This is a genomic window from Amycolatopsis sp. NPDC102522, from assembly GCF_055584485.1.
Genome location: NZ_JBVJLY010000004.1, coordinates 1 through 57,671 on the forward strand (window position 1 = coordinate 1; position 57,671 = coordinate 57,671).

Below are 57,671 nucleotides of genomic sequence, written 5' to 3' on the forward strand. Positions count from 1 at the left end.
GCCCGGTCCCATTCCGAACCCGGAAGCTAAGCCTGACAGCGCCGATGGTACTGCAACCGAAGGGTTGTGGGAGAGTAGGACACCGCCGGACTAACTTCAGGACAGGGTCCTGACCAGGGTCGAGAACCCCTAACAGGTTCTCCCCGGTCAGGGCCCTGTCTCTTTTCATGTCCGTGGACGGACTAGAATGGTCCGCTGGCCCACCTTACGGGCGAGCGCAAGAGTCGAAAACTTTTTCAATAGTGGCAGGAGGCCAGGTGTCCGAGTTCGGTCGACGTGACTCAGATGATGGCGCGTCCGGCCGGTCGGGCCGCCGGGACGAGAGTCCCCGCGGAGGCCGGTCTGACGCGCAGCGAGGTGACCGGCGTGGTTCCGCCGGCGGCAGGCAGGACCGGGGCGGCCGCGACGGCGGCTACCAGGGCCGCCCGCGCCGTGACGACCGCGGTGCCCGCGGCACGAGCAGCTATTCCGGTAAGCCCGCCCGCGCCGGCGACGGTCCCCGTGACCAGCGCTCCGGTGGCGGCGGTAGCCGCTTCGCCGGGCAGGGACGCGACGAGAACCGTCCGCGCTACAACAACGACGACCGCCGGGGCCCCGGCGCCGGCGACCGTCGTGACGACCGGTCCGGTGGCCGCGACAGCCGTGACAACCGCGGTGGCTACCGGTCCGACGACCGGCGCGACAGCCGTGACAACCGCGACAGCAGGGGCGGTTACCGCTCGGACGACCGTCGTGACAGCCGTGGCGGCGACCGCGGCGGCGACCGCGGTGGCTACCGCTCGGACAACCGCGACAACCGCGGCGGCGACCGTGGTGGTTACCGGTCCGACAACCGGGACAGCCGTGACAACCGCGACAGCCGGGGTGGCGACCGCGGTGGTTACCGCTCCTCGGACAGCCGTCCCGAGCGTCGTTACGACAACCGCTCGGACAACCGCTCGGACAACCGATCCGACAGTCGTTCGGACAACCGTTCGGACAACCGGTCCGAGGGCCGGTACGAGAAGCGCTCCGACAGCCGTCCGGCCCGTTCCGGCTACGGTTCGGACAACCGCGGCCGGTCCGACGACCGCCCGTCCGGCAACCGCTACGAAGGACGCCCCCAGGGCAAGTCCTACGGCGACCGTGACAGCCGCGACAACCGGGGCAGCGACAGCCGCGGCGACGACCGGCGTCCGTCCTACCGCGACGACCGCGGTGGTTCCCGCTCCGGCGGCTACAACAGCGACCGCCGCGGCCCGTCCTCGGGCGGCGATCGCCGTCCCAGCAGCAGCGGCGGCTACGAGCGCAAGTCCTACGGCGACCGCGACAGCCGCGGCAGTGACAGCCGTGGCAGTGACAACCGGGGCAGTGAAAATCGCAGTGGCGGCTACCGCCCCTCCGGCGACCGCCCCGACCGCAGGCCTTCCGGTGACCGTCCGGAGAAGCGGTACGACGACAAGCGCGGAGACTCCCGCGGCGGCGAAGGCCGGTTCGAGCGCAAGCGCGACGACCGTCCCCAGCGCGACCGTTCCGAGGGCCGCAAGGACTTCCGGTCCTCGCCGCGTACCGACGACAGGCCGGTCGACGACGAGACCATGGCGCGCGAGCTGCTCGATGCGCCGGAACTGCCCGAGGGCATCGAGTTCTCCGATCTCGACGAGGAGGTCCGCCGGGAACTCCGCACGCTGCCCAAGGCGCTCGCGGAGACCGTCGGCAAGCACCTCGTCGCGGCCGGTGGCCTCGTCGACGAAGACCCCGAAGCCGCGATGGCGCACGCCAAGTACGCGAAGGCCAAGGCCTCCCGTGTCCCGATCGTCCGTGAGGCGCTCGGCCTGGTCGCCTACCACGCGGGCAACTGGTCCGACGCCCTGTCCGAGCTGCGGGCCGTCCGCCGGATGACCCGGGCCGACGACCACATCGCGATCATCGCCGACGCGGAGCGGGCCATCGGCCGTCCGGAGCGGGCTCTCGACCTCGCGAAGGAGGTCGACAAGGAGCGCCTGTCCAAGGCGACCCAGATCGAACTCGCGATCGTCGCGGCCGGCGCGCGGCGCGACCTCGGCCAGCTGGACGCCGCCGTGGTCTCGCTCCAGAGCGACGACCTCAAGGCGGAGAAGCGCGACCCGTGGAGCGCCCGGCTGTTCTACGCCTACGCCGACAACCTCGCCGCCGCCGACCGCAAGGACGACGCGATCCGCTGGTTCCTGAACGCGGCAGAGGCCGACGAGGAGGACGAGACCGACGCCGCCGAGCGCGCCGCGGAGCTCACGAATGGCTGACGCCCTGTCGGCCGGGTACGACGCGGTCCTGTTCGACCTCGACGGCACGGTCTATCACGGCAGCAAGGTGGTCCCGGGCGCACCGGAAGCACTCCGGGCGCTCCGGGACCACGGCACCGCCGTCCGGTGGGTGACGAACAACGCCTCCAAGGCGCCCGCTGAGGTCTCCGCACATCTGGAGGCACTCGGGCTCCCCGCGACCCCCGACGAGGTCCACACGAGCTCTCAGGCCGCCGCGGCCCTGCTGGGTGAGCGGCTGCCTCAGGGCGCCGTGGTGCTCGTCGTGGGCACGGAGTCGCTGGTCGCCCAGATCGAGTCGGCGGGGCTGCGCACGGTCCGGGAAGCCGGGCCGGACGTGGCGGCCGTGGTGCAGGGGCATTCCCCGGAGAACACTTGGGCCGCCCTCGCGGAGGCGTGTCTCGCCATCCGCGCGGGCGCGCTGTGGGTGGCGACCAACGTCGACGCGACCCTGCCGACCGAACGCGGTCTGCTGCCGGGCAACGGGTCGATGGTGGCCGCCCTGCGTACCGCCACCGGTGTCGAACCGCTGGTGGCTGGCAAGCCGGCGCCGCTGCTGTTCACCACGGCGGCACGCGACGCGGGCGCTGAGCGTTCGCTCGTCGTGGGCGACAGGCTCGACACCGACATCGAAGGTGCGGTCGCGGCCGGGATCGACGCGCTCTGCGTCCTGACCGGTGTCGCCGACGCCGCGTCCTTGATCAAGGCGAGGCCCGAGGAGCGTCCGCGCTACCTCGCGTGGGACCTGTCCGGGCTGAGCAGCCGGGCGGACCTGCTCGAAGTCGGGCCCAAGGACGGCTGGCGCGTCACCGCACAGGGTGATGTGCTCGAGGCCGAGGGCGAAGGTGACCCCCTGGACCTGTTGCGCGCGTTGTGCGCGGTGGCCTGGGAGTCGGGGATCACCGAGGTCCGTGGTGTGGGCGACACCGCCCGTGCCGCGCTCGGCGAGCTACGCCTCGCCTGACCAGCGCTGCTAACTTGGTGGGGTGCAAGACCACTTCCCTCCCGTTCCGCGACCCCCGGTTCCCGGCCCGCCGCCGGGACCGCCGCCGGTTCAGCAAGAGCAGTTCGCACAGCAGGACACCGATCCGCGTGCCGGGGTCGACGAAGCCGTGGCGGGTCTCGACGACCTCGCCGCGCTTCCGCTCTCGGAACACGTCGACCGTTTCGAAGCCGTGCACACCGAGCTGACGGTGGCGTTGTCCACCATCGACAAGGTCTGACCGCGTGCCCAAACGCGCCCGCCTGGACGCGGAGCTGGTCAGGCGGAGACTCGCCCGCTCCAGGGAACAGGCGTCCGCGCTGATCGCCGAGGGCAAGGTCACCGTGCGCGGGATGGTGGCCACCAAACCCGCGACCGGGGTCGAGACCGACGCGCCGATCGTGGTGCGCGACAGTGACGACCCCGGCTGGGCCTCCCGCGGCGCGCACAAACTGCTCGGCGCGCTCGAAGCCTTCGCCCCGCAAGGTCTTTCGACCGAGGGAAAGCGCTGCCTCGACGCGGGCGCCTCGACCGGTGGCTTCACCGATGTGCTGCTGCGCAACGGCGCCGCCACGGTGATCGCCGCCGACGTCGGCCGCGGCCTGCTGGACTGGCGTCTGCGCACCGATGACCGGGTGGTCGTCCTCGACAAGACGAACGTCCGCAACCTGGCCCCGGAAGATCTCGGCGGCCAGGTCGACCTCGTGGTCGGGGACCTCTCGTTCATCTCGCTCAAACTCGTGCTGCCCGCGCTGGCCGCCTGCGCCCGAAACGGCGCCGATCTGGTGCCGATGGTGAAACCGCAGTTCGAGGTCGGCAAGGACCGGCTCGGCAGCGGCGGCGTCGTCCGTGACCCGGAGCTGCGGGCCGAATCGGTGCTGGGCGTGCTCGCCGAGGCCGAGAAGCTGGACCTGCGCCTGCGTGGCGTGGTGGCGAGCCCGCTTCCCGGGCCGTCCGGGAACGTCGAATACTTCGTCTGGCTTACCCGCGGGGCGGGAGAGACCCTCGGCACCGACGCCGAGCGGCTCGTCCGGACCGCAGTCCTGGAGGGACCCCCATGAGCGATCGCGAGGTGCTGCTCGTCGTGCACCCGGACCGGGACGCGACCCGGGACGCGGCACGCGAGGTTTCGGCCCGTTTCGCCAAGGCCGGTGTGCGGCTGAGGGTGCTCGACGAGGACGTCCGGGAGATGCTGGAGGCGGACGGCGGGATCGGCGCGCCCTGCACGGTCATGGCGCCGGAGCAGGATCCGGCCGCCGGGACCGAGCTGGTGTTCGTGCTCGGCGGCGACGGCACGCTGCTGCGGGCCGCGGAACTGGCCAGGCCGAACGGCGTCCCGGTCCTCGGCGTGAACCTGGGCCGGGTCGGGTTCCTCGCCGAGGCCGATTCGGACAAGCTCGCCGACACCGTCCAGCGCGCTGTCGACGGCGACTACCAGGTCGAAGAGCGGATGACCGTCGACGTCGTGGTCAGCGTCGACGGCGAGGAGACCGTCCACACGTGGGCGCTCAACGAAGCCAGTGTCGAGAAGAGCTCGCGTGAGCGGGTGCTGGACGCGCTCATCGAGGTCGACGGAAGGCCTGTGTCGTCCTTCGGCTGCGACGGCGTCCTGTGTGCCACTCCGACCGGTTCGACGGCGTACGCGTTCTCCGCGGGCGGGCCGATCATCTGGCCGGACGTCCAGGCACTGCTGGTGGTCCCGAGCAACGCGCACGCGATGTTCTCCCGGCCGCTGGTCGTCTCCCGCGACTCGGAGATCACCGTCGCCATCGATCCGGACGGCTCGCCCGCCGTCCTGACCTGCGACGGATCGCGGACCTTCGAACTTCCCGCCGGCGCGGCCGTGCGGGTCACCTGCGGTCAGGTGCCGGTGCGCCTGATCCGGTTGTGGGAAGGTCCGTTCACCGACCGGCTGGTGCACAAGTTCTCGCTGCCGATCAAGGGCTGGCGGGAGCGACACGCCCGCTGACAGATGTCATGAAAGGGGCTTTCAGGACAAGAAACGTCTTGAAAGCCCCTTTCATGACGTGGCGGGTGCGGGAATGGTCGGGGTGGGCCGCTACGGTGGGCGTCGTGCTGGCCGAGATGCGCATCCAGGGCCTCGGAGTCATCGAGGACGCCCTGCTGGAACTGCACGCGGGCTTCACCGTGGTCACCGGTGAGACGGGTGCGGGCAAGACGATGGTCGTCAGCGGGTTGCACCTGCTCTCCGGCGGCCGAGCCGAAGTGTCCAAGGTGCGAACGGGAATGCTGAAGGCCTTCGTGGAAGGCCGATTCGAGCTGGGCGGTGCCGAGGGCGCCACCCGGATCGTCACCGACGCCGGAGCGGAGGTCGACGAGGACGGCAGCGTCATCGCGCTGCGCGCGGTCTCGGTCGACGGCCGGTCACGGGCCCACCTCGGTGGCCGTTCGGTGCCGGTCGGTGTGCTGGCCGACCTGTCCGAGCAGCTGATCGCGGTCCACGGACAGAACGATCAGCTACGGCTGCTGCGGCCCGCCGAACAGCGTGCGGTAATCGACAGGTTCGCCGGTGAGGCCGTCACCGAGCCGCTGGAGCTGTACCGCGCGGTCCGGGACGAATGGCTCGCCGTCGTCGCCGAACTGACCGAGCGGTCCACCCGTTCCCGTGAGATGGCCCAGCAGGCCGACCTGCTGCGGCACGGGCTCACCGAGATCGACGCCGTCGCGCCCGAACCCGGCGAGGACACCGAGCTCACCGAGCAGATCAAGCGGCTCGCCGCGGTCGACGAGCTGCGCGGGGCGTCCAGTGCCGCGCACGCCGCCGTCGCCGGTTCGCCGGACGGGGATCCGGACGCGCCCGGCGCGCTGGGGCTGATCGGCGAGGCGACACGGCACCTGACCGGTTCCGAGGACGCCGTGCTGCGTGAACTCGGGCCCCGGCTGGACGAGGCCTCGGTGCTGCTGTCCGAAGTGGGCGCCGAGCTGGGCAGCTACCTCGAAACCCTCGACGCGGACCCGGCTCTGCTGGAGAAGGTGCTCGCGCGCCAGGCCGATCTGAAGCGGCTCACACGCAAGTACGCGGCCGATGTGGACGGTGTGCTCGCCTGGGCCGAGGACGCCCGCCGCCGGATGTCCACGATGGACACCTCCGAGGAAGCGCTGGCCGAGCTGGCCAAGCGCCGTGACGAACTGGCGGTGACCCTCGCCGAGCACGCCCTCCGCCTGTCGGAGGCGCGTGTCGAGGCCGCCGCCGAACTGGCCGAGGCGATCACCGCCGAGATGTCCGGGCTCGCCATGGGCCAGGCGGAGATCGAGATCACCGTCGAGCGGCGCACCGTGGACGAGAGCGACTCGCACGCGGTGAAGGTCGAAGGCAGGCTCGTGCACGCCGGCTCCGACGGGGTCGACGACGTCGAACTGCTGCTGCGGGCGCACGACGGCGCACCGCCGCTCCCGGTGCACAAGGCCGCTTCCGGCGGTGAGCTCTCCCGCGTGATGCTGGCGATCGAGGTCGTCCTCGCGCATGCGGACACCGTGCAGACGCTGGTGTTCGACGAGGTCGACGCCGGGGTCGGCGGCCGCGCGGCGGTCGAGATCGGCAGGCGCCTGGCGCGGCTGGCGCGCAGTCACCAGGTCCTGGTGGTCACGCACCTGCCGCAGGTGGCCGCGTTCGCCGATCAGCACCTGGTGGTGGACAAGGGCACGAGCGGCGGGGTGACCCGCAGTGGCGTGCGCGTGCTCAAGCAATCGGAGCGGGTCGTCGAACTCGCCAGGATGCTCGCCGGAATGGAAAGCACCGAGACCGGACGGGCACACGCGGAGGAATTGCTCGCCGTCGCCGAAGCCGACAAGAGCGCGCCGGACAAGCCCAAAGCCCGTCGCGGCGGAAAGCGCAAGAAGGCCAAGTAGCGCGACCCGGTGTGGGTTAATCGGCGTGTTTCCATCGGCGTGGCGGACGCCGAAGGCCGCGGGGATTTGTCACTATCGGTCGCATGAAGCTCACCGGCTTGCTCACGCGTAACCAAGAGACCCTCCCCGGGATCATGGGCGTCGCCAGGGTCGACAAGCGCACGCGCGAGCTGCTCCGCCGGTTGAGCCCGGGCGACATCGTCGTCCTCGACCAGCTCGATCTCGACCGTTCGACGGCCGATGCCTTGGTGGAGGCCGAAGTCGCGGCGGTGGTGAACGCTTCGCCGTCGATTTCCGGCCGGTTCCCCAACCTGGGCCCGGAGATCCTGCTCGAAGCGGGGATCCCGCTGGTCGATTCGGTCGGCGGCGAACTGCTGCGCAAGGTGAAGGACGGCACGAAACTCCGCCTGCACGAGGGCGTCGTCTACATCGGTGAGCGACAGATCGGGTCGGGGATCCAGCAGACGCGCGAAAGCGTCGCGGACCAGATGATCGAGGCCAAGGCCGGGATGTCCACGCAGCTGGAGGCGTTCTCCGCGAACACGATCGAATTCCTGCGCCGGGAACGCAGTCTCATTCTCGACGGCGTCGGCGTTCCGGAGATCCGGGTTCCGCTACGGGACCGGCACGCCCTCGTGGTCGCGGGCGGCAACGGGCACGCCGAAGACCTCAAGAAGCTGAAGAAGTACATCTCCGAGCATCGGCCGGTGCTGATCGGTGTCGACGCCGGGGCCGACACCCTGCGCGCGCAGGGGTATCAGCCGGACGTCATCGTCGGCGACCCGCACGGGATCGGCGCCGAGACACTGCGCAGCGGCGGCGAGGTCGTGGTCCCGGCACAGCCGGACGGGCACGCGCCGGGGGTCGAGCGCATCCAGGACCTCGGGATCGGCGCGGTCACCTTCCCCGCGACGGGCAACGCCGAGGATCTGGCGCTGCTGCTGGCCGACGCGCACGAGGCGAGCCTGGTGGTCACCGTCGGTTTCCAGGCGACGCTGCGGGAGTTCCTCGACCACGGCCGGTCCGGTTCGAACCCGTCGACGTTCCTCACCAGGCTGAAGCTCGGCACGAAACTGGTAGACGGCAAGGCTGTCGCGACCCTGCACCGCAGCCGGGTGTCCATCGGCGCCATCGTCCTGCTGGTCGTGGCGACCCTGGTGGCCGTCGCGGCCGCACTGCTGGTCTCCGACGTGGGTTCGGTCTACCTCGACTGGATCCGCGACACCTGGAACTCGTTCATCGCCTGGGGCAAGGGACTTTTCACGTGATTTCACTGCGGTACCACATCGTTTCCATCGCCGCCTGCTTCCTGGCGCTCGCGCTCGGGGTGGTGCTCGGGTCCACGGCGCTGAACGGTTCGCTGCTTTCGGGCCTCGCCAGCCAGAAGGAGGATCTGGGTTCCCAGGTCGCGGATCTGGAGGCGCAGCGCAATGCGCTCAACGCCCGGCTCGGTGACGCGGACGCGTTCGCCGGCGCGATGGGGCCGAAGGTCGTCGCCGGTCAGCTGGACAAGCGTTCCGTGGTGCTGGTGACCACGGAAGACGCGAAGCCCGCGGACCGCGACGCGCTCAAGAAGCTCGTCGGGCAGGCAGGCGCCGCCGTCACCGGTGAGATCCAGTTGACCGAGGCGTTCTCCGACCCGATGCGGTCCGATCAGCTGCGTGACGTCGTGACACGCCTGCAGCCTGCCGGTGTCCAGTTCCCGACCGCGGGCGACCCCGGCACTCTCGCCGGTGCTCTGCTCGGCTCGGTGGCGCTGCTGAACAAGGACAACGCGCAGCCGCAGTCCACGCCGGTGGAGCTGGCGGCCGCGCTCGGCGGGCTCACCGACGGCGGTTTCCTCAAGACCGGCGGGGACGTGAAGCCCGCGCAGCTCGCGATCGTGCTCACCGGCTCCAAGTACACCGGCGACGGCGCCGGTGACCGCGCCTCGACCGTCGCGCGTTTCGCCGCGCAGCTCGACCGTTCCGGGGCGGGCACCGTCCTGGCCGGTGACGCGGGATCCGCCGACGGCACAGGCGCGCTCGGCGTCATCCGCGCCGACACCTCGTCGACGTCCATCCTGTCCACTGTGGACAACGCGGAGACCGCGGCGGGCCGGGTCACCACGATCATGGCGCTGCGCGAGCAGCTCGAAGGCGGTGCGGGGCGCTACGGCATCGCGGGCAACGCCCAGGCGCCCGCTCCGGGTATCGCCGCCGAAGGCAACTGATCTCCCGCATCCAGAGGACTAAACGCGCGGCCAGAGGCGGGTTTTGGGCAGGGGACGGGCGTAGGAGCCGGCTCGGCTGGTCTTGAGGTCCAGTGCCACCAGGGATTCGGCCAGCCGGACAGCGGCGGCGACGCCGTCGATCACCGGGATGCCGAGCATCGCGGAAATCCGCCGGTCCAGCCCGGTCATCCCGGCGCAGCCGAGGACCAGCACTTCCGCGCCCGCGTCCCGGGCCCGGCGCCCGGCGGTCAGCAGCGCCGATTCCGTCCGGCGTTCGTCGGTCAGTTCGAGGACGCCGAGCCCGGCACCGAGGACGCCGACACAGTTCTGCGCGACGCCGGAGGCGTGCAGGCTGTCCTCGATGAGCCCGCACGTGCGGTCCAATGTGGTCACGACGCCGTAGCGTCTTCCCAGGAGGCAAGCCAGATGCGCGGCCGCCTCGGTGATGTCGACGACGGGGACGTCGAGCAGTTCCCTGGCGCCTTCCCGCCCGTGCTCGCCGAAACCGGCCATCACGAGCGCGTCGAACGGTTCGTCCAGCCCGTTCAGGAGGTCCAGGACGGCCGCGGCGCTCAGGAAGCTGTCCAGCCATCCCTCAGCGGATTCCGGGCCCCACAACGGCGTTCTGGCCAGGATTTCGGTGCCGGGACTCGCCGCGGCACGGGCGCCCGCCTCGATCTCCTTGGTCATCGCCTCGGTGGTGTTGCAGTTGGTGACCAGGATCCGCATCACGCGACTCGCTGTTTACGGGACACGGCGAAGTACAGCGCGGCCGCCGAAGCGGTGCCGAGGAACCACGAGTACGGCGCGGCGGGGGCGAAGAACGGCACCAGCGCGATGACCGCGGACAGCGCCGCCGTGGGCAGGAAGGTGACCATCGCCCGCGGGTTGAACCCGTGTTTGTAGTGATACGGCGAATCGGGTCCGGCCACGAACAGCTTGGCGACGTCGATCCGGCCGCGTTTCACCAGGTAGTAGTCCACGATCATGATGCCGAACAACGGGCCGAGGAAGGCGCCGAGGCCGCCGAGGAAGTAGTTGACCACCGCGGGGGAGGAGTACAGCTTCCACGGCAACACGCACAGCGCCGCGACCGCGCTGATCATCCCGCCGATGGTGAAGGTGATCCGTTTCGGCCAGATGTTGGCCAGGTCGTAGGCGGGGGAGACGAAGTTCGCGACGATGTTCACGCCCATGGTGGCGATCGCGAAGGTCAGCGCGCCGATGATCAGCACCGGCGTGTTGTCGATGCGGGCCAGCAGTTCGGCCGGGTCGGTGATGGCCTCGCCGAACACCTGCAGGCTGCCCGCGGTGACGAGCACCGACAGCAGCGCGAACGCCGTCGAGTTGATCGGCAGACCCCAGAAGTTGCCGCGCCGCACCGTTTTCTGGCTCGGGGCGAATCGGGAGAAGTCGCAGAAGTTGAGCATCAGGGTGCCGTAGATCGACAGGATCAGGCCCACCGCACCGAACCACTGCCGTACTTGCTCCCCTGTGGACAGTGCTTTCGGGTTGCCGGTCAAGGAGATGTTCCAGTCCGCCGCGGCCAGTACCCACACCGCGAGCGCGATCATCACGATCCAGATGCCCGGACCGCACCAGTCCTGGAACTTGCGCACGGCCTCCATGCCGCGGGTGAGCACCAGCGCCTGCGCGAGCCACAGCGCGACGAAACAGATCCAGCCGAGCGCGTGCAGGCCGAGGAAACCCACCTCTGTCAACGGTTTCAGCCCCGGATCGATCGCGAGCACGAGCAGCGTGATGGCCACGGAGGCGAGGTAGGTCTGGATGCCGTACCAGAAGATCGCGATGATCGCGCGGATCAGCGCCGGCAGGTTCGCGCCGAAGGTGCCGAAACTGATGCGGGCGACGACGGGGAAGGGGACGCCGGTCTTCTGCCCGATCCGGCCCATCAGGTTCATGCCGAAGTAGATGAGCACGAAGCCGGTCAGCAGCGCGGTGAACACCTGCCATGCCGAGAGCCCGAGCACGAACAGGCCCGCCGCGAACGTGTAGTTGCCGAGGTTGTGCACGTCCGACATCCACAGCGCGAAAATGTCGTAGACCTTCCAGCGGCGTTCCTTCGCCGGGGCGAGATCCTCGTTCCAGAGCCTCGGATCGGGCTGATCCGCTGCGTGGGCTTCGGTACCGGTGGCTGGGGCGGCGGTCATGCGGGCCTCCGATCGACGGGGAAACTCCGGTCGATTTGGTATCCCAAAATTTGGCATCCCAAATATCACCCCGCAGTGGCCCATCGTCAAGGTTTCTGCCGATAAACTCGGGTTACGGGCTGTTACGGCAGTGTTGAGCGAGGGGGTCGAGTGGCCGAGGAAGGACCGCGGCAGCCGCTGGCCGCGACCCGGCAGCGGGTCCGGGACGAGCTGCGCGAACGGATCCTCGACGGACGCTTGAAGCCGGGGGACCGGCTGGTCGAACGGGAACTCGCCGAAGATCTCGGGGTCTCGCGGGTCCCGGTGCGCGAAGCTATCCGCAGCCTGGAGGCCGAAGGCTTCCTCGCCGTCCAGTCGCCCCGGCGCATCGTGGTGCGCCAGCTGGCCAAAGCCGACGTCGAGGAGCTGTTCGACGTCCGTGAGGCGCTCGAAGGGCTCGCCGCCGGGCTGGCCGCCGAGCGGGCGGGCAAACCGGAACTCCGCTCGCTCGACCGCCTGCTCACCGAGGCCGCGCGCGCCACCGAAAGCGGCGACCCTGCCCGCATCACCCTGCTCAACACCCGCTTCCATGACGAGATCGTCGCGCTGGCTGGCAACGGGCTGCTGCACGAGATCCTCCGCCCGCTCGAGGGCAGGCTGCGCTGGCTCACCAGCCAGAACGAACACTGGGGTGAACTGCTCGACGAGCACCGCCGTCTCTACGACGCGATCGCGTCGGGCGACGCGGACCGCGCACGGGCCCATGCCGTCGAGCATGTGCGGGTGAATCGCGCGGTCACGCTGCGGACCTTGTTCCCCGAGGATGACGGAGAACGCTCCGCGGGTTGAACAGGCCGGCGCCTTCGCCGGTGGCTGTTTGTGGAGTGGCCGTCGGCGCCGGGTGGTCGTGAGTGGTACGTGTCGTTAGAACGACCCAAAACACTCACGACCACCCCGACCCGCACCTCAGTCCTCACGACCTTTGGCGCGACTCGCCGTTCGGCGGCGCCTAGCCGAGCATCGAGGTCCAGGCTTCGGCGAATCCGGGGAAGGTCTTCCCGACCGTCTCCGGGTTCTCCACCTCGACCCCTTCGACGCGCAGCCCCAGGACGGCCGCCGCCATCACCAGCCGGTGGTCGTCGTAGGTGTGGAACTTGCCGCCGTGCAGCGGGGCAGGCGTGATCCGCAGCCCGTCTTCGGTCTCGCGGACGTCGGCGCCGAGCGACGACAGTTCGGTGGCCAGCGCGGTCAGCCTGTCGGTCTCGTGGCCGCGCAGATGCGCCACCCCGGAGATGACCGACGGCCCCTCGGCGAGGCACAGCAGCGCCGCGATGACCGGCGTCAGCTCGCCGACGTCGTGCAGGTCCAGTTCGACGCCGGGGATCGTGCCGCTGCCGGTGACGGTCAGGCCGCCCGCGTCGAGTTCGGCCGTCGCGCCGAGGACGGGCAGCAGGCTGCGGAGCCAGTCACCGGGCTGGGTCGTCCGCTGCGGCCAGCCCGCGATCCGCACCGTGCCGCCGGTCGCGACCGCCGCGGCGACGAACGGCGCCGCCGTCGAGAGATCCGGCTCGACGACGTACTCGGGGCAGGAAAGCCTTGTCGGGGCGACGTGGAACTCGGCGCCCTCGCGGTCCACAGTGGCCCCGAAGCGGCGGAGCATCTCGGAGGTCATCGCGATATGCGGTTCGCTCGGCACCGCGCCGCCGACCAGGCGCACGGTGACACCCTGCTGGAACGACGGGCCCGCGAGCAGCAGCGCGGACAGGAACTGGCTCGACGCCGAGGAGTCCAGATCGACTTTGCCGCCCCGCAGGCCGCCTTCGCCGTGGACGGTGAACGGCGGCGCCTCGCGGCGGTCGTCGTCGATGCGGGCGCCGAGGCCGCGCAGCGCCTTCAGCAGCGGCCCGATCGGACGGCGCCGGATGGCCTCGTCGCCGTCGAACAGCGCCGGGCCGGTGCCCAGCGCCGCGAGCGCGGGGGTGAACCGGGCGACCGTGCCCGCGTTGCCGAGTTCCACCCGGACGGTCTCTTCGGGATGGACGCGCCCGGGGCCGAGCGGATGCACGAGGTAGCCGCCGATGCTGCCCTGCGAGTGCGCGCCGAGGGCGTAGATCGCGCCGAGCATCAGCCGCGCGTCCCGGGAGTCGAGCGGGGTCCGCACCCGCGTCGGCGCGCTGGCGAGCGCGGCGAGGACGTAGGCCCGGTTGGTGATCGACTTCGAACCGGGGACGCGGATGTCGGCGTCCAGCGGGCCTTCCGCGACCGGTGCGGTCCAGGTGTCGTGCGCGTCTGTCACGTCGCGAGGGTAGCGGTTTTCCACTCCATCGGACGCTTGCGGCGTGGCCGGTGAGCGCTTCGGCGGGCGTGCGATAAGGTGGAAGCCCGTGGGACTTCAGTCGCGGGCTACCAAGTATGTCTTTGTCACCGGAGGCGTTGCCTCCTCTCTGGGTAAGGGACTCACGGCTTCCAGCCTGGGTCAGCTCCTTACCGCACGTGGGCTCCGGGTCACGATGCAGAAGCTGGATCCGTACCTCAATGTCGATCCGGGCACCATGAACCCGTTCCAGCACGGTGAGGTGTTCGTCACCGACGACGGCGCCGAAACCGATCTGGACATCGGGCACTACGAGCGTTTTCTCGACCGGGCTCTCGACGGCAAGGCCAACGTCACCACCGGGCAGGTGTACTCCGAGGTCATCGCCAAGGAGCGCCGTGGTGAGTACCTCGGCGACACCGTGCAGGTCATCCCGCACATCACCGACGAGATCAAGGCCAGGATCACCGCCGCGGCGGGCGCGGACGAGGACGGGAACAGCCCGGACGTCGTGATCACCGAGGTCGGCGGCACCGTCGGCGACATCGAGTCGCTGCCGTTCCTGGAGGCCTGCCGTCAGGTCCGCCACGACGTCGGCCGCGACCAGTGTTTCTTCCTTCACGTCTCGCTGGTCCCGTACCTCGCACCGTCGGGCGAGCTCAAGACCAAGCCGACCCAGCACTCGGTCGCCGCGCTGCGCAACATCGGCATCCAGCCGGACGCCCTCGTGTGCCGCGCCGACCGTGAGCTGCCGGAGGACCTCAAGCGCAAGATCGGCCTGATGTGCGACGTCGACACCGAGGCCGTCATCGCCTGTCCCGACGCGCCGTCGATCTACGACATCCCCAAGGTGCTGCACCGTGAGGCGCTCGACGCCTACGTGGTTCGCCGCCTCGGGCTGCCGTTCCGCGACGTCGACTGGACCGTGTGGGGCGACCTGCTCGACCGGGTGCACAACCCGTCGGAGACGGTGCGGGTCGCGCTCGTCGGCAAGTACATCGACCTGCCGGACGCGTACCTGTCGGTGACCGAGGCGCTGCGCGCGGGCGGGTTCGCCCACCGCGCCAAGGTCCAGATCTCGTGGGTCCCCTCGGACTCCTGCGAGACCCCGGCCGGTGCGGCCGCGGCGCTGTCCGATGTGGACGGTGTGCTGGTACCCGGCGGGTTCGGCGTGCGCGGCATCGAGGGCAAGGTCGGCGCCATCGCCTACGCCCGGACGCACGGGCTGCCGCTGCTGGGCCTCTGCCTCGGCCTGCAGTGCATGGTGATCGACGCGGCGCGGAACCTGGCCGGGATCTCCGACGCGAACTCGGCCGAGTTCGAGGACGGCCCGAACCCGGTCATCTCCACGATGGCCGACCAGCGCGACGTCGTCGCGGGCGAGCGCGACATGGGCGGCACGATGCGGCTCGGCGCCTACACCGCCAAGCTCAAGCCGGGCTCGCAGGTCGCGAAGGCGTACGGCAGCACCGAGGTCTCCGAGCGGCACCGTCACCGCTACGAGGTCAACAACGCCTACCGCAAGCGCCTTTCCGAGGCCGGTCTGGTGTTCTCGGGTACTTCTCCCGACGATCACCTGGTCGAGTTCGTGGAGCTGCCCGCCGACAAGCACCCGTTCTTCGTCGGCACCCAGGCGCACCCGGAGCTCAAGAGCCGCCCGACCCGTCCGCACCCGCTGTTCAGCGCGTTCGTGAAGGCCGTCGTGGACCGCAAGGTCGCCGAGCGGCTGCCGGTCGAGCTGCCCGAAGCCACTCAGACGGGAGCGCGGTGACCGAGCCCGGTAAGCACGAGTTCACCGTCGCGTCCACAAGGGACGTCCACATCGGACGTGTCGTGGGACTGCGGGTCGACGAGGTCGTGATGCCCGGCGGCGGCACCGCCCGCCGTGAGGTCGTCGAGCACCTCGGCGCCGTCGCCGTCGTCGCGCTCGACGCCGACGGCGCGGTCACGCTGATCCATCAGTACCGCCACCCGGTCGGGCGGCGGCTGTGGGAACTGCCGGCCGGGCTGATCGACAAGGCGGGGGAGGACCCTGTCGGCGCGGCGAAACGCGAGCTGGTCGAGGAGGTCGGGCTCAGCGCCGAGCGCTGGGAGACCCTGGTCGACGTCGCGGCGTCGCCCGGCTTCACCGACGAGGTCGTCCGCGTCTACCTCGCCCGCGAACTGTCCGAAGTGGACAGGGAGGTCCTCGGCGAGGAGGAGGCCGACCTGGTCATGCGGAAGTTCCCACTGGCCGAGGCGGTCCGGATGGCGCTGGCCGGCGAGCTGGTGAACGGGGCGACCGTCGGTGGCGTGCTGGCCGCGCACACGGTGCTTTCGGGGGCGGCTTCGACGCGGCCCGCGGACGCGCCTTGGGAGACCCGGCCGACGAAGTTCGCTTCACGCGGCCTCTAGGACTCGTGAGTGGTAAGGACGGTTCTAACCGTCCTTACCACTCACGAGTCTTTAGTCGTGCAGACGGTGGCCTTGCGCGTCGGTGCCGCCGTTCGCCAGCAGGACGATCCCGTCGACGATCGGCCAGACCACCCCGATACCGCAGGTGAACACCACGACCGCCAGCTGGGCGAGCGCGATCCCGATATGGCCGGTGTAGAAGCGCCCGATCCCGAACGGCAGCACGATCTGCAGCACCCCGGCGGCGACCTTCGACTTCGGTGAGTACGGCAGGATCGCGACAGGCTGCTGGTAGACGGGGACGAAGGGCGGCGGCTCGAACCGCGGTGCCAGGAACGTCGGATGCGGCGCGGGCAGGTCCTGGAACAGTGGCCGGATTTCGCCGAGCGTCGCGGCCTCGTACGCGGCGAGGACCCGGCCCTCGTACTCGTCGGGCGTGATCCTGCCCTGGCTGTAGTGATCGGCGAGCAGGCGCGCCGCCTCTTCGCGTTCGGCGGTGCCGACGCGCATTTCCTCCGGACCCGGTTGCTCGGACATGCTCCCAAGGTAGCCCGTTTCACACCCGCGACGCGGTATGCGCGGCGAACCCCCGAATGGGTCCCGGTGGTCCTAGAGTGTCCGTGTGTCACGGGCCGGCGGTGCAGGAGTCGCCCAGGTGGTCGGCGCTTACCTCGACCATCTGGTGGTCGAGCGCGGAACGGCGAGGAACACCCTCGACAGTTACTCCCGCGACCTGCGCCGGTACACCGCGTACCTCGGCGGCGCCGACGTCGAGCGATTCACAGACGTCACCTCGGCGCACATCACCTCATTCGGCGCCGCGCTGCGCGAAGGCGACGAAGAACACCAGCCGCTGGCCGCGTCCTCGGCGGCCCGCGCGCTGGTCGCGGTGCGGGGGCTGCACAAGTTCGCGCACGCCGACGGCATCACCGAGAACGACCCGGCCCGCGAGGTCCGCCCGCCCGCCGCGGCCAAGCGGCTGCCCAAGGCGCTGCCGGTCGACGACGTGCTGAAACTGCTGGAAGCCCCGCCGCCCGAGGGCGAACGGCCGCTGCGGGACCGGGCGCTGCTGGAACTGCTCTACTCCACCGGCGCGCGGATCTCCGAGGCCGTCGGGCTCGACGTCGACGACATCGACGACACCGAACGGACCGTGCTGCTCGACGGGAAGGGCGGCAAACAGCGCATCGTGCCGATCGGCCGCCCCGCGCTCGAAGCGGTGCACGCGTACCTCGTCCGCGCGCGGCCCGCGCTCGCCGTGAACGGCCGGGGGACCCCGGCGATGTTCCTGAACGCCCGAGGCTCCCGGCTCTCCCGGCAGAGCGCGTGGCAGGTACTCAAGGACACCGCGGAATCCGCGGGCATCACGGCGGGAGTTTCCCCGCATACGTTGCGCCATTCCTTCGCCACGCATCTTCTCGAAGGCGGCGCGGACGTCCGCGTCGTACAGGAACTGCTCGGTCACGCTTCGGTGACCACCACCCAGGTGTACACGCTGGTCACGGTCACCACGCTCCGCGAGGTCTACGCGACAGCACATCCCCGCGCGCTCGGCTAATCGACCCTGTCGGTCCCGGCGAGCCTCTTTGTCTCGACTCGCGAATCGCGCATAGGCTGCCGACGACCCTGCCGAGGAGGAGATTTCGCGCCATGTCGACACCGAACGAGCCGGCGAAGCCGTCCGCGTCCGCTGGTTCGGCCGCGGCGAGCCTCCACCAGGTGACCATCGCAACCCCCGCCGAACACGACGGCGACGAACCGTCGGAGGACACGATCTCTTCCCGCGGCCGCAAGGCCAAGCGCGCCAAAGAAACCAAGCAGCAGGAACGCGAAAGGGAAGGCATCGGCCCGACCGGCCGCCCGCTGCGCGAGATCCCCGAACCGCGGCCGCTGGAGCGGCACGGTCCCGCACTGGTGATGGCCATGTGCAACCAGAAGGGCGGGGTCGGCAAGACCACCTCGACCATCAACCTCGGCGCGGCGCTGGCCGAATGCGACCGCCGGGTGCTGCTGGTCGACTTCGACCCCCAGGGCGCGCTCTCGGTCGGCCTCGGCATTCAGCCGCACGAACTGGACCAGACGGTCTACAACGTCATCATGGAGCGCTCGGTCAGCATCACCGACGTCATCCGGAAGACCCGGGTGGACGGCGTCGACCTGCTGCCGAGCAACATCGACCTGTCCGCGGCCGAGGTCCAGTTGGTCGCAGAGGTAGGGCGCGAACACACTTTGTTACGGGTCCTTCGTCCGGTCATGAACGACTACGACTATGTTCTTGTCGACTGCCAGCCCTCGCTAGGCCTGCTGACGGTGAACGCACTGACCGCCGCGGACGGTGTGATCATCCCGCTGGAGTGCGAGTTCTTCAGTCTGCGAGGCGTAGCGCTCCTGATCGACACCATCGAGAAGGTGCAGGAACGCCTCAACCCCAAACTGGACATCACCGGGATTCTCGCCACCATGTACGACCCGAGAACCCTGCACTCGAAGGAGGTCATGGCGAGAGTGGTGGAGGCATTCGGCGACACCGTGTTCGACACGGTGATCAACCGCACCGTGCGGTTCCCCGAGACGACGGTCGCGGGCGAGCCGATCACGACCTGGGCTCCCAAATCAGCCGGCGCGGCGGCCTATCGCGCGTTGGCACGCGAGGTGATCGCTCGGTGAGCAGGCGAGCTTCCCTGCCCGGAGCGTCCGAACTTTTCAGGATCACCTCCAGCCCGGCCCTCGATCTCCCGCCCGCGCCCGCGCAGCCCGCCCCCTCGACGGGGAACGGCAACGGGAACGGTTCCGGGGACGAGACAGCGCACAAGGACCAGCTGACCCGTGCCGCCCGCAGCGGTTCGGGGCGGACCAAGCACGACGCGAAGATCACCGTCTACGTCTCCGGCGACGAACTGCTGGCGATGGAGCAGGCCAGGCTGAACCTCCGGGCGAAGCACGGGCTCGTGCTCGATCGCGGCAGGCTGGTCCGAGAGGCGGTGGCCGTCCTGCTGGCCGACTTCGACGCGGCGGGCGAAGAGTCGGTACTCGTCCAGCGATTGCGGGCGGGCAGCGAGGACGGGAAAGAGACCGAGAGCTGATGGACGACCCGGCCGCGGCTGCTCCCAGCGGCCCGGAGCCGGTCGAGCGGACAGAAGCAGAAGAGACCCCCGCCGTGCACGAGACCGTGCACGGCGGGATGGTTCCCGAAGGACTGGCCAGTGAAGAGCTGAGCACGTCCAAGTTCAAGGTGAACCTGGCGAACTTCCAGGGCCCCTTCGACCTGCTGCTCCAGCTGATCTCGCAGCACCAGCTCGACGTCACCGAAGTCGCGCTGCACCGGGTCACGGACGATTTCATCGCCTACACCCGCGCGCTCGGCACGGACTGGAACCTCGACGAGACGACCGAGTTCCTGGTCATCGCGGCGACCCTGCTCGACCTCAAGGCGGCACGGCTGCTGCCCGCCGCCGAAGTGGAGAGCGAAGACGATCTCGCCCTGCTCGAAGCACGGGACCTGCTGTTCGCGCGAGTGCTGCAGTACCGGGCGTACAAGCAGGTCGCGGCGCTGTTCGGTGAGCTGGAGGCCGGCGCGCTGCGGCGGTATCCGCGATCGGTGGCGCTCGAAGACCGGTTCATGGGGCTGCTGCCCGAGGTGATGCTCGGTGTCGACCCGGCGAAGTTCGCGGAGATCGCTGTCGCGGTCTTCAAGCCGAAGCCGCCGCCGACGGTGTCGATCGCGCACATCCACATGGGCCGGGTCTCGGTGCGCGAGCACGCCGCGTTGCTGCGGCTCAAGCTCGCGGAACGGGGCGAAGCGACCTTCACCGAGCTCGTCGAGGACTGCGAGCACACCGTCGAGATCGTGGCGCGGTTCCTCGCACTGCTGGAGCTGTACCGGGAGGCGACGGTCCAGTTCGAGCAGCTGGAGGCGCTCGCCGAACTGCACGTGCGCTGGACCGGCGGGTCCGTGGCGGAGGCGTCGGTGGCGGCCGAACACGATCTGGCCGTCGTCGAGGACGAGGAGTACGGGTGAGCCCGGAGAACACCGAAGAGACCGAGAAGACCGAAGACACCCCAGTGGCGCCCGAAGAGACTTCGGAGCCCGACGCGCCCGTTGCCGAGCCCGAAGCCGAGCCGCCTGCCGACGAAGGGCTCGTGGCGGCGGGTGACGGCGACTATCCCGACGTCACCTCCGACGAGGTGCTCGAAGCGGCGCTCGAGGCGTTGCTCCTGGTCGTCGACTCGCCGATCAACGAGGAATCGCTCGCCGAAACCGTCGGCCAGCCCGTGTCGCGGGTGACCGTCGCGCTGCGCACGATGGCGCAGAAGTTCACCGACCGGACCAGCGGAATCGACCTGCGCCGAGTCGGCGAAGGGTGGCGGTTCTACACTAGGGACGTCTATGCCCCGTTCGTGGAGAAGCTTCTGCTCGACGGCCAGCGTTCCAAGCTGACGCGAGCCGCGCTGGAGAGCCTCGCCGTGATCGCCTATCGGCAGCCGGTGACCAGGGCCAGGGTCGCCGCCGTCCGAGGTGTGAACGTGGACGGGGTGGTCAGGACGCTGCTGGCGCGCGGCCTGATCGAGGAGATGGGGGCCGACCCCGAAACCACTGGCACGCTGTACGTGACGACCGAGCTGTTCCTGGAGCGACTGGGACTGTCGTCCCTGGCCGACCTTCCCCCGATCGCTCCCTTGCTACCCGAAGTGGACACCATCGATGACATCTGACGCCCATCCCGACGGCATTCGGCTGCAGAAGGTCCTTTCGCAGGCCGGCGTCGCCTCGCGGCGCGCGGCCGAGGACCTGATCGTGCGCGGTCGCGTGAGCGTGGACGGCAAGGTGGTCACCGAACTCGGCCGCCGGGTCGATCCGGACAACTCCGTGATCCACGTGGACGGCACCCGCGTCCAGGTCCGCGAGGACCTCGTGTACCTCGTGCTGAACAAGCCCAAGGGCGTGCACAGCACGATGAGCGACGACCGCGGCCGCCCGTGCGTCGGCGACTATCTGCGCGGCCGGTACGAGGAGACGCCCGGCATCGTGCACGTCGGCAGGCTCGACGAGAACACCGAAGGCCTCCTGCTGCTCACCAACGACGGCGACCTCGGCCACCGGCTGATGCACCCGTCGTTCCAGGTGCTGAAGACCTACTTCGCCGAGGTCGAGGGCATCGTCCCGCGCGGCCTTGGCAAGGAACTGCGGGCGGGCTTCGAGCTGCCCGACGGCATCGTGAAGGTCGACCAGTTCCGGGTCAAGGACATGCTGGCCGGGCGGACCCAGATCGAGCTGGTCATCCACGAGGGGCGCAAGCACGTCGTGCGGCGGCTGATGGCGGCCACCGGGCACCCGGTGCGCAAACTGGTCCGGACCGCGCTCGGCGACGTCCAGCTCGGCGCCCAGCGGTCGGGCTCGATCCGGCGGCTGAACCGCGGCGAGGTCGGCTCGCTCTACCGCGCTGTCGATCTGTAAGACTTTCCGCTCTACTGCACGGGTGACCATCGCGTTTAGCTCTTCCTGACGGGCTTTCAGCCGACGGGGAAGGGCTCAACCGTGAAAACAGTTGTGCTGGCAGGGATCTTGGCGGTCGCCGCGGTCGTGGTCGCGGCGCCGCAGTCCGCGGCGAAACCGCGGGGCAGCGAACCGGTCTACGACTTCGCCCAGGCCGTCCGCGAGACGGCCTGGGTGGACATCGGCCTCGACGGGGACGGCGACGGCCGCTCGGACCGGGTCGCCGCCGACATCATCCGCCCGAAGGAACCGGCGGCGCAGGGCAAGAAGGTCCCGGTCATCATGGACGCGAGCCCGTACTACTCGTGCTGCGGGCGCGGCAACGAGAGCGAGCTCAAGACCTACGACTCGGCGGGCAGGCCGGTCGGGTTCCCGCTCTACTACGACAACTTCTTCGTACCTCGCGGGTACGCCGTGGTCTTGGTGGATCTGGCGGGCACCAACAAGTCCCGCGGCTGCACCGACATCGGCGGACCGTCGGACGTCAACTCGGCGCGCAAGGTCGTCGACTGGCTCAACGGCCGCGCGAACGGCTACACGACGGCGACCGGCTCGGCCAGGACGAACGCTTCCTGGTCGACGGGCGCGGTCGGCATGATCGGGAAGTCCTACGACGGCACGGTGGCCAACGGCGTCGCCGCGACCGGTGTCGACGGGCTCAAGACCATCGTGCCGATCGGTGCCATCAGCTCCTGGTACGACTACTACCGCTCCGACGGCGCGAGCCTGCGCCAGGGCAGCCCGGCGGGGCTGGCGCAGACGGTGTCCCAGCGCAACGGCGGGCAGAACTGCGGCGCGGCGAACCAGAAACTCACCGCGGGCGCGACCTCGAACGGCGACTACAACGCCTTCTGGCTCGACAGGGACTACGTCCAGAGCGCCTCGAAGGTGAAGGCCAGCGTGCTCGCTTCGCACGGCCTGGGCGATCTGAACGTCAAGACGATCAACTTCGGGCAGTGGTGGGAAGCGCTGAACGTCGAGCGCAAGATCTGGCTGACGCAGGCCGGCCACGTCGACCCGTTCGACTACCGGCGTTCGGCCTGGGTCGACACCCTGCACAAGTGGTTCGACCACTACCTGCTCGGCGTCGACAACGGCATCGAGAAGACCCCTGGCGCGAGCGTGGAACGCGAGCCCGATGTCTGGGTGGACCAGGCGGCGTGGCCCGCGGGGAACGCCGTCACCCTGCGGCCCGCGTCCGGCGGCACCCCGGGTGTCGGCACGCTCGGCACGACCGCGGGAACGGGCACGGTGTCGTTCACGGACTCCTCGGGGCAGACGTCGAACGGCTGGGCGGCGAGGCCGACGGAGACCGCGAGCGGACGCGTGCTGTTCAGCACCGGCGCGCTCGCGAAGGACCTTCAGGTGTCCGGGACGGCGAAGGTGACTGTGACCGCGACGCCGTCGACGTCCACGGCGCGGCTTTCGGCGATCCTGGTGGACTACGGCCCTGCGACCATCCGGAACTACACCGGGCCCAAGGAAGGCATCAAGAACGAGATGACGCAGTCGTGCTGGGGTTCAAGCGCTTCCGGCAATGACGCCTGCTACCTGAACACGAGCACCGACGCGGTCTCAGTGGGGCTGAACATCATCAGCCGCGGTTGGGCGGATCTGGCCAACTACCGTTCCCTGAGCCAGGAATCGCCGCTGACACCGGGGCAGCCGTACACCGTGACTTTCCGGCTGGCGAGTACGGATCACGTTGTCCCGCAAGGACATCAGCTCGCGCTGATCATCGGCGGGACGGACGGCTCGTTCATCTCGGGTCCGTCGCAGTACCCGAAGATCACGGTGGACCTCGGCAAGACTTCGCTGGCGCTGCCTGTGGTGGGCTCTGGACCGTCGGCCGTTCCGGCGGCGCTTCCGGCGGCTCCGGTGGGGATCGCTCCCGCCACCGTTTCGGGGCTTGAGCGCGGCTAGGCCAGTGCTATGAAAGGCCCGTTACTCGCAAAATTTGCGAGTAACGGGCCTTTCATAGCGCGCGGGAGAGGGGTCAGCCGGTTTGCGAGGCGGGGCTCTTCGAGCCGAAGGGGCGGCGCTGCAGAGCGCGGGCCACCGGCTCCACGATCCGCGCGGCCGTCGGGCCGAGGATCGCCATCAGGAGCACGTACGCCGTCGCGAGCGCCGCGAGTTCGCCGGTCACGGCGCCCGCAGCCACCGCCAACCCGGCGATGACGATCGAGAACTCGCCTCGGGCGACCAAGGCCGCTCCGGCACGAGCCCGGCCCATCTTCCCGATGCCTTGTCTTCGCGCGGCCCACCATCCTGTGCCGACCTTCGTGAGCGTGGTCGCCACCGCCAGGACGACCGCCCAGCCGAGCACGGGCGGGATCGACGCGGGGTTGGTGTTGAGCCCGAACACGACGAAGAACACGGCCGCGAAGAGGTCTCGCAGCGGTTCGAGCATGTGCGTCGCGTTCTCCGCCGTCGAACCCGAGATCGCGATGCCGAGCAGGAACGCGCCGACCGCGGCCGAAACCTGCATGGCCGAAGCGAGGCCGGCGACCAGCAGCGCCGCGCCGAGGACCTTGAGGAGGAACACTTCGCGATCCGGGCTGTCCACCGCCGCGGAGACGTACCTGCCGAACTTCAGCGCGATCACCAGCACCACCGTGATCACCATCAGCGAGATCCCGACGGCCTTCAACCCGCCGAGGAAGCTGACACCGCCGAGCACCGCCGTGAGGATCGGCAGGTACAGCGCCATCACCAGGTCTTCGAACACCAGGATCGACAGCACTACCGGCGTTTCGCGGTTACCGAGCCGTCCGAGGTCGCCGAGTACCTTCGCGATGATCCCGGACGACGAGATGTACGTGACGCCCGCCATGACGATCGCGCCGATCGGACCCCAGCCGAGGATGAGCGCGACGATCGCGCCCGGCGCGGCGTTGAGCACGATGTCCACGAGCCCCGCCATCCACGAGCGTTTCAGCCCGGTGAACAGTTCGGCTGCCGAGTACTCCAGGCCGAGCAGGAGCAGCAGCAAGACGACACCGATCTCGCTGGCGAGGTGGGTGAAGTCGCCGATGTCGCCGAGCGGGATCAACCCGCCCTGCCCGAAGCACAGGCCACCGATCAGGTAAAGCGGGATCGGGGACATCCCGATCTTCCCGGCGAGGCGCCCCAACGCGCCCAGCCCGAAGAAGACCGCCCCGAGTTCGATCAAGGACAGTGCGGTGTGATCCATCTGCGATCAGCCGTACTTCAGGATCTTGACGGCGGCTTCGAGACCTTCGGACGTGCCGACCGCGACGAGCACGTCGCCGGCGGTGAGGTTGAAGTCCGGGGTGGGGGAGGGGTGGACCTGACCGGCCCGCATCACGGCGACGACCGAGACGCTCGTCCGCGTCCGCATGGCGGTGTCGCCCAGCGTCCGCCCGTCGAACGGCGACGACGACTTGATCGGCAGCTGCTTGGTGTTGATGCCGGGCAGGTCCCGGTGCTCCTCGGTGAGCTGGGCGACCAGCTGGGGCGCGCCGAGCAGGTTCGCCAGCGCGCCCGCCTCGTCGGTGGTGAGCGGAAGTGAGGCCAAACAGGCGTCCGGATCGTCCGTTTTGGACAGAATCAGCTCGACGTGACCATCGCGATGGGTCACGACGCCGACACGGCGGCCGTTGCGGGTGGCGAAGTCCTTGCGGACGCCTATTCCAGGGAGCGGGGTCACTTCGACGTTCACGTGAACAACGATAACTCACTGTCCGTTTTGCGCGGGACGGATCAGGAACAACGCCGAGACCAGCACCATCAGTGCGGCCGTCGCGCCGTGGATCCCGAACGCGGCGCCGGGGGAGCCGTCGTGGGTCAGCACGATCAGCATGTCGCCGAACGGGATGAACGCCATCGCGAGGAGTGCCCAGCCCAGTGCTCGGGCGTTCCGGAACAGGAGCAGCGCGAGGACCACGAGTCCGGTGCCGATGTCGCGGACGCCCTTCACCGCGAGGATCGGATCGCCCTTCACCGGCATGACGGGCAGGCCGAAGCCGCCCGTCTGGGTCTCCGGGAAGAACACGTAACCGGTGCCGAAGTAGAGGACGAAGAGCGCGAGGGCGAGGGAAAGGGCGTAAGCGATCTTGATTCTGGTCATGGTCTCCGACTCCGGAAGCTAGCGGTGCTAGGAACAATGTGGACGCTAGCAATAGTGTCGATAGTTTGTCTAGCACCGCTAGAAACTTGATTCGGCCACTTCGCCGTGGGCGGTCGAGGCCTGCCGTTCGCGACCAGGCAGAATGGACGTCGATCAGATGAGCGACGGATGAGCTGAGGAGAGTTTCGGTGGCGGGAGCCCTGCGTGGTGTGGTCGCGATGGACGGCCCGTCCGGAACCGGGAAATCCACGGTTTCGCGGAAGCTCGCGACGAAGCTCGGCGCCGGCTACCTCGACACGGGCGCGATGTACCGCATGGCCACCCTCGCCGTCCTGCGCGCCGGGGTCGACCTGGCCGACGCGGACGCTGTCGCCGACGTCGCCCGCAAGGCCGAGCTCGGCATCGGGACCAGCCCTGACGAAGCGACCGTGACCCTCGCGGGCGAGGACGTCGCCGCCGAGATCCGCGGCGCGGACGTCACCACCGCGGTGTCGCCGGTTTCGGCCGTCCCCGCGGTCCGCGAACTGCTGGTCGACAGGCAGCGCGAGATCATCGCCGAGGTGCTCGGCCGCGTCGGCGGCATCGTGGTCGAAGGCCGCGACATCGGCACCGTCGTCTCGCCGGACGCCCCGCTCAAGATCTTCCTCACCGCCTCGGCCGAGGTCCGTGCCGCGCGCCGCAGCGCGCAGGACTCCGCCGCCGGTCGTGAGTCCACGCATGCCGTCGCGAAGGCCGCGGTGGAACGGCGTGACCGCCTGGACTCCACGCGGGCGGCGTCCCCGCTGCGCGCGGCCGAAGACGCCGTTGAGGTGGACACCTCCGCGCTCGACATCGACCAGGTGATCGTCGCCCTGGCGGAACTGGCCCTGCACCGCGGCCTGCTCGAAGGCTGCCCCGCCGAGGCCGCGCGGTGAACGCGAAAGGACTGCCCGAGGGCGCGAGCGACCCGTTCCACACCTTCGGCCGGGGGATCTCGAAGTTCCTCGTCCGGCCCGCGTTCCGCGTCCGGGTCCACGGCGCCGAGCGGGTGCCGTCGTCCGGTCCGGTGGTGTTCATGGCCAACCACAGCTCGATGGCCGAACCGGCGCTGCTGTTCGGAATGTTCTCGCGGCGCACCGCGTTCCTGGTCAAGGCGGAGCTCTTCCGGGGCTTCGTAGGCTGGTTCTTCCCGAAACTGGGCCAGATCCCGGTGAAACGGGGCGCGGTGGACCGCAAACCGCTGATGGCGGCGGTCAAGGTGCTCGAAGACGGCGGTGCGGTCGGGATCTTCCCCGAAGGCACCCGCGGTCTCGGTGACGCCGAAAACTTCGAGCGCGGCGCGGCCTTCCTGGTCCGCGCCGGGAAGGCGACCGTGGTTCCGGTCGCCACTCGGGGGACGTACAAACCCGCCGGCGCCAAGAGGCGCTGGCGGCCACACGTCGACATCATGGTCGGCGAACCTTTCACTCCCGAAATCGGGAAGGGAAGGACAGGGCTGGAGGAGGGAACCGAGCGGCTTCGCATCGCGCTCGCGGACCTCGTGAAGGCACTGGACGAATGGCGCTTGGAGCACGGGCTCCAAGACACGCGACAGAATGTGAAGTAACTGATGAGCGAGCTTGACGGAGTCGGCGAAATCGACGGCTCCTGGTCCGACGAGTCCGAATTCACCGCGCTGGACGCGCAGATCGCCGCGGGCGAGGCCGAAGAGGAGGCGCAGCTCGCGCAGCCGGTCCTCGCCGTCGTCGGCAGGCCGAACGTGGGCAAGTCGACCCTGGTCAACCGTATTCTCGGCCGCCGCGAAGCGGTCGTGCAGGACGTCCCCGGCGTGACCAGGGACCGCGTCGCCTACGACGCCTTCTGGGCGGGCCGCCGGTTCACCCTGGTCGACACGGGCGGCTGGGAGCCGGACGCCACCGGACTGCAGGCCTCCGTCGCCGCGCAGGCCGAGATCGCGATGGCCACCGCCGACGCGGCACTGCTGGTCATCGACGCCAGCGTCGGCGCGACCGCGACGGACGAGGCCGCCTCGAAGGTGCTGCGCCGCTCGAAGAAGCCGGTGCTGCTCGTCGCCAACAAGGTCGACGACGACCGCCTGCTCGCCGACACCGCGTCGCTGTGGTCGCTCGGCCTCGGGGAACCGCACCCGGTCAGCGCGCTGCACGGGCGTAGCTCGGGCGACCTGCTCGACGCCATCGTCAAGGCGCTGCCGACGATGCCGCGCGACGGCGACCGCGCCACCGCCGGCCCGCGCCGCGTCGCGCTGGTCGGCAAGCCGAACGTGGGCAAGTCCAGCCTCCTGAACAAGATCTCCGGCGAAGAGCGGTCCGTGGTGGACTCGGTCGCCGGTACCACCGTCGACCCGGTCGACTCGCTGGTCGAGCTGGACGGCGACGTCTGGCGGTTCGTCGACACCGCGGGGCTGCGCAAGCGCGTCAACTCGGCCAATGGCGCGGAGTACTACGCGTCGCTGCGGACCAAGACCGCGATCGACGCGGCCGAGGTCGCGATCGTGCTGCTGGACGCCGCGGAGCCGCTTTCGGAGCAGGACCTGCGGGTGCTGACGATGGTCGTCGAGGCGGGCCGCGCCTGCGTGCTCGCCTTCAACAAGTGGGACCTCGTCGACGAGGACCGCCGCCACGCCATGGTCCGTGAGCTGGACCGAGGCCTGGTGCGGGTGCCGTGGGCGGACAAGGTCAACATCTCGGCGCTCACCGGCCGGTCCGTGCGCAAGCTCGCGCCCGCGCTGCGGACCGCGCTGAAGTCGTGGGACCAGCGGGTGCCCACCGGGCAGCTGAACGGCTGGCTGGCCGACCTCATCGCCGCGACCCCGCCGCCGGTGCGCGGCGGCAAGCAGCCGAAGGTGCTCTTCGCGACCCAGGCGGGCATTCGGCCGCCGACGCTGGTCCTTTTCACCACCGGATTCCTCGAAGCGGGATATCGGCGGTTCATCGAACGCAAGTTCCGTGAGCGATTCGGCTTCGAAGGCAGCCCCGTCCGGGTGAATATCCGAGTACGGGAAAAGAAGCAGCGACCCAAGGTCGGCGGAAAAGCGGCGGGTAATAAGTCGACGGGAACATCCAAGAAGCACTGACTTCTCACGATGTAGGTGAATTGTTCACTGGGTGGACACGTCGATGACCTCGGGTTTCGGCGTGTCCACCGGTGAGTTTCGACACTCTGCCGAGACCCTCCCGAGATATGCCGTTGACCTGCGGTAAAGTGATTGGTCTGCTGGCGGGCGCCTCATTCGGAGAGCGAGCCCGAATGACGCACTTCGCGAAAGGTGTGTGATGGGCTTGCGCGCCCATGGCTTTGTTCTGTCCACGGTGATGGCCCGATGACACTGACCGCCGATTCCCGGCCGATCGCCTGTGTCGCCGACGTCACCGTCTCCCCGTCCCCGGCTCCCGTCGCCGACCGCGCCCTCTTCTGGTCCGGTCTGGGCGCCGGTGAGCGCACCCTGATCGACATCGTCGCCGAGACCGCCGCCCGCCACCCCAACGCGGGCGCGATCGACGACGGCGAGACCACGCTGTCCTACCGCAAGCTCGTCGAGGAGATCGACGCCTACGGCCGAAAGCTGACAGCCAACGGCGTCGGCGTCGGCGACCGGGTCGGCGTCCGGATCTCCTCCGGCACCGCGGAGCTCTACGTCGCGATCCTCGCCATCCTGTCCGTCGGCGCCGCCTACGTGCCTGTCGACGCGGACGACCCGGACGAGCGCGCCGAACTGGTCTTCGGCGAGGCCGACGTCGCCGCCGTCGTCTCCGATGGCGGCGCGATCACCGTCCTCGGTTCGCCCGGCGGTATCGAAGGCTCGCCCGCTCCGGCCGATGACGCCTGGATCATCTTCACCTCCGGTTCGACCGGAAAGCCGAAGGGCGTCGCGGTCTCGCACGCGTCCGCGGCCGCTTTCGTCGACGCCGAGGCCCAGCTGTTCCTCACCGAGGAGCCGATCGGCCCCGGCGACCGTGTGCTCGCCGGCCTGTCCGTCGCGTTCGACGCGTCCTGCGAAGAGATGTGGCTCGCCTGGCGCTACGGCGCCTGCCTGGTCCCGGCGCCGCGTTCGCTGGTCCGCACCGGCGTCGACCTCGGCCCGTGGCTCGTCGCGCAGGGCATCACCGTCGTCTCGACCGTCCCGACGCTGGCCGCGCTGTGGCCCGCCGACGCGCTCGAAGACGTCCGCCTGCTGATCTTCGGCGGCGAAGCCTGCCCGCCGGAGCTGGCCGAGCGGGTCGCCGTCGAAGGCCGCGAAGTCTGGAACACCTACGGCCCGACCGAGGCCACCGTCGTCGCCTGCGCAGCCCAGATGACCGGCGAAGGACCCGTCCGGATCGGCCTGCCGCTGGCCGGCTGGCAGCTCGCCGTCGTCAACGAGGCGGGCGAGCCGGTCGCGATGGGGGAGACCGGCGAGCTGGTCATCGGCGGTGTCGGCCTGGCCCGCTACCTGGACCCGGAGAAGGACGCCGAGAAGTTCGCGCCGCTGCCGTCACTGGGCTGGCGCCGCGCGTATCGCAGCGGTGACATGGTTCGCGCGGAGGCCGAGGGCCTGCTGTTCCTCGGACGTCTCGACGAGCAGGTCAAGCTCGGCGGCCGTCGCATCGAACTCGGCGAGGTCGACGCCGCGCTCCAGTCGCTGCCCGGTGTGCAGGGCGCGGCCGCCGCGATCCGCCGCACCAAGGCGGGCAACCAGGTCCTCGTCGGGTACGTCGTGCCCGCCGAGGGCGTGAAGTTCGACCACGACGAGGCCGCGACCCGGCTGCGCGAGCAGCTGCCCGCCGCGCTCGTCCCGCTGCTGGCGCTGATCGACGACCTGCCGACACGCACCTCCGGCAAGGTCGACCGCAACGCCCTGCCCTGGCCGCTGTCCACTGTGGACGCCGCCAAATCCGGTCTGTCGCCGACGGAGAGCTGGCTCGCCGAAGGTTGGGCGGAGATCCTGGGCGTCTCGGTCGACAACCCGAAGGCCGACTTCTTCACCAACGGCGGCGGCAGCCTGACGGCCGCGCAGCTGATCGCGCGGATCCGCACCCGCCACCCGCAGGTGTCGGTGAACGACATCTACGCCAACCCGAAGCTCGGCGCGCTCGCGTCGATGCTGGACGCGCTGAGCGGTCAGAAGACCGAACGCCGCGACATCGCGCCGACCCCGCGCAGGGCCGGGATCATCCAATCGCTGCTGATGATCCCGCTGATGGGCCTCGTCGGCCTGCGCTGGACGACGATCGCCGCGACGCTGTCGAACGTGCTGTCGCTGGCCGGTTTCGCCTGGGCTCCGACGCTGAACTGGGTGTGGATCGCCGTCGCGTGGGTCGCGCTGTTCAGCCCGGCGGGCCGGATCGCGATCTCGGCGACCGGTGCCCGGCTGCTGCTGCGCGGTGTCCGTCCCGGCAGCTACCCGCGCGGCGGGAATGTCCACTTGCGACTGTGGACGGCCGAGAAGCTCGCGGAGTTCAGCGGCGCGGACAGTGTCGCGGGCGCTTCCTGGATGACGACGTACGCCAAGGCACTCGGCGCGCGGATCGCCAAGGACGTCGACCTGCACTCGCCGCCGCCGGTCACCGGCATGCTGAAACTCGGCCGCGGTGCCGCCATCGAACCCGAGGTCGACCTGACCGGGCACTGGGTGGACGGCGACCTCGTGCACATCGGCAAGATCCGGATCGGCGCCGACGTGCGGATCGGCGCGCGCAGCACGCTGTTCCCCGGCGCGCGGATCGGCAAGGGCGCGGAGATCGCGGCCGGGTCGACAGTCCGCGGCAACGTGCCTGCCGCCCGTGTCACCAAGGACGCGCTGAAATGGCCGTCGAGCCGCCCGCCGCGTTCGCGGTTCTGGGCCACGGTCTACGGCGTGACCTCGGTCGCGCTGGGTCTGCTGCCCGCCGTCGCCGCCCTGCCCGCCATCGCGGTGCTGGGCTACGCGATCGCCGGAGCGCCTTCGCTGGGCGCCGCGCTCGGCCAGGCGCTGCTGTTCACGCCGCTCGCCACCGTCGCGTACTTCCTGACCTACGCCCTGCTCGTGCTCGTCGGCGTCCGTTCGCTGAGCATCGGCATGGTCGAGGGTTACCACCCCGTGCACGGCCGCGTCGCGTGGCAGGTCTGGGCGACCGAACGGCTGATGGGCATGGCGCGTGAAGGGCTGTTCCCCTTGTACGCCAGCCTGTTCACCCCGGTGTGGCTCCGGATGCTCGGGGCGAAGGTCGGCCGCAACGTCGAGGCGTCCACCGTCCTCGCGCTGCCGAAGATGACGCAGGTCGACAGCGGCGCGTTCCTCGCGGACGACACCATGGTCGCCACCTACGAACTCGGCCACGGCTGGCTGCACGTCGCGCCCGCCCGGATCGGCAAGCAGGCGTTCCTCGGCAACTCGGGGATGGCCGCGCCCGGCCGTTCGGTGCCCAAGCGCGGCCTGGTCGGCGTGCTGTCGTCGGCCCCGCTGAAGGCGAAGAAGGGCTCCTCGTACCTCGGGATGCCGCCGCTGCCGGTTCGCCGTTCGGTCGGCGAGTCCGACACGAGCCGCACCTACACGCCGCCGCTGCGGCTCAAGGCGGCCCGTGCGCTCGTCGAACTGTGCCGCATCGTGCCGGTGATGTGCGGCGTCGCGCTGACCGTGCTGGTCGCCGCCGCGATCTTCGCGCTCGCGTCGTCCTTCGGGTTCTTGGTCGCGCTGCTGCTCGGCGGGCCGCTGCTGCTCGCCGCCGGTGCCGTCGCCGCGCTGACCGCCACCGCGATGAAGTGGCTGCTGGTGGGCAAGTTCCGCGCGGTCGACCATCCGCTGTGGAGCTCGTTCGTCTGGCGCAACGAACTCGCCGACACCTTCGTCGAGGCGCTCGCCGTGCCGTGGCTGATCGGTTCGCTCGGCGGCACGCCGCTGCTGCCGGCTTGGCTGCGCACCATGGGCGTCAAGATCGGCAAGGGCGTGTGGTTGGAGACGTACTGGCTGCCCGAGTCGGACCTGGTGAGCCTGGGAGACGGCGCGACGATCAACCGCGGCTGCGTCGTCCAGACGCACCTTTTCCACGATCGGATCATGACGATGTCGCCGGTGACCCTGGACGAGGGAGCGACGCTCGGGCCGCACGGTATCGTGCTGCCTGGCGCTAGCATCGGCGCGCGGACGACCGTCGGACCGGGGTCTCTGGTGACCCGGGGCGACGCGATTCCCGCCGACTCGCGCTGGCTCGGGAATCCCATCTCGGCCTGGACGAAGTAGGGAAGCGGGGTCTTTCGCGGGTGATTTCGAAGGCCTCCGCGCAGCCCTCGCCCGGCGCGGACACCTCCGGCGACTCCTATCTGCCCCATCACGGTAACGGCGGTTACCGGGTCGGGCACTACGATCTGGAGCTGGACTACAAGATCGGTCCCAACCGGCTGTCGGCCTCCGCGGCCATCACCGCGGAGGCGACGCAGGCGCTGTCGCGGTTCACGCTCGACTTCGGCGAGTTCCGGATCAACCGGGTCCTGGTCAACGGGAAACCGGCGAAGTACACGCGGCGTGCGCACAAGCTGCAGGTGAAGCCCGCGAAGTCGCTGGCGCCCGGTAGCGAGTTCCTGGTCGAGGTCTACTACGTCGGCAACCCGCGGCCGCTTCCCGGGCTGTGGGGCGACATCGGCTGGGACGAACTGACCGATGGCTCGCTCGTCGCGAGCCAGCCGGTCGGGGCGCCGTCGTGGTTCCCTTGCAACGACCATCCGGCGGACAAGGCGACCTACCGCGTCGCGCTGACGACGTCTTCGCCGTATCTCGTGGCCGTCACGGGGAACCTGGTGTCGCGGCTTTCGCGCGCGAGTACCACCCGGTGGGTCTTCGAGCGCCCGGAGCCGACGCCGACGTACCTGATGAGCGTCCAAATCGGACGGTACGACGACGTCGAACTGGTCTCCGGTCCCCAGCCCGGTTGGTTCTCGCCGCCTTCGGTCTCGGCGTACCGGATCAGTCTCGACGGTGACTCCGTGGTTTCGTCGGTCCCGCAACGGGCCGCCGTGCCGCCGCGCCTACGCCGGGCCTTTTCGCGCGACTTCGGGCGGCAGGGCCGGATCATGGATTCACTGCAGCGGCTGTTCGGCCCGTACCCGTTCGGCGAGTATGTCATCGTGGTCACCGACGACGATCTCGACGACCCGATCGAAGCGCAGGGTATGTCGATCTTCGGCGCCAACCACGTCGACGGACGGCGCACCCACGAACGGCTCGTCGTGCACGAACTGGCGCACCAGTGGTTCGGCAACAGCCTGACCGTCGCCGACTGGCGGCACATCTGGCTGAACGAGGGCTTCGCGACGTACGCGGAATGGCTCTGGTCCGAGGAATCCGGCGGGCAGAGCGCGCACGCGTGGGCGAAGACGTGGCACGCGCGGATGAAGGCGAAGCCCGCGGATCTGCGCCTCGCCGACCCCGGGGTGTCGCGGATGTTCGACGAGCGGGTGTACAAACGCGGCGGCCTTCTGTTGCACGCCTTGCGTTCCTTAGTCGGCGATGAGGTCTTCTTCCCGCTGGTGAAGGCTTGGGCGATAGAGAACCGGCACGGTCTGGTGACTACCGCTGGTTTCGTCGCGCTGGCGGAACGCTTCGCTGGTCGCTCGCTTGCGCCTTTCTTCGACGCTTGGCTGGACGCTCCGGCGCTGCCTCCGCTTCCCGCTCCCTGACGCTCGGCTCGCTGACTCGAGATGTCCTGAAGGCCCCCTTTGAGACGATCAACGTCTCAAAGGGGGCCTTCAGGACATCCGGGGGAGTTATCCACAGATCGCTGGAAGGCACTGGCGCTCGGGTGCTCGGGTCACTGACGATCAAGGGGTGAAAATCGGAGAGTGGGCCGACGATCCCGAGCGGCTCTACCAGCACAGCCGTGGCGGGGTGATCACCGTCGCGCGGCTCGTCGAGCTCGGCGTTCCCGCCAGGACCTGCTACCGGCGCTGTCAGCCTGGGCGACCTTGGCGACGGTTGCTGCCGGGCGTGGTGCTGCTCGGCGGAGGTGAGCCCAGCTACCGGCAACTGATCGACGCCGCGCTGCTGTACGCCGGTCAGGAAGCGGTGGTGACCGGCGCGACGGTTTGCCGTCGTCGAGGACTGCGCGCCGTGCCCGCCGGACCGGCACGTGTGCACCTCCTGATCCCGCATGAACACAAGACCCTCAGCGCCGGCTTCGTGATCGTCGAGCGCACGACACGGCTGCCGCGGCCGCTCTTCGAGGACGGCGTCCCCGTGGCACCGCTCGCCCGAGCCGTGCTCGACCTGTGTCGGAGGCTCCGCTCTCCGACGACGGTTTCCGCCTTGCTCACCGAAGCTGTGCAGTCGGGTGGGCTGAGCCCGGTGACATTGCTGGAGGAACTCGATGCGGGAAGCAACCGCGGCACGGCGATTCCGCGAGTGGCGCTCGAACGCATCGTCGCCGGAGCGCGGTCAGTCGCCGAGATCGACGCGATGAACGTATGGCGGCTCTCCGGTCTGCCCGAACCGAGCTGGAACCGCCCACTCCGGGACGAAAACGGCGAGTACATCGCGACTCCCGACGGCTACTTCGCAGAAGTCGCTCTCGCCTGGGAGATCGACTCGTACGAGTTCCACTTCACGAAGCAGGACTACGCGAAGACCTTGGACAGAAACGCCAGGTACGCCGCAGCCGGGATCGCCGTGCTGCAAACGTTGCCCAGCCGCCTTCGGTCGGAGCCGGAGGAGGTGGCCAAAGAGCTTCGTGCGTCGTATCAGGCCGCCGAGGGCCGGAAGCGCACCGGCGCGCCCGCGCAGTGAAGTGCCATCGGGGTGCGCATTCGACCCGGCGCCCCTCCACCGGCGTGAGCGTGACCCGTGCGCCGGGGGTGAGGCCGGCGGCCAGCAACGTCCCGAGAAAGGCGGCGTCGTCCTGGATCCGCTCGCTGATCCGGTGGAGCCGGACCTCCCGCCGCCCGGGGTGCGTGGCCGGTCGCCTGCCGGGTGGCGCGGACACCGGGGAAAGGCCGGATATGCCGAGGAAGTCCAGGCCGGGGATCGGACCGCCGTACGGACTGAACCTCGGCCCGCCGCAGAGGTCGAAGATCCGGCGCGCGGCCTCGTCGGACATCACGTGCTCCCAGCGGCAGGCCTCGGCGTGCAGCCGGGCCCAGTCCAGCCCGATCACCCGGTACAGCAGCGTTTCCGCGAGCCGGTGCTTGCCCATGACCCGCACCGCTATCCGCGACGCATGAAGGGCCCTGGTAAATCGGTGGTCGGGGGTTCAGCCGTCTCGTTATCGTCTCTCCTCCGGCGTCGGGGAGAGACATGGGACGGAAGAGTCCGCAGGAGAAGAAGCGGCTGAGTTACGCCAAGGACCGCCGCGGCGATTTCAGGGAGAACGACAAGTCTTCCCGCAAGAACGTCCCGCGCCACAAACGGCGGGTGAACCGGGAGAACCGCCACCGCGATCAGCTGATGCTGACGGCGGCGCGCGGGCCGGTGGACGTCGAGCTCGCGGCGACAGCCGAGGAAAGCCTGCTGAAGGTCCGGCCTCAGCGGTGGCGGAAGTGGCCCGATACGCCGCTGGGCACGCTCGTGCGGGGAAAGCTGGACCGGATCGACGTGCGCCGGTCGCTCGAAGCGGCGACGCTGTCGCCCTTGACCGACGACGAACTCGACGAGACGCTGTCGGCCGCGGCGTACCTTTTGTCGCCCAAGGACGCGGCGGTCCTGCACTTCCTGAGCCACACCGGTGTTCGTGTCACCGAACTTTCCGCTCTGGACCTGCGGGATGTGTCGACCGGCTCGGTCACCGTGCGCGGCCGACGGCGGCGGACGATTCCGCTCCCGCCCGAACTCCGTCCCTCGCTCGACGCATACTTCCGGGTCCGGGCCGAGCGGTCGGGTGCGGGCGAGGAGCCGGCGTACTTCCTCGACGCCTTCGGCCGGCGGGTGTCGCCGGGCTCGGTCAATCGGGTGGTGGTCGCTTTCGGGATCCTGACCGGCCTGCCGTCATTCTCCGCGCGGACGCTGCGCATGACCTTCGCCGTCAACCTTCTCCGCGCCGGGGCCGACCTCGCCGCCGTCTCCGAGATGCTCGGTCACGCGTCGCCTGACGCCACCCGTGCCTACCTCGCCCGCTGATCGATAGGTCGGATGTATCTGCCGCTTTCCGGGTGAGCGCTCTGGCCAAACTTGGTCTATTTCTGGAAACATGCCGGTCGCCAGGGCTTGATCTACGGTAAACGTAGTATGAATCTGGAGGCGACCCATGGGCGGGCTGTCCAGGCGATCGATGCTGAAAGCTGCCGCGGGGACCGCCGCGCTCGGCGGTCTGTGGGCGCAGGGGGTCGCTCCGGCGCACGCCTCCGGTGACGTCCACCGGAGAGTGGCCGACGACGCGCGCATGGTCTGGAAGCGCCTGCCGAAGGGCTGGCAGGAGGGGCCGTTCCTCGCGAACGGCTTCCTCGGCGTCCAGTTCTACGCGGGTGCGCAGCCGAACGTCCTCAAGGTCATGCTCAGCCACTCCCGGGTCCAGGACCAGCGCGGACAGTGGGAAGCGGGCATCGGGTACTCGCGGCTCCCGATCGGCTACCTCACCCTCACGTTCGCGGGTGCGATCACGGCCGTGGACTGGCGCCTCGACCTGTACAACGCCGAACTCGGCGGCACGATCACCACCACCCGGGGTTCGGTGCGGTTCTCCGCGCTGGTCCACAACGACCAGGACCTCCTCCTCGTCTCGCTCACCGGAGAAGCGGCCGCGGACTGGGGATTCACGCCGCTCGTGTCGGCGACGACCCGGACGATCCGCAAACCGCCGGAATACACGGCCAATCCCGATCCGAAGCTCGCCAGTGCGGGCGCTGTCCGGTACTGCGAGCAGCCGATGCACGCGGGCGGCGGCTACACGACCGCGTGGCGTGAGCGGACCATCGGCACGCGACGGCTCCTGGCGGCGACGGTCGCGTACGGATTCCCCGAGCCGACCCACACCGCCGAAGCGATCAGCAGGGTCCACCGGGCGTCGGCGTCGAACCCGGACTGGCTCGTCGCCGACCATCGGCGCTGGTGGAACGCCTTCTATCGGCGCAGCTTCGTGTCCATTCCGGACAAACGGATCCAGCGGTTCTACTGGATCCAGCTGTACAAGACCGCTTGCGCCACGCGCGCGAACGGGCCCGTCGTCGCCGAGTGGGGGCCGTGGTTCCCGGAGGTCGGCAACAGCTGGACGGCGGTGTGGTGGAACCTCAACGTCCAGGTCACCTACCCGATCGTCAACAGCAGCAACCATCCCGAACTCGACGCCGTCACCGCGACCTTCCGCCGCGACCACGCCAACCTCGAACTCTCGGTGCCTCCCGCGTACCGGGACGGCGACACGTACGCCCTTTCGCATCCGGGGGACTGGCGGCTGCGGCCCGGCGGCACCCGCGCGGTCGGGATCCCCGGCCCGGCCACGAAGAACGACCAGACCGGGAACCTGATCTGGGGCCTGCACAACGTCTGGCTCGCGTACCGGCACAGTATGGACATCCGCGTCCTGCGTGACGTCCTGTATCCGACGCTGGCCAAAGCGCTCAACTACTACCGCCACTTCCTCGCCGCCGGGCCGGACGGTGCGCTGCACCTGCCGATGACAAGGTCACCCGAGTACGCCGACGCGGCGGACTGCACCTACGACCTGTCGCTGATCCGCTGGGCCGCGCGCACGCTCGTCGAATCCGCGGCCAAGCTGCGCATCGACGACCCGCGGGTGCCCGCGTGGCGCGAGATCGGCGAGAAACTGGTGCCGTACCACGAGGATCCCGATCGGGGAGTGCTGATCGGCGAAGGTGTCCCGCTGGCCGAATCGCACCGGCACTTCTCGCATCTGCTCTGGCTCTACCCGCTGCGGGAGAAGCTCTGGGATCGTCCCGGCGATCGGGACATCATGCGCCGGACGTTCGCGCACTGGTCCAGCATTCAGGACAAGTGGCACGGCTACAGCTTCGCGGCCGCGTCGTCGATGAGCTCGGTGATGGACGCGCCCGAGGAAGCGTTGCGCTACCTGAAGATCTTCCTCGACGGGACCGTCGTGGCCGACACCCAGCTCACGCCGAACACGATGTACCGCGAGGGCGCGAACCTGGCGATCGAGAGCCCGATCACCGCCGCGCAGTCCGTTGTGGACATGCTGCTGCAGGGGGATCACGGCGTGCTGAAGGTCTTCCCGTCGGTTTCTTCGGCGTGGCGGGACGCGTCCTTCGCGAGCCTGCGCGCGGAGGGCGCCTTCCTCGTGGACGCCTCCCGCCGGAACGGCGCGACCGAATGGATCCGTGTCCACAGCGAAGCGGGGGAGCCGCTCACGCTCCAGCACGGGATCCCCGGCGACATCGACGTCCATGACGCGCGAGGACGGCGGCTGCCTTGGCGCGCCGAAGGTCCGGGCAGGATCTCTATCCCGCTCGGTCGCGGCGGGACAGCCGTCGTCACGCGGCGCGGCGCACATCCGGCCCTGGAGCCGCGAGACGTGCCCGGTGACCGCGAAACTCCGGCATGGGGACTCGACCAGGAGGTCTGAGGATGGAGATCACGCGCAGGACGGTGCTCGGCGGTGCACTGGCGGGCGGGGCACTGGCAGGCGTGGCTGCGGCCGGGTTCGCGCCGTCCGCGTCGGCGGCGGAAGTCACCAGCGGCCTCGACTGGCCAGGCTTCCTCGCCTCCGCGGACCTGGTGTGGCGGAAGATGCCGAAGACCTGGTATGAAGGCCCCTTTCTCGGCAACGGTTTCCTCGGCTCGGGCATCTACGCCGAACCGGGCAGGAACGCTGTCCGGTTCAACGTCCAGCACAGCGAAGTGCAGGATCACCGGCCCGAATTCGGCTCCCTGTTCGGGCTCGCGAGGTTGCCGATCGGTCATTTCACCCTCGAACCGGCCGGTGCCATCACCGGGATCGACTGGCGGATGGATCTCTGGAACGCCGAACTCAGGGGCACGATCACCACGACCGCGGGCAGTCTCTCGCTACGCGCGATCGTCCACACCGGACAGTCGTTGCTGGCCGTCGAGATCGAGCCGACCGAGGGCGAGCGCGGCTTCCGGTGGATCTTCCACCCGGCCGAGGCGGTGAGCCCGAGAACGGATCCGAAGTTCGGGAAGCCGCAGCCCGCCGGCTACGTCGCCAATCCGCCCGCGACCCGGGAAACCAGCGGTGACAGCAGTCTTTCCGTGCAGAGCCTACTGGCAGGCGGCGAGTACGTCACGGCGTGGCGTGAGGTCGCCAGGGGATCGAAGCGCACGCTGTACACGTCCGTGGCCTGGTCGTATCCGAAGAAGACGGCCGCACGAGAGGCACTGAAAACGGTCCGCCGGGCCGAGCCGTTCGACGTCGTCACGATCGAGCACCGTCGCTGGTGGCACGACTACTACCGGAATGGTTTCCTGTCCATTCCGGACACCCGGCTCCAGAGCTTCTACTGGATCCAGCTGTACAAGGTCGCTTCGGCGGCGCGAAAAGAAGCGCCGGTCATGGCGACCTGCGGACCGTGGCTCGAACCGACCCCGTGGCCGGCGACGTGGTGGAACCTCAACGTCCAGCTGGAGTACTGGCTCATCCACGGGTCCAATCACCTCGAACTCGACGCCGTCAGCCACGCTCTCGGCAAGTACCGCGCGAACCTGACGAGCCAGGTCGCCGAGCCGTGCCAGCACGATTCCGCGGGCATCCCGCGCACGACCGACATGAACCTGCTCAACGGCGCGACCGGGACGAACTCCGGCTTCCCGGTCGGCATCCCCGGCGAGGAGACGCCGACACCGGAGGTCGGCAACCTCACCTGGGCGCTGCACAACGTTTGGCTGTCCTATCGGCACACGATGGACCGGCTGCTCCTGCGGGACACCCTGTTCCCGTTGCTGCGCAAGGCGATCAACTACTACCTCCACTTCCTGAAGCCCGGCCCGGACGGGAAGCTGCACCTGCCTGCGACGTTCTCCCCGGAGTACGGCGTCAACGCGCCCGACTGCAACTACGACCTCGCGCTGATCCGCTGGGGGTGCAAGACGCTCCTGGAATCGGCGGCGGAACTGCGGATCGAGGACCCGCTCACGCGGCGGTGGCGGGAAGTCCTGGCCACGCTGGTCCCGTATCCGGCCGACGCCGACGGCTACATGATCGGTGCCGGTGTGCCGTTCGCGAAGTCGCATCGGCACTACTCGCATCTGTTGCAGATCTATCCGCTGTACGAGATCACGTGGGAGCGGCCGGAGCATCGGCGGATCATCGAGACCTCGCTCGACCACTGGGTGGGCTTCGAGGGCGCGTTGCAGGGCTACACGTTCACCGGTGCCGCGTCGATGTCGGCGCAGATGCTGCGCGGGGAGAAGGCGGAGTTCTACCTCGGTGAGCTGCAGCGGCGCTACATCCAGCCGAACACGATGTACAAGGAGTCCGGTCCGGTCATCGAGACGCCGCTCTCGGCGGCGCAGTCACTGCACGACATGCTCGTCCAGAGCTGGGGCGGGGTCATCCGGCTGTTCCCGGCCGTCCCGGCCAAGTGGGCGGACGCCGCGCTGCGCGACTTCCGGACGCAGGGCGCTTTCCTGCTCAGCGCCTCCCGGCAGGGCGGCAAGACGCGCTGGGTCAAGGTCACCAGTGAGGCGGGGGCGCCCTGTGTGCTGCGGACGGATCTGGAAGGAGAGCTGACCGTCCGAGACCGGTGGGGGAGGCCGAAACGCTGGCGTCGGCTGCCGAACGGCGACGTACAGATAGACCTGCGGCGCGGCGAAGAGGCGGTCGTGCACCGCAAGGGCGACAAGCCCGACCTCGAGATCCGGCCCGTTCCGGCGAACGAGGCCGCGACGCCGTGGGGGATGCCGTGACGTCGCTCGTGGCGATAGGTCAAAGTGGTCCTGCACATCTTCAGGATGACAGGAGCACAGATGTCCCAGCCTCCGCAGCAGCCGTACCAACAGCCGGGCTGGTACGGCGCACCGCACCAGCCGCCTCCGCCGCCGTCGAACAAGACAGCGCTGTGGGTCGGACTGGGTGTGCTGGGACTGGTCGTGGTGGTCGCCGCCGTGGCGATCACCGGTTTCGTGGCACCGGGCTTCTTCCTGTCGGACTCGAAGGGCAAGAGCGCGGTCGCGTCTTCGTCCTCGACTCCGACTTCGAGTGCTCAAGACACGGCGACGCAGAGTCCGGTGCAGGTTCCCGCGGACCGGATTCCGATGCCGAAGCGCACGACACCGTTGGCGGATCCGGCCGAGTGCGCGTATCCGGCGGACACCGGCGGTGGCGAGGTGCCGAAGAAGGCCACCCCGCCCGCGGCGGGCCCGACCCCGGCGACCGGTACGGCGGCGGTCACGGCCAAGACGACCGCGGGCGACATCGGGCTGACGCTGGACCGCGCGCTCGCGCCGTGTGCCGTGGCGAACTTCCTTTCGCTGGCACAGCAGGGGTATTACGACGGCACCTCGTGTCACCGGCTCGGCACGTCGGGATTGCAGATGCTCCAGTGCGGCGACCCGGCGGCCACCGGCGCCGGCGGGCCGGGGTACACGATCCCGGACGAGATCTTCCCGGAGCTCAAGTACGGCCGCGGGATCCTCGCCATGGCGAAGACCCAGGCGCCGAATTCGGGCGGCAGCCAGTTCTTCATGGTGTTCGGCGAAGCGGAACTGCCGCCGGAATACACGGTGTTCGGGAGCATCTCGGACGCGGGCCTGCAGACGCTGGACAAGGTCGCGCGGGGCGGGGTGGACGACTCGCAAGGCCCCGGTGACGGGACGGGTCCGCCGCGGATCCCGGTGAAGTTCCAGTCGATCGCCGTCGGCTGATGCGCCGGATCATCGGCACGCCCGCGCTGAGTGAAGCCGATCCTGATCGGCTGACGGCTCAGCTCACCCGTGTTCTCGCCGCGATCGTCGAGCCTGACCCGGTCGGCTGAGGCGACCGGAAAGAACAAGACTGTTTCTTCCGGAAGTCGCCGGGCACCCTCGATGGCACTGATCGTCGACCTGAGGGGGACGCGTGCCGGACGGTGGCATCGATCGTGAGATCGGCAGGGAACAGGAATACGTGGCGGCCCTGTACGCCCGGCTGGACGCGCTACGCGGGGAGGCGGCCGAGAGGCTGGCCGCGGCCGGGGATCGGGAGTCGGCGGGTGTCTGGCAAGCCGAGGTGGCCCGGCTGGACGCGGTGGAAGAAGGGTTGTGTTTCGGGCGGCTGGACATGGACGACGGCAGGCGCCTCTACATCGGCAGGCTTGGCGTGTTCCGGAGCGGGAGCGATGAACCGTTGCTGGTGGACTGGCGTGTCCCGGTGGCGCGGGCGTTCTACACCGCGACGGCGGCCGCTCCCGAAGGCGTACGGCGGCGGCGACGCATCACCACGCGCGGCCGGACCGTCGTCGCGCTGGACGACGAACTGCTGGACCGGGACAGCACCGTCGACGACGGTCTGGTCGGCGAGGCGGCGTTGTTGGCGGCCGTGACCGTGGAGCGGACCGGGCGGATGCACGACATCGTCACCACGCTTCAGGCCGAACAGGATCGGATCATCCGGCATGAGCCCGGCGGGGTACTGGTGGTGCAGGGCGGCCCCGGCACGGGGAAGACGGCCGTCGCGTTGCACCGGGTCGCGTATCTGCTCTACACCCGCCCGCACTTGCGCACCCGAGGTGTTCTCGTGGTGGGTCCTAGCCGGATCTTCCTCGACTACATCGGCCAGGTCCTGCCGGGCCTCGGCGAGAACAGCGTGGTGACCGCGACCATCGGCGACCTGAGACCGGACGTCGAGATCAGCCGCGTGGACCCGCCCGGAATCGTCGAACTCAAAGGCGAAGCGGTCATGGCCGAACGGCTGGCGGCGGCCGTACGGTCGAGGGTCCGGACGCCGGATCAGCCGGTCTACGTCGGGTTCGAACAGCAGGTGCTGCGGCTCGACCCGGACGAATGCGGCCGTGCCCTGCGGAAAGCCGGGCGGGCCGGACTGCCGCACAACCAGGCCAGGTTGGTCTTCCAACGGGAGATCATTGAGGTGCTCACACGGCGGCTGATCGAGGAGATGGAAGCGGTCGTGCTCACCGGGACGGGCGAGGCGATCGACGGCGGCAGCCCGGACGGCCGACTCGGTGAGGCCGATCTGCGCGCGCTCGCCGCCGCCGGTGTCGTGATCGAGCAGGACGAACACGACGACGGGCCGAGGACCCTGCTGGACGAGACCGACCGGGCCGGTCTGCGGGACTCGATGCTCGCCGATACCGGCGTCCGTGCCGTACTCGACGCGCTGTGGCCGCCGCTGACACCGGAGCGCGTGGTGTCGGACCTGCTCGGCGAGCGGGCCGACGGCTGGAGCGTCGCGGATGTCCCGTTGCTGGACGAGGCCGCGAGTCTGATCGGCCGGAGTGCCGGGTTCGCGACGTTCGGGCATGTGGTCGTCGACGAGGCGCAGGAACTGTCCGAAATGGACTGGCGGATGCTGATGCGCCGGTGCCCCACCCGATCGATGACCCTCGTCGGCGACCTCGCTCAGACCGGGAACCCGGCGGGCGCCACGTCGTGGGACGGCGTGCTGTGGCCACATGTGCGGGATCGGTGGCGGCTCGCCCGGCTCACGGTCAACTACCGCACGCCGTCGGAGATCATGGCCGCCACCGCGGATCTGCTCGCCGCGCACCATCCCGGAACGCCGCCGCCCCGGTCGGTCCGCTCGACCGGTGAACCACCGTGGCGGATCGCCACCTCGCGGGCCGACCTGGTGACGACCATCGCCGACCTCGCCACGGCACACACCGACGGCCAACTCGGGATCATCGCTTCGAGTCCCTTCATTGAACCCCTGGCCGCCGCGTTGTCCCTCGCCATCCCGCCGGACCTGACCGGCAAGGTCGTCCTGCTGACCGCTGGGCAGGCCAAGGGCTTGGAGTTCGACTCGGTCTTGATCGCCGACCCGGCCGGAATCCTCGGCGCCGCGCCGCATGGCCACAACGATCTCTACGTCGCCATGACCAGAGCCACGCGACGGCAGGGCGTCGTGCATTTTGGCCCGCCGCCGGCCGAGCTGTCCGTGCTACGGGAACTCGTTGATCACGACTGGTCGTGAGTGGCTGGGTCCGTGAAGGCCTCCTTGCCCCGGCTGAGCCGAGGAAACTCGACCTTCATACCTTCCGCAGTACGTGAAGGACCCCTTCATTGCGTCTAGCGCAATGAAGGGGTCCTTCACGTACCTCAGGAGGCGAGGGCGCGGGAAAGCGCTGGGTCGGGGTGGTCGTGAGTGGTAAAGAGCGCTGGCGGACCGGTATTTGCCTACCTGCCACTGACCTGGACCAGGCTGACAATCCCAGCGGGCATCCAGATCGACGGTGAAGGAATTGGGACGTTGAGTGTCCTGATTCCTTCACCGTCGCGAGCTCACCCCGGTCCCGGACCTTGATCAACGGAAGATCGGGGACCTTGAGTGTCCCGGATCCTCCGTTGATCAAGGTCCTGCCACCCAGTCCCTGCGGCCGGCAACCGAGCGGGGAAGATTTCGGACGTTGAATGTCCGAAATCTTCCCCCGTCACAAGTTGTTCCTTGTGGACAGTGGGCTCAGCGGCCGAACCGGTCGCGCGAGTCATCTCAAGAGAACAAGAAGCTCAGAGCGGGTTGTACGCCCCCAGCGGAGCGGTGCAGAACGGCCCGCCGACGTACTCCGCGGCCACCCCGGTCGGAGCAGGCTGGTCCGCCAGCTGGTCGGCGTAGGTTTCCGCGTTGTCGAGCGACTTGTAGCCCAGCTCCTCGGCTTCGGCCAGCGAGTAGATGCGGCGCGTGTTGTCGGAGACGCCCCAGATCAGCCGGTAGCCGGGGGAGGGGTAGCTCAGGCAGGCCTCGAACAGGCGGGCGCCGTCGTCGGGGGAGAGCCAGGTCGTCAGGCCGCGCGGGCCGAGGACGAGCGGGCTTTCGAAGCACGAGCCGATCCGGATGACGATCACGTCCATGCCGAACCGCGAGTGGTACAGGCTGCCCATCGCTTCGATGGCCGCCTTGCTGACGCCGTAGTAGGTGTCGGGCCGGGGCGTCGAGTCTGCGGGGAGGCCGTTCTCGCCTGCCTCGTCGTTGCGGCGGAAGCCGACGGAATGGTTGCTGGAAGCCAGGATCACACGCGGCACACCGGCCGCCCGCGCGGCTTCGAGGACCGTGTGGGTGCCGTTGATGTTGACGTCCAGGGTGGCTTCCCATGAGCTCTCGCGGCTGTGGCCGCCGAGGTGGATCACCGCGTCGACGCCGGAGCAGGCCTTCGCCATCGCCTCGGGGTCGGTCACCGAAGCAGTGATCAGTTCGACGTCCTCGCCTCCCGCGGCTTCGGGCTGCGCGGCGAGGTCGAGCAGCCGCAGTACCCGGCCGGAACGGCGCAGCCTCGACCGCATCAAGGTGCCGACGATGCCCGCCGAGCCGGTGATCAGGACGCGCTGGTCTGCCATGTGAACCCCTTGTCGGTAAAAGAAAGTACGGGAAGATCAGCGGATGCCGGCGCGGCGCAGTTGCTGGCCGAGTTCCGCGGTGATTTCGGCGAGGAGCTCGCCGACGCGCTGGGCGTCGGCGTCGGTGACTTCGGTGATCGGCATGGAGCAACTGATCGCGTCCGTGCCGGGGATGCGGTACGGGATCACGGCCGCGACGCACCGGACGCCGAGGCTGCCTTCCTCGATTTCCGCCGCGTAGCCGCGCTCGCGGGTCTTCGCGCATTCGGCGTGCAGCGTCTCGGGCGTGGTGATGGTGTTCGGGGTCAGCGCCGACAGCTCTCCGCTCAGGAGGCCGTCGATCTCGTCGTGCGTCAGTTCGGCCAGTAAAGCCTTCCCCAGCGCCGTCGCGTGGGTGGGCAGCGTGCGGCCGACGCGGGACACGAGATGGGTCGAGTGCCGTGACTCGCGCGTCTCCAGGTAGACGACGTCGGTGCCCTCGCGGCGCGCGAAGTGCGCGGTGAAACCGGTCTTCTCCCGGATCCGCTCCAGCGCTTCGGTCGCGTACGGGACGACAGGGTCGCGGTCCAGGTACGCCGTGCCGCAGATCAGCGCGCGGACGCCGAGGCGGTAGCGGGCGGTGTTGGTGTCCACTTCCAGCCAGCCGGCTTCGAGCAGGGTGCGGAGCAGGCCGTGCAGGCTGGACCTGGGGAAACCGGTCCGCGCGTGGAGATCCGACAGGGAAAGCCACACGTCGTTCGCGGCGAAGGTCTCGATGAGATCGATCGCCCGCCGGGCCGATTTGACCCCGGCGGGTTCGGGCGCGGCGGACACGCCGTTCTCCACCGTGACAGCGGGGGCTTCCTGCTGTGGCATCCGCACTCCTCCAACCGGCCGTTGACTTGTGACTCTGGCCATATTAGCGTCCCGAACAGCGTTCTTATGGATGAACATAATCACTATAACAGACTCCGTTCATGGATGTGAACAGGTCGGGCTGGACCTTCGTGAACGCGGAAAGGAGTCAGCGGTGCATTTGCTGGACTGGATCATGGTGTCCGCGTATTTCGTGCTGATGGTGGTGATCGGGCTGTGGTCGCACAGCCGGGTCAACACGGTCAGCGACTTCTTCACCGCCGGCGGGAAGATGCCCTGGTGGCTGGCCGGGATCTCCCACCACATGTCCGGCTACAGCGCGGTTCTCTTCGTCGCGTACGCGGGCGTCGCCTACACGGACGGCATCACCGTCTACTTCTGGGGCATGGCCAGCATCGGTATCGGCGTCGGTATCGGCAGCTGGCTGTTCGCTTCCAGGTGGAACCGCCTGCGCTCGAAGCTCGGTGTCGCCTCGCCGCTCGAGTACCTGGCCAAACGCTTCAACGTCCCCACCCAGCAGGCGCTGGCCTGGAGCGGCAGCCTCCTGAAGATCTTCGACATCGCGGCCAAGTGGTTCGCGGTCGCGACGATCCTCAACGTCTTCGCGGGCGTCCCCTACACCTGGGGCATCATCATCACCGGCTCGATCACGCTGATCTACTGCACCGTCGGCGGTCTCTGGGCCGACGCGCTCACCGACTTCGGCCAGTTCGTCATCCAGGCCATCGCGGCGATCGTGATGCTGTGGGTCGTGCTGGACAAGCTCGGCGGTGTCTCCGGCCTGTGGACCGTGTGGGGGGACCTCCCGCCCGCCCACCTCAACCCGACCACGTCGAAGTTCACCACCGTGGTGTTGCTCGTCTACGTGCTGGTGAAGACGCTGGAGTACAACGGCGGTATGTGGAACCTGGCGCAGCGCTACATGGCCGCGCCGAACACCTACGAAGCCCGTCGTGGCGCGCGGCTCTCGTCGATCCTGTACCTGGTGTGGCCGCTGGTCATGATGTTCCCGATGTTCGCCGCCCCGCTGCTGATCCCGAACATCTCCAACCCCAACAACGCCTACGCGATCATGACCACGACCTTCCTCCCGCCGGGGCTGGTCGGGCTGGTGCTGGCCGGGATCTTCTCGCACACCATGGCGATGGTCTCCTCCGACGCCAACGCGATCTCCGCGGTCATCACCCGCGACATGATGCCGGTGCTGTGGAAGAAGGCCAGGAACTTCACCGACGCACAAGGGCTGCTCGCCGCCCGGATCTCGACGGTGATCTTCGTCGTGCTCACCATGGCGGTGGCCACGCAGGCCGAGAAACTCGGTGGTGTGCTGGGTATCGTGGTGCTCTGGGTCGCGGCGCTGATGGGCCCGATCTCGGTACCGCTGCTGCTGGGCATGCTCCCGTGGTTCCGCCGGTCCGGTTCCCGCGCGGCGCTGATCTCCTGGGCGGGCGGCCTGCTCGCCTACGCGATCGCCTACTACGGCTACAAAGCCACGCTCGCGGTCACCGTCTCCACCCCGATCCTGGTCTCACTGGCGCTGTTCATCGGGCTCGGCTATCTCCTGCCCGAGCGCAAGGCCACCACCGACGCGATCATCGACACGATCGACCGTGACGACGACGTCACACCCAGCAAGACCAAGGACGGCACCACCGTGCCTGCCTGACCGGGCCCGAACCCGGGACAAACCGACAAAGAACGAAAGAGAAATCCATGGCGCAGCCCAAGATCGAACTCGACGGCCTACTGGCGTTCCCCCTGACCCCCTTCACCGAGGGGCTGGAACTCGATCTCGACGTGTTCGCGGAAACCGTCGAGAGCCACGTGGCCGCCGGAGCCGGCGCGCTGTTCGTCGCCTGCGGTACAGGCGAATTCAGCTCGCTGTCCCCGGACGAGCACGCAGCGATCCTGCGTAAGGCTCGTGAGGTCGTTTCCGGGCGGGTGCCCGTGTGGGTCGGGGCAGGCGGCGGTGCCGCGGCGGCCCGTGCCGGGATCGCGGCGGCGGAGGCGGGCGGCGCGGACGGCGTCCTCCTCCTGCCGCCGTACCTGGTGACCGGTCCGCCGTCCGGGCTGGTCGACCACGTCCGGTACGCCGTCGGGGACTCCTCGATCCCGGTGATCGTCTACCACCGCTCCACCGGGGTGTTCACCCCGAACTCGGCCGTCGAACTGCTCGGCATCCCGTCGGTGGTCGGTCTCAAGGACGGCTTCGGCGACGTCGAGCTCATGAGCCGGATCATCACCTCGATCCGTTCGGTCGACACCGACCGGGCCCGGGACTTCCTGTTCTTCAACGGTCTTCCCACGGCCGAGGTCTCCGCGCGGGCCTACGCCGCTGTCGGCGTGGCGCGCTACTCCTCGGCCGTGCACTGCTTCGCCCCCGAGATCGCGGCCCGCTTCCACCGCGCGCTCGCGGAGAAGGACGACGCCGTCATGGAGGCGCTGCTCGCCGGGTTCTACCTGCCGCTGGTGGCGCTGCGGGACGAGGGACAGGGCTTCGCCGTGTCGCTGGTCAAGGCCGCCGCGCGGCTGCGCGGGGACAAGGTCGGTTCGATCCGGCCCCCGCTGGTCGAGCCGACCGCCGACCAGCTCGCCCGCCTGGAGAAGATCGTCGACGACGGGTTCGCCGTCCTCAAGTCCGTCGAGGCCGGTGCCTGAAGATGAAGGTTCTCGACGTAGTCCTGACCCCGGTCGCCTTCGCCGACCCGCCGCTGCTCAACGCGATGGGCGTGCACGAGCCCTTCGCGCTGCGTGGTGTCGTCCAGCTGATCTGCGAGGACGGTGTGGTCGGCCTCGGCGAGTCCTACGGTGACCTCGCGTTCCTCGAACAGGTCCGGAAGGTGCTGCCGGAACTCAAGGGACAGGACGTGTTCGACCTGCCCGGCCTCCGCCGGAAGGTCGCCACCACGCTGGGCGAGGTCGTCTTCGCCGACGCGCACGGGCTCACCGGCGGATTCTCCGTCAGCAAGACCGTCGCCAGCGTGTACTCGCTGTTCGAGGTCGCCGCGCTCGACGCGCAGGGCCACTACCTCGGCAGGCCGGTGGTGGACCTGCTCGGCGGCAAGGCGCGCGACGCCGTCGACTTCTCCGCGTACCTGTTCTACAAGTTCGGCGCCCACCTCGGCGCCGAGGAGGACTCGTGGGGCGAGGTGACCACGCCGGAGGCGCTCGTCGGCGAGGCACGCCGCATGGTCGACGAGTACGGCTTCCGCTCCATCAAGCTCAAGGGCGGCGCCTTCGACCCCGACCAGGAGATGGCCGGGATCCGCGCGCTGGCCGAGGCGTTCCCCGATCACCCGCTCAGGATCGACCCGAACGCGGCTTGGACCGTGGAAACCGGCATCCGGGTCGCCGAGGAGCTCGACGGCGTCCTGGAGTACCTCGAGGACCCGACGCCGGGTATCGAAGGCATGGCGCGGGTCGCCGAGAAGGCGAACATGCCGCTGGCCACGAACATGTGTGTCGTGCGCTTCGCGGACATCGAGCCCGCCTTCCGGCAGCGAGCGGTCGGGGTAATACTTTCGGACCATCATTACTGGGGTGGCCTGCGGGACACCCAGGCCCTGTCCATCACGGCGGAGTGCTTCGACGTGGGGCTTTCCATGCATTCGAACAGTCATCTCGGGATCAGCCTGGCCGCTATGGTGCACGTGGCCGCGGCGACGCCGCACCTGACCTATGCCTGCGACACCCACTGGCCGTGGAAGACGGCCGACGTCATCGCCCCGGGTGCGCTGGAGTTCGTCGACGGTGCGGTCGCGGTGCCCGACAAGCCGGGGCTGGGGATCGAGCTCGACCCCGACGCGCTGGCACGGGCCCATGAAGACTATGTCCGAAGTGGACAGACCAAACGGGATGACGTGACCTATATGCGGAAGTTCGTCGGAAAGTTCGAACCGAACACAGCACGGTGGTGACGCGGTGAAGGTCACCGGATACGCCTACCCCTGGGACGTCGTCGACGACCCCGGGTTCGTCGAGCGCGTACGGGAACTCGGCGTCGACGAGGTCGCCGTCGCCGTGTCGTACCACAGCGCCCGCGCGGCGACGCCCTGGTCGCCCGAGCGCACCTCGGTCGTCGCGCGCCACGCGGCGCTGTACCGGCCGGTGCGCGACGAGGCCTGGGGCGAGCTGAAGCCCGCCGAGCCGGACTGGGTCGAAAGCCGCGACAGCGCGGGCGACGCCGTCCGGATGCTGAACGAGGCGGGTATCCCGGCCGCGGCGTGGCTCGTGCTGACCCACAATTCGCAGCTGGGCGTCGAGTTCCCGGAACTCACCGTGCGGAACTGCTTCGGCGAGCGGTACCCGTGGGCGCTGTGCCCCGGCCAGCCGGCGGTGCGCGAGTACGCCGCGAACGTGACGGCGGAAAGCCTCGCCGGGCTCGACTTCGCCACGGTCATCCTCGAGGCCTGCGGCCCGCTCGGCGCCGTGCACCAGCACCAGCACGAGAAGACCGACGGCGTCTGGTCACCCGCCGTGGCGCGACTGCTGTCGGTCTGCTGCTGCGACGCGTGTCTCGACTCCTGGGCCGAGGCGGGCAAGGACCCGGCGAAGGCGCTGGGCAAGCTCCGCGCCGAGGTCCGGCGGCTGATCGACAGCGGTGACCTTCGCGCGGGAGAGGACAAGATCCTGCCCACCCTGCGGCAGGTCCTGCTCGACACCCGCCAGAAGGCGACGGACGCGCTCCGGCGTGAAGTGCTCGCGAAGATCCCGTCCGGCCCCCGGATCGTGCTGCACGGCGCGATGGACCCGTGGGTCACCGGCGCGCTGCCGGGGCTGACGCCGTCGGCCCCGGACGACGTCGACGCGGTGGTGCTGCAGAACTGGGCACCCGGCCACCCCAGCGTGGGTGCCGTCGCGACGGCACGGGCGAAACTGCCGGCGAAGGTCGCCGTCGGCAGCTACATCACCGCGGTGGCGGCGACCCCGGTGCCCGACATCGAGGCCTACACCACCGAACTCGGCAAGGCAGGCGCCACCGAACTGCACCTGTACCACCTCGGCCTCGCCGGCCCGGGGCGCTGGGCGGATCTCATCGCCGCCGTCAGCGCCGCGCAAGACATCGTTTAGGAGAAAAGAAAACCATGAGCCAGGCAACAGATCCCGCCACGCTCGAACAGATCCTCGCGGCCGCCGCCGATGCGGCAGGCACGGCGGCGGCCGCGACCCCAGCCCAACGCGCCGGCTGGCTGAACGCGGCCGCGGACGCCCTCGACGCGGCCGCCGACGAGCTGATCACGCTGGCCAACCAGGAGACGCACCTCCCGGCCGCCCCGCGGCTGCAGGGAGAGCTGAAGCGCACGACGTTCCAGCTGCGCCTCTTCGGCGAGGTGCTGGCCGACGGCTCGTTCCTCGGCGCCACCGTCGACCACGCGGACGCCGCGTGGCCGATGGGGCCGCGGCCGGACATCCGCCGTCTGCTCACCCCGATCGGCCCGGTGCTGGTGTTCGCCGCCAGCAACTTCCCGTTCGCGTTCAGTGTCGCGGGCGGCGACACCGCGTCGGCGCTGGCCGCCGGTTGCCCGGTCGTGCTCAAGGCGCACTCGGGTCACCCGGAGCTGTCCGCCCGCACCGGCGAGGTCCTGCGTGAGGCGCTGGTCGAGGCCGGTGCGCCGGAGGGGATCTTCGCGGTCGTCTACGGCCAGCAGAACGGCGTCACGGCGCTGAAGGACCCGCGGATCCAGGCGGCGTCGTTCACCGGCTCGGTGCCGGGCGGGCGCGCGCTGTTCGACATCGCGACCTCGCGGCCGTCGCCGATCCCGTTCTACGGCGAACTCGGCAGCGTCAACCCCGTCGTCGTCACCCCGTCGGCGATCGAAGCGCGCGGCGAGGCGATCGCCAAGGCGTACGCGGGCTCGTTCACCCTTGGTGCCGGGCAGTTCTGCACCAAGCCGGGGCTGCTGTTCCTGCCCGAGGGCCACGGCCTGGAAGACACGCTGCGCGAGGCCGTCGCGGCGATCCCGGCGCAGCCGATGCTCAACGAGCGCATCGCGGCCGGTTTCGCCGACGGGCTGGCGAAGCTGAGCGAGGTCGACGGCGTCGAGGTGCTGTCGGCGTCCGGTGGCGCGGAAGGGATCTCGCACGGCGCGACCCTGCTCGCCACCACCGCCAAGGGCTTCCTGTCCGACGCCGACACCGTCCGCGAGGAGTGCTTCGGACCGGCGTCGCTGATCGTCACCTACACCGACCAGGACGAGCTGATCAGCCTGCTCGGCGTGATGGAACCAGGGCTCACCGCGACCATCCAGGGTGAAGAGTCCGATGTGGACTGGATCCGCCCTGTCCTTCCGTCGCTGACCCGCGTCGCAGGCCGCCTGCTGTGGAACGACTGGCCGACCGGCGTCACGGTCAGCTGGGCACAGGAACACGGCGGTCCCTATCCGGCGACCACCGCGCCGACCAGCACCTCGGTCGGCACCGCGGCGATCGAGCGGTTCCTGCGCCCGATCGCCTGGCAGGGCTTCCCCGACGCGCTGCTGCCGGAACCGTTGCAGGAGAACAACCCGTGGGATCTGCCCCGCAGGACCGACGGGAAACGCTAGAAGACCTCGTGAGTGGCAGGGACGGTTAGAACCGTCCCTGCCACTCACGAGGCTCCACCTCACGCCGCCGCCCCAGTTCCCGTCTTTCGACCCTCTTGGGAGGCACTGTCATGCCCGGATTCGGTTACGTCGACAGGAGAACGGCTCTACGGGGAGGCGCGGCGGCGGCCGCGTCGGTGGCGCTCACGACAGCTCTCGCGAGCCCTTCATCAGCCCAGTCCGCGGTTCCGGCGGGGCTGGCCGGTATGTCCTCGATCGTCACCGGCTACCGCGAACTGCAGACCGGGATCAACCGGCCGTCGGCGGAACGCGCCGCCGCGCTGGCGAACCTGGACAGGGTCGCGAAGTCCTACCACGACAGCATGACCCTCGACGGTGGTCCACTGTGGAAGGACCTCCCGCTCGGTCCGGGCAGCGACTTCACGACGTCGATGTACGCCCGGCTCCGCGCGATCGCGGTCAACCGGGGCACCCCGGGCGGTGTGCTGGCGGGCGACCCGGCCGTGCTCGGCCGGATCAAGGCGGCGCTGGAACTGCTGTACACCAGCGACCAGTACAGCGAGAAGACCGCCGAGATCGGGAACTGGTACACCTACGAGATCGGCATCCCGCTCTACCTGCTGCACATCCTCGCGACCGTCGCCGACGAGCTGACCCAGGACGAACTCACCAAGTACCTCAAGCCGGTGCTGAAGTTCTCCGGCAACCCGAACCTCCGCACGAACAACCCGAGCGTCGTCGAGACCGGCGCCAACCGCGCGGACAAGTCCACGATCTCCATCGTCTCCGGCGCGATGCTCGGCGACACCGAGCGGATCAAACGCGGTGTCGGGGCGTTCACCGACGTCGAAGGCGGGGGAGCGGCGAGCGTCATCGCCAAGCTCCACCGCGCGGCCGGTGACGGCTTCCACACCGACGGCTCCTTCATCCAGCACGATTCGGTGCCCTATCCCGGGCACTACGGGATCGTCCTGCTCACCGCCGTCGCGTCCGCCATCCACGTCACCAAGGGCACGGAGTTCGAACTGGCCCCCGACGTGCGCGACGCGGCGTACGCGCTGGTCTCCGACACGTTCGCGCCGTTCGTGTACGCGGGCGCGCTGATGGAGTCCGTCCGCGGCCGGTTCCTTTCCCGGCAAGGGGAATCCGCGCACGACATCGGGCATCAGCTCACCGGCGCGGTCGTGCTGCTGGCGCGGTCGGCGAGCGGGAAACGCAAGGAAGAACTCGGCGGCCTCGCCGCGAAGTGGATCACCGAAGACACTTTCGCGCCGTACCTCAAGATCCCCGACCCCGAACGGTTCGCGCCGGGCCCGGACCTCGTCGGCATCCCGGGCGTCGAGTTCGCGCAGGAGCTGCTGGCGACCGGCACCCGCCCGGCGCCGACGGTCGCGACGCACCGCGTGTTCGGTCAGCAGGACCGGATGGTGCACGTCACCGAAGGCTGGTCGGCCTCGCTCGGCGTCGCCTCGACGCGGATCTCGCGGTACGAGTCGGTCAACTCCATGAACCTGCACGGCTGGTACACCTGCGACGGTTCGCTGTACCTGTTCCTGCCCAAGGCCAAGGGGCACTTCACCGACGCCTACTGGCCGACCGTCGACCCGCAGCTGCTTCCGGGTACCACCACCAAAACCGGCCCGACCCCGAAGCTGGAGCAGGTGCCGCTGACCGGTAAGGATCACTGCGGCGGGGTTCGCTGGGACGCGAGGCATGGCGCGCACGCCCTCGACTTCGTCTCGCAGGACGGCACGCTGACCGCGAAGAAGTCGTATTTCTTCACGCCGTCGGGTGTGGTGTGCCTCGGCGCGGGGATCACCGATTCCTCCGGCGAGCGGATCCGGACCACGATCGAGAACCGCAACCTCGGCGAGAACGGCTCGGGTGTCCTGCTCGCCGACGGTCATCTCGTCGGCGGCTCGGAGTCCTTGCGGCGCAAGCGATGGCTGCATCTGGAGAAGGTCGGCGGATACATCCTGCTCGACGACGCGGAGGTGACCGCGCTGCGCGAGGACCGGACGGCGACCTGGCGCGACGTCGACAAGGGCGCCAACACCAAGGGCACCACGGTGCCGTACACCCGGCGCTACCAGAAACTGGTGATCGAGCACGGGCCCAAGCCTTCGGGCGCGAGCTACGCCTACGCCGTCCTGCCCACCGCGTCGGTGCTGGAGACGATCGCCTCGGCTTGGGCCTGGCGCGTGCGGTCCAACACCGTGACCGTGCAAGCCGTCCGGCTCTGGGACGCGACGCTGTTGGCGAACTTCTTCGACGCCGGCTCGGTCGACGAGGTGTCGGTGTCCGGACCGGCGTCGGTGGCGCTGGGGCGGACCCGGAACGGTTGGCAGCTGGCCGTTTCGGATCCGACGCAGCGCCAGGAGGTCCTGCGCGTGACCGTGCGGCGGAAGACCGTCGAGGTGCCGGTGAAGGACACCTTCGGCGCGACCCAGATCGTCCGCGTTTAGTCGGCTGAATGCGAGCCATTTAGGCCAGAAACTGGCCTAAATGGCTCGTACGGTCAGCCCATGACCGAGATCGAGCAGTTCCGCATCGACATCCCGCAGTCCGATTTGGACGACCTGACCGACCGGCTGGCGCGGACCCGCTGGCCGTCGGCGCTGCCCGGTGCCGAATGGAGCCGGGGCGTCCCGGTCGCCTACCTCAAGGACCTGGCCGAGTACTGGCGAGACGGCTACGACTGGCGCCAGTGGGAGAAGCAGCTCAACGAGTTCCCGCAGTACGTCACCGAGATCGACGGTCAGCGCGTGCACTTCCTGCACGTCCGGTCGCCGGAACCGGACGCGATCCCGCTGATCATGACGCACAGCTGGCCGAACTCGATCGCCGAATTCCTGCACGTCCTGGGGCCGCTCACCGACCCGCGAGCCCACGGCCTCGACCCGTCGCGCGCCTTCCACGTCGTCGCGCCGTCCTTGCCGGGCTTCGGCTTCTCGCCGTTCCCCGAACCGGCAGACCAGCGGCCATGGGACATCGCGCGGGTGGCGCGGACGTGGGCAGAGCTGATGAGCCGCCTCGGCTACGAACGCTATGGCGCACACGGGAACGACGCCGGCGCGCTGGTGACGCCCTGTCTGGCGGTGCACGCGTCCGAGCACGTCATCGGCTCGCACATCACGTCCGGGCTCGGCGTCCCGATGGGCGATCCGGCCGACTTCGAGGGGCTCACCGAACAGGACCAGGCCGACCTGTCCGGGCTGATGGAGCGCTTCGCGGGCGGCAGCGGCTACGCGCCGTACTTGACGAACAGGCCGCAGACGCTGAGCTTCGGCTTCCTCGATTCGCCGGTCGCGCAGCTGGCCTACCTGGTCGAACGGTTCAAGGAGTTCGACGGCTGGCCCGAAGGCGCGGCGCCCGCCGAGCCGATCGACCGCGATCTGCTGCTCACCAACGCGACGCTGTATTGGCTGACCGGGACAGGTGCCACTTCGCTGTGGCCGTACTACGAAGGTGCGGCCGCGATGCCGATCGACCAGACGGTGGTGCCGACAGGCGTTTCGCACGGCGGGCCGTCCGCCCTGCGCAAGATCGCTTCGAGCAAGAACGACCTCGTGCGCTGGGCGGATCACGAGAGCCCGAGCCATATGGTCGCGATGGCCGTCCCGGACGACGTGGTGATCGAACTCCGGGAGTTCTTCGGGAATCTCCGGAACTGATGTCGAGCGGTGGTCATCGGCTCCGACCCAGGGACGAAGCTAAAGTCGAAGCGACCCCGTGGAGGACCTGATGACCACCTCGTTCGAGACCGTGAACTCGGCTGACGGCACCGTGATCGCCTTCGACCGGACAGGCGAGGGCACGCCGGTGATCCTGGTCGGCGGCGCGTTCAACGACCGGACGACCGTCGCCGGCCTCGCCGCGACGCTGGCCTCGGAGTTCACCGTGCTCGCCTACGACCGGCGCGGGCGGGGCGACAGCGGCGCGGGCGCGGTCTATTCGGTGGAACGCGAGGTCGAGGACCTCGCCGCGCTGATCGACCACGTGGGCGGTTCGGCGGCGGTCTTCGGTCACTCGTCGGGTGCCGTGCTGGGGCTGGAGGCGGCCGCACGGGGCGTCGCCATGACCAGCCTCGCCGTGTACGAGCCGCCGTACGTCGTCGATGACAGCCGTGCCAG

The 57,671-nt window shown here is 69.4% G+C and carries 46 protein-coding genes, 1 rRNA gene and 1 pseudogene (1 of these 48 running past the window's edge); 38 read left to right on the top strand and 10 right to left on the bottom strand.

The genetic code is table 11. The features are described from left to right. The 9 genes from rrf to ACZ6YV_RS12985 all read left to right on the top strand — a co-directional run. Positions 1-91 (top strand): 5S ribosomal RNA (gene rrf, locus ACZ6YV_RS12945); the annotation flags it as partial. 166 nt (positions 92-257) lie between these two features. Further along, the gene (locus tag ACZ6YV_RS12950) at positions 258-2,261 is read left to right on the top strand and encodes a tetratricopeptide repeat protein (protein ID WP_465509752.1); all 2,004 of its coding nucleotides are present in this window, start codon (positions 258-260) and stop codon (positions 2,259-2,261) included. After that, positions 2,254-3,243: an HAD-IIA family hydrolase gene (locus ACZ6YV_RS12955; protein ID WP_465509753.1), complete on the top strand. Its 990-nt coding sequence runs from the start codon at positions 2,254-2,256 to the stop codon at positions 3,241-3,243. The genes ACZ6YV_RS12950 and ACZ6YV_RS12955 overlap by 8 nt, the downstream gene beginning before the upstream one ends. A gap of 22 nt (positions 3,244-3,265) precedes the next feature. Beyond that, on the top strand, positions 3,266-3,502 hold the full coding sequence (locus ACZ6YV_RS12960; protein WP_465509754.1) for a hypothetical protein: 237 nt from the start codon (positions 3,266-3,268) through the stop codon (positions 3,500-3,502). A gap of 4 nt (positions 3,503-3,506) precedes the next feature. Further along, a complete protein-coding gene (locus ACZ6YV_RS12965) occupies positions 3,507-4,322 on the top strand; it encodes a TlyA family RNA methyltransferase (protein ID WP_465509755.1) in 816 nt (271 codons plus the stop codon). Beyond that, positions 4,319-5,230 (top strand): NAD kinase, encoded by a 912-nt coding sequence (locus ACZ6YV_RS12970; protein WP_378245065.1) that lies wholly within the window; start codon positions 4,319-4,321, stop codon positions 5,228-5,230. The genes ACZ6YV_RS12965 and ACZ6YV_RS12970 overlap by 4 nt, the downstream gene beginning before the upstream one ends. A gap of 104 nt (positions 5,231-5,334) precedes the next feature. After that, positions 5,335-7,131, top strand: a complete 1,797-nt coding sequence (recN, locus tag ACZ6YV_RS12975) for a DNA repair protein RecN (protein WP_465509756.1) — start codon at positions 5,335-5,337, stop codon at positions 7,129-7,131. Positions 7,132-7,214: 83 nt separating this feature from the next. After that, positions 7,215-8,399 carry a putative cytokinetic ring protein SteA gene (steA, locus tag ACZ6YV_RS12980; protein WP_465509757.1) on the top strand — a complete coding sequence of 395 codons (1,185 nt, stop codon included), beginning with the start codon at positions 7,215-7,217 and terminating at the stop codon, positions 8,397-8,399. After that, positions 8,396-9,343 carry a copper transporter gene (locus ACZ6YV_RS12985; protein ID WP_465509758.1) on the top strand — a complete coding sequence of 316 codons (948 nt, stop codon included), beginning with the start codon at positions 8,396-8,398 and terminating at the stop codon, positions 9,341-9,343. Before steA ends, ACZ6YV_RS12985 begins: the two co-directional genes overlap by 4 nt. A gap of 18 nt (positions 9,344-9,361) precedes the next feature. On the opposite strand, the gene ACZ6YV_RS12990 is transcribed toward ACZ6YV_RS12985, so the two are convergent. Both ACZ6YV_RS12990 and ACZ6YV_RS12995 read right to left on the bottom strand, forming a co-directional pair. Beyond that, positions 9,362-10,072: an aspartate/glutamate racemase family protein gene (locus ACZ6YV_RS12990; protein WP_465509759.1), complete on the bottom strand. Its 711-nt coding sequence runs from the start codon at positions 10,070-10,072 to the stop codon at positions 9,362-9,364. Then, positions 10,072-11,514 carry an NCS1 family nucleobase:cation symporter-1 gene (locus ACZ6YV_RS12995; RefSeq protein ID WP_465509760.1) on the bottom strand — a complete coding sequence of 481 codons (1,443 nt, stop codon included), beginning with the start codon at positions 11,512-11,514 and terminating at the stop codon, positions 10,072-10,074. Before ACZ6YV_RS12995 ends, ACZ6YV_RS12990 begins: the two co-directional genes overlap by 1 nt. Before the next feature lie 150 nt (positions 11,515-11,664). Here ACZ6YV_RS12995 and ACZ6YV_RS13000 point away from each other — a divergent pair, with 150 nt between their 5' ends. Beyond that, positions 11,665-12,342, top strand: a complete 678-nt coding sequence (locus tag ACZ6YV_RS13000; RefSeq protein ID WP_465509761.1) for a GntR family transcriptional regulator — start codon at positions 11,665-11,667, stop codon at positions 12,340-12,342. Between the two features lie 160 nt (positions 12,343-12,502). Here ACZ6YV_RS13000 and aroA read toward each other — a convergent pair whose 3' ends face one another. Next, positions 12,503-13,789: a 3-phosphoshikimate 1-carboxyvinyltransferase gene (gene aroA, locus ACZ6YV_RS13005; protein WP_465509762.1), complete on the bottom strand. Its 1,287-nt coding sequence runs from the start codon at positions 13,787-13,789 to the stop codon at positions 12,503-12,505. A gap of 88 nt (positions 13,790-13,877) precedes the next feature. On the opposite strand from aroA, the gene ACZ6YV_RS13010 reads away from it, so the two are divergent. Continuing rightward, the gene (locus ACZ6YV_RS13010; protein WP_465509763.1) at positions 13,878-15,578 is read left to right on the top strand and encodes a CTP synthase; all 1,701 of its coding nucleotides are present in this window, start codon (positions 13,878-13,880) and stop codon (positions 15,576-15,578) included. Continuing rightward, positions 15,575-16,201 (top strand): NUDIX domain-containing protein, encoded by a 627-nt coding sequence (locus tag ACZ6YV_RS13015; RefSeq protein WP_465509764.1) that lies wholly within the window; start codon positions 15,575-15,577, stop codon positions 16,199-16,201. The genes ACZ6YV_RS13010 and ACZ6YV_RS13015 overlap by 4 nt, the downstream gene beginning before the upstream one ends. A gap of 51 nt (positions 16,202-16,252) precedes the next feature. On the opposite strand, the gene ACZ6YV_RS13020 is transcribed toward ACZ6YV_RS13015, so the two are convergent. Then, positions 16,253-16,738, bottom strand: coding sequence for a DUF1707 domain-containing protein (locus tag ACZ6YV_RS13020; protein ID WP_465509765.1), 486 nt, complete (start codon positions 16,736-16,738; stop codon positions 16,253-16,255). A gap of 118 nt (positions 16,739-16,856) precedes the next feature. Here ACZ6YV_RS13020 and xerD point away from each other — a divergent pair, with 118 nt between their 5' ends. The 7 genes from xerD to ACZ6YV_RS13055 all read left to right on the top strand — a co-directional run bounded on the left by xerD (position 16,857) and on the right by ACZ6YV_RS13055 (position 23,618). Continuing rightward, positions 16,857-17,759: a site-specific tyrosine recombinase XerD gene (xerD, locus tag ACZ6YV_RS13025; protein WP_465510174.1), complete on the top strand. Its 903-nt coding sequence runs from the start codon at positions 16,857-16,859 to the stop codon at positions 17,757-17,759. A 92-nt stretch (positions 17,760-17,851) separates the two neighbouring features. Next, on the top strand, positions 17,852-18,868 hold the full coding sequence (locus tag ACZ6YV_RS13030; protein ID WP_378245087.1) for a ParA family protein: 1,017 nt from the start codon (positions 17,852-17,854) through the stop codon (positions 18,866-18,868). After that, positions 18,865-19,284 carry a cobyrinic acid a,c-diamide synthase gene (locus ACZ6YV_RS13035; RefSeq protein ID WP_378245089.1) on the top strand — a complete coding sequence of 140 codons (420 nt, stop codon included), beginning with the start codon at positions 18,865-18,867 and terminating at the stop codon, positions 19,282-19,284. Before ACZ6YV_RS13030 ends, ACZ6YV_RS13035 begins: the two co-directional genes overlap by 4 nt. Further along, positions 19,284-20,219, top strand: a complete 936-nt coding sequence (locus ACZ6YV_RS13040) for a segregation and condensation protein A (RefSeq protein WP_465509766.1) — start codon at positions 19,284-19,286, stop codon at positions 20,217-20,219. The genes ACZ6YV_RS13035 and ACZ6YV_RS13040 overlap by 1 nt, the downstream gene beginning before the upstream one ends. After that, on the top strand, positions 20,216-20,914 hold the full coding sequence (scpB, locus tag ACZ6YV_RS13045; protein ID WP_465509767.1) for an SMC-Scp complex subunit ScpB: 699 nt from the start codon (positions 20,216-20,218) through the stop codon (positions 20,912-20,914). The genes ACZ6YV_RS13040 and scpB overlap by 4 nt, the downstream gene beginning before the upstream one ends. Beyond that, positions 20,904-21,656, top strand: coding sequence for a pseudouridine synthase (locus ACZ6YV_RS13050; RefSeq protein WP_378245095.1), 753 nt, complete (start codon positions 20,904-20,906; stop codon positions 21,654-21,656). The genes scpB and ACZ6YV_RS13050 overlap by 11 nt, the downstream gene beginning before the upstream one ends. 93 nt (positions 21,657-21,749) lie before the next feature. After that, complete coding sequence (locus ACZ6YV_RS13055; protein ID WP_465510175.1) at positions 21,750-23,618, top strand: Xaa-Pro dipeptidyl-peptidase; 1,869 nt, start codon at positions 21,750-21,752, stop codon at positions 23,616-23,618. A gap of 73 nt (positions 23,619-23,691) precedes the next feature. Here ACZ6YV_RS13055 and ACZ6YV_RS13060 read toward each other — a convergent pair whose 3' ends face one another. Genes ACZ6YV_RS13060 through ACZ6YV_RS13070 form a run of 3 tightly spaced genes read right to left on the bottom strand, consistent with a single transcriptional unit; the run spans position 23,692 to position 25,785 of the window. Then, on the bottom strand, positions 23,692-24,888 hold the full coding sequence (locus ACZ6YV_RS13060) for a cation:proton antiporter (RefSeq protein ID WP_465509768.1): 1,197 nt from the start codon (positions 24,886-24,888) through the stop codon (positions 23,692-23,694). Between the two features lie 6 nt (positions 24,889-24,894). Beyond that, a complete protein-coding gene (locus ACZ6YV_RS13065) occupies positions 24,895-25,377 on the bottom strand; it encodes a cation:proton antiporter regulatory subunit (RefSeq protein WP_465509769.1) in 483 nt (160 codons plus the stop codon). 15 nt (positions 25,378-25,392) lie between these two features. After that, a complete protein-coding gene (locus tag ACZ6YV_RS13070) occupies positions 25,393-25,785 on the bottom strand; it encodes a DUF4267 domain-containing protein (RefSeq protein ID WP_465509770.1) in 393 nt (130 codons plus the stop codon). Positions 25,786-25,994: 209 nt separating this feature from the next. Between ACZ6YV_RS13070 and cmk the strand changes: the two genes are divergently transcribed. The 6 genes from cmk (at position 25,995) to ACZ6YV_RS13100 (ending at position 35,515) form a co-directional block, all read left to right on the top strand. Beyond that, positions 25,995-26,699: a (d)CMP kinase gene (gene cmk / locus ACZ6YV_RS13075; protein ID WP_465510176.1), complete on the top strand. Its 705-nt coding sequence runs from the start codon at positions 25,995-25,997 to the stop codon at positions 26,697-26,699. Then, positions 26,696-27,370, top strand: a complete 675-nt coding sequence (locus tag ACZ6YV_RS13080) for a lysophospholipid acyltransferase family protein (RefSeq protein WP_465509771.1) — start codon at positions 26,696-26,698, stop codon at positions 27,368-27,370. Before cmk ends, ACZ6YV_RS13080 begins: the two co-directional genes overlap by 4 nt. A gap of 3 nt (positions 27,371-27,373) precedes the next feature. Then, positions 27,374-28,858 carry a ribosome biogenesis GTPase Der gene (der, locus tag ACZ6YV_RS13085; protein ID WP_465509772.1) on the top strand — a complete coding sequence of 495 codons (1,485 nt, stop codon included), beginning with the start codon at positions 27,374-27,376 and terminating at the stop codon, positions 28,856-28,858. A gap of 246 nt (positions 28,859-29,104) precedes the next feature. Then, the gene (locus tag ACZ6YV_RS13090; RefSeq protein ID WP_465509773.1) at positions 29,105-32,980 is read left to right on the top strand and encodes a Pls/PosA family non-ribosomal peptide synthetase; all 3,876 of its coding nucleotides are present in this window, start codon (positions 29,105-29,107) and stop codon (positions 32,978-32,980) included. Between the two features lie 20 nt (positions 32,981-33,000). Further along, positions 33,001-34,413, top strand: coding sequence for a M1 family metallopeptidase (locus tag ACZ6YV_RS13095; RefSeq protein ID WP_465509774.1), 1,413 nt, complete (start codon positions 33,001-33,003; stop codon positions 34,411-34,413). A gap of 148 nt (positions 34,414-34,561) precedes the next feature. Then, the gene (locus tag ACZ6YV_RS13100) at positions 34,562-35,515 is read left to right on the top strand and encodes a hypothetical protein (RefSeq protein ID WP_465509775.1); all 954 of its coding nucleotides are present in this window, start codon (positions 34,562-34,564) and stop codon (positions 35,513-35,515) included. 244 nt (positions 35,516-35,759) lie between these two features. Here the strand turns inward: ACZ6YV_RS13100 and ACZ6YV_RS13105 are convergent. Then, positions 35,760-35,930 (bottom strand): annotated as a pseudogene (locus ACZ6YV_RS13105) (iron dependent repressor, metal binding and dimerization domain protein); the annotation flags it as partial. 92 nt (positions 35,931-36,022) lie between these two features. Here ACZ6YV_RS13105 and ACZ6YV_RS13110 point away from each other — a divergent pair. The 5 genes from ACZ6YV_RS13110 to ACZ6YV_RS13130 all read left to right on the top strand — a co-directional run bounded on the left by ACZ6YV_RS13110 (position 36,023) and on the right by ACZ6YV_RS13130 (position 44,783). After that, entirely contained in the window at positions 36,023-36,841 is an 819-nt protein-coding gene (locus ACZ6YV_RS13110) for a tyrosine-type recombinase/integrase (RefSeq protein ID WP_465509776.1), read from the top strand. Positions 36,842-36,968: 127 nt separating this feature from the next. Next, on the top strand, positions 36,969-39,260 hold the full coding sequence (locus ACZ6YV_RS13115; protein ID WP_465509777.1) for a glycosyl hydrolase family 95 catalytic domain-containing protein: 2,292 nt from the start codon (positions 36,969-36,971) through the stop codon (positions 39,258-39,260). 2 nt (positions 39,261-39,262) lie between these two features. Further along, entirely contained in the window at positions 39,263-41,560 is a 2,298-nt protein-coding gene (locus ACZ6YV_RS13120) for a glycosyl hydrolase family 95 catalytic domain-containing protein (RefSeq protein WP_465509778.1), read from the top strand. 60 nt (positions 41,561-41,620) lie between these two features. Then, complete coding sequence (locus ACZ6YV_RS13125) at positions 41,621-42,517, top strand: peptidylprolyl isomerase (RefSeq protein ID WP_465509779.1); 897 nt, start codon at positions 41,621-41,623, stop codon at positions 42,515-42,517. A 193-nt stretch (positions 42,518-42,710) separates the two neighbouring features. Next, complete coding sequence (locus ACZ6YV_RS13130) at positions 42,711-44,783, top strand: HelD family protein (protein ID WP_465509780.1); 2,073 nt, start codon at positions 42,711-42,713, stop codon at positions 44,781-44,783. Positions 44,784-45,316: 533 nt separating this feature from the next. On the opposite strand, the gene ACZ6YV_RS13135 is transcribed toward ACZ6YV_RS13130, so the two are convergent. Both ACZ6YV_RS13135 and ACZ6YV_RS13140 read right to left on the bottom strand, forming a co-directional pair. After that, positions 45,317-46,141, bottom strand: a complete 825-nt coding sequence (locus ACZ6YV_RS13135) for an NAD-dependent epimerase/dehydratase family protein (RefSeq protein WP_465509781.1) — start codon at positions 46,139-46,141, stop codon at positions 45,317-45,319. A 36-nt stretch (positions 46,142-46,177) separates the two neighbouring features. After that, on the bottom strand, positions 46,178-46,996 hold the full coding sequence (locus tag ACZ6YV_RS13140) for an IclR family transcriptional regulator (RefSeq protein ID WP_378245172.1): 819 nt from the start codon (positions 46,994-46,996) through the stop codon (positions 46,178-46,180). A 154-nt stretch (positions 46,997-47,150) separates the two neighbouring features. Between ACZ6YV_RS13140 and ACZ6YV_RS13145 the strand changes: the two genes are divergently transcribed. From ACZ6YV_RS13145 to ACZ6YV_RS13180, 8 genes are all read left to right on the top strand, one after another. Continuing rightward, positions 47,151-48,662, top strand: a complete 1,512-nt coding sequence (locus ACZ6YV_RS13145; protein ID WP_378245174.1) for a sodium:solute symporter family protein — start codon at positions 47,151-47,153, stop codon at positions 48,660-48,662. A 47-nt stretch (positions 48,663-48,709) separates the two neighbouring features. After that, positions 48,710-49,654: a 5-dehydro-4-deoxyglucarate dehydratase gene (locus tag ACZ6YV_RS13150; RefSeq protein WP_465509782.1), complete on the top strand. Its 945-nt coding sequence runs from the start codon at positions 48,710-48,712 to the stop codon at positions 49,652-49,654. Positions 49,655-49,656: 2 nt separating this feature from the next. Beyond that, positions 49,657-50,913, top strand: coding sequence for a glucarate dehydratase family protein (locus ACZ6YV_RS13155; protein ID WP_465509783.1), 1,257 nt, complete (start codon positions 49,657-49,659; stop codon positions 50,911-50,913). Between the two features lie 4 nt (positions 50,914-50,917). Beyond that, positions 50,918-52,066 carry a hypothetical protein gene (locus ACZ6YV_RS13160; RefSeq protein WP_465509784.1) on the top strand — a complete coding sequence of 383 codons (1,149 nt, stop codon included), beginning with the start codon at positions 50,918-50,920 and terminating at the stop codon, positions 52,064-52,066. A 14-nt stretch (positions 52,067-52,080) separates the two neighbouring features. Further along, complete coding sequence (locus ACZ6YV_RS13165) at positions 52,081-53,538, top strand: aldehyde dehydrogenase (NADP(+)) (protein WP_465509785.1); 1,458 nt, start codon at positions 52,081-52,083, stop codon at positions 53,536-53,538. Positions 53,539-53,648: 110 nt separating this feature from the next. Further along, positions 53,649-56,003 carry a polysaccharide lyase family 8 super-sandwich domain-containing protein gene (locus tag ACZ6YV_RS13170; RefSeq protein WP_465509786.1) on the top strand — a complete coding sequence of 785 codons (2,355 nt, stop codon included), beginning with the start codon at positions 53,649-53,651 and terminating at the stop codon, positions 56,001-56,003. A gap of 60 nt (positions 56,004-56,063) precedes the next feature. Further along, positions 56,064-57,212, top strand: coding sequence for an epoxide hydrolase family protein (locus ACZ6YV_RS13175; RefSeq protein ID WP_465509787.1), 1,149 nt, complete (start codon positions 56,064-56,066; stop codon positions 57,210-57,212). A 70-nt stretch (positions 57,213-57,282) separates the two neighbouring features. Then, positions 57,283-57,671, top strand: partial view of an alpha/beta fold hydrolase gene (locus ACZ6YV_RS13180; RefSeq protein ID WP_465509788.1) — the 5' portion only. It continues 409 nt past the right edge of the window; the window shows 389 of its 798 coding nt (coding positions 1-389); the start codon lies at positions 57,283-57,285; its stop codon lies off the right edge, out of view.

What these genes read in the sequence shown, in the direction of transcription:
- ACZ6YV_RS13170 (WP_465509786.1), top strand. Translation starts at nt 53,649, where the DNA reads ATGCCCGGATTCGGTTACGTCGACAGGAGAACGGCTCTACGGGGAGGC.
- ACZ6YV_RS13110 (WP_465509776.1), top strand. Translation starts at nt 36,023, where the DNA reads ATGGGACGGAAGAGTCCGCAGGAGAAGAAGCGGCTGAGTTACGCCAAG.
- ACZ6YV_RS13140 (WP_378245172.1), bottom strand. Translation starts at nt 46,996, where the DNA reads ATGCCACAGCAGGAAGCCCCCGCTGTCACGGTGGAGAACGGCGTGTCC.
- ACZ6YV_RS13150 (WP_465509782.1), top strand. Translation starts at nt 48,710, where the DNA reads ATGGCGCAGCCCAAGATCGAACTCGACGGCCTACTGGCGTTCCCCCTG.
- ACZ6YV_RS12995 (WP_465509760.1), bottom strand. Translation starts at nt 11,514, where the DNA reads ATGACCGCCGCCCCAGCCACCGGTACCGAAGCCCACGCAGCGGATCAG.
- ACZ6YV_RS13090 (WP_465509773.1), top strand. Translation starts at nt 29,105, where the DNA reads ATGACACTGACCGCCGATTCCCGGCCGATCGCCTGTGTCGCCGACGTC.
- ACZ6YV_RS13125 (WP_465509779.1), top strand. Translation starts at nt 41,621, where the DNA reads ATGTCCCAGCCTCCGCAGCAGCCGTACCAACAGCCGGGCTGGTACGGC.
- ACZ6YV_RS13030 (WP_378245087.1), top strand. Translation starts at nt 17,852, where the DNA reads ATGTCGACACCGAACGAGCCGGCGAAGCCGTCCGCGTCCGCTGGTTCG.
- steA (WP_465509757.1), top strand. Translation starts at nt 7,215, where the DNA reads ATGAAGCTCACCGGCTTGCTCACGCGTAACCAAGAGACCCTCCCCGGG.
- ACZ6YV_RS13070 (WP_465509770.1), bottom strand. Translation starts at nt 25,785, where the DNA reads ATGACCAGAATCAAGATCGCTTACGCCCTTTCCCTCGCCCTCGCGCTC.
- ACZ6YV_RS12990 (WP_465509759.1), bottom strand. Translation starts at nt 10,072, where the DNA reads ATGCGGATCCTGGTCACCAACTGCAACACCACCGAGGCGATGACCAAG.
- ACZ6YV_RS13040 (WP_465509766.1), top strand. Translation starts at nt 19,284, where the DNA reads ATGGACGACCCGGCCGCGGCTGCTCCCAGCGGCCCGGAGCCGGTCGAG.
- ACZ6YV_RS13115 (WP_465509777.1), top strand. Translation starts at nt 36,969, where the DNA reads ATGGGCGGGCTGTCCAGGCGATCGATGCTGAAAGCTGCCGCGGGGACC.
- ACZ6YV_RS13175 (WP_465509787.1), top strand. Translation starts at nt 56,064, where the DNA reads ATGACCGAGATCGAGCAGTTCCGCATCGACATCCCGCAGTCCGATTTG.
- ACZ6YV_RS13155 (WP_465509783.1), top strand. Translation starts at nt 49,657, where the DNA reads ATGAAGGTTCTCGACGTAGTCCTGACCCCGGTCGCCTTCGCCGACCCG.
- der (WP_465509772.1), top strand. Translation starts at nt 27,374, where the DNA reads ATGAGCGAGCTTGACGGAGTCGGCGAAATCGACGGCTCCTGGTCCGAC.
- ACZ6YV_RS13165 (WP_465509785.1), top strand. Translation starts at nt 52,081, where the DNA reads ATGAGCCAGGCAACAGATCCCGCCACGCTCGAACAGATCCTCGCGGCC.
- ACZ6YV_RS13135 (WP_465509781.1), bottom strand. Translation starts at nt 46,141, where the DNA reads ATGGCAGACCAGCGCGTCCTGATCACCGGCTCGGCGGGCATCGTCGGC.
- ACZ6YV_RS13120 (WP_465509778.1), top strand. Translation starts at nt 39,263, where the DNA reads ATGGAGATCACGCGCAGGACGGTGCTCGGCGGTGCACTGGCGGGCGGG.
- ACZ6YV_RS13060 (WP_465509768.1), bottom strand. Translation starts at nt 24,888, where the DNA reads ATGGATCACACCGCACTGTCCTTGATCGAACTCGGGGCGGTCTTCTTC.
- ACZ6YV_RS12970 (WP_378245065.1), top strand. Translation starts at nt 4,319, where the DNA reads ATGAGCGATCGCGAGGTGCTGCTCGTCGTGCACCCGGACCGGGACGCG.
- ACZ6YV_RS13020 (WP_465509765.1), bottom strand. Translation starts at nt 16,738, where the DNA reads ATGTCCGAGCAACCGGGTCCGGAGGAAATGCGCGTCGGCACCGCCGAA.
- ACZ6YV_RS12955 (WP_465509753.1), top strand. Translation starts at nt 2,254, where the DNA reads ATGGCTGACGCCCTGTCGGCCGGGTACGACGCGGTCCTGTTCGACCTC.
- ACZ6YV_RS13050 (WP_378245095.1), top strand. Translation starts at nt 20,904, where the DNA reads ATGACATCTGACGCCCATCCCGACGGCATTCGGCTGCAGAAGGTCCTT.